The 55,635-nt window shown below is 39.5% G+C and carries 65 protein-coding genes and 1 CRISPR repeat array (2 of these 66 running past the window's edge); of the genes, 32 read left to right on the forward strand and 33 right to left on the reverse strand.

The features are described from left to right. The 4 genes from ACE1B6_RS19420 to ACE1B6_RS19435 all read right to left on the reverse strand — a co-directional run. Positions 1-526, reverse strand: the start of a protein-coding gene (locus tag ACE1B6_RS19420; protein WP_413258905.1) for a nitrate ABC transporter ATP-binding protein. It extends 1,541 nt beyond the left edge of the window; the window shows 526 of its 2,067 coding nt (coding positions 1-526); it begins with the start codon at positions 524-526; the stop codon falls past the left edge of the window. Between the two features lie 178 nt (positions 527-704). Then, positions 705-1,547: a nitrate ABC transporter permease gene (ntrB, locus tag ACE1B6_RS19425; protein WP_413258906.1), complete on the reverse strand. Its 843-nt coding sequence runs from the start codon at positions 1,545-1,547 to the stop codon at positions 705-707. Positions 1,548-1,725: 178 nt separating this feature from the next. Next, a complete protein-coding gene (locus ACE1B6_RS19430; protein ID WP_413258907.1) occupies positions 1,726-3,072 on the reverse strand; it encodes a CmpA/NrtA family ABC transporter substrate-binding protein in 1,347 nt (448 codons plus the stop codon). 134 nt (positions 3,073-3,206) lie between these two features. After that, entirely contained in the window at positions 3,207-4,754 is a 1,548-nt protein-coding gene (locus ACE1B6_RS19435; protein ID WP_413258908.1) for a ferredoxin--nitrite reductase, read from the reverse strand. A 364-nt stretch (positions 4,755-5,118) separates the two neighbouring features. Between ACE1B6_RS19435 and ACE1B6_RS19440 the strand changes: the two genes are divergently transcribed. Then, positions 5,119-5,421 (forward strand): Mo-dependent nitrogenase C-terminal domain-containing protein, encoded by a 303-nt coding sequence (locus ACE1B6_RS19440; RefSeq protein ID WP_413258909.1) that lies wholly within the window; start codon positions 5,119-5,121, stop codon positions 5,419-5,421. Between the two features lie 47 nt (positions 5,422-5,468). Beyond that, a complete protein-coding gene (locus tag ACE1B6_RS19445) occupies positions 5,469-6,695 on the forward strand; it encodes a HEAT repeat domain-containing protein (RefSeq protein WP_413258910.1) in 1,227 nt (408 codons plus the stop codon). A gap of 75 nt (positions 6,696-6,770) precedes the next feature. Further along, a CRISPR array of direct repeats spans positions 6,771-8,538; the repeat unit is 37 nt; unit sequence GTTTCAATCCCTGAAAGGGATTAGTTGAAATTGCAAT. A 377-nt stretch (positions 8,539-8,915) separates the two neighbouring features. Here the strand turns inward: ACE1B6_RS19445 and ACE1B6_RS19450 are convergent. The 3 genes from ACE1B6_RS19450 to ACE1B6_RS19460 form a co-directional block, all read right to left on the reverse strand. Then, a complete protein-coding gene (locus ACE1B6_RS19450; protein ID WP_413258911.1) occupies positions 8,916-9,479 on the reverse strand; it encodes an HdeD family acid-resistance protein in 564 nt (187 codons plus the stop codon). Positions 9,480-9,636: 157 nt separating this feature from the next. Then, positions 9,637-10,542, reverse strand: a complete 906-nt coding sequence (locus tag ACE1B6_RS19455; protein WP_413258912.1) for a hypothetical protein — start codon at positions 10,540-10,542, stop codon at positions 9,637-9,639. 43 nt (positions 10,543-10,585) lie between these two features. Then, complete coding sequence (locus ACE1B6_RS19460; RefSeq protein WP_413258913.1) at positions 10,586-11,080, reverse strand: hypothetical protein; 495 nt, start codon at positions 11,078-11,080, stop codon at positions 10,586-10,588. A gap of 346 nt (positions 11,081-11,426) precedes the next feature. Here ACE1B6_RS19460 and ACE1B6_RS19465 point away from each other — a divergent pair, with 346 nt between their 5' ends. The 5 genes from ACE1B6_RS19465 (at position 11,427) to ACE1B6_RS19485 (ending at position 14,964) form a co-directional block, all read left to right on the forward strand. Then, entirely contained in the window at positions 11,427-12,392 is a 966-nt protein-coding gene (locus tag ACE1B6_RS19465) for a LysR family transcriptional regulator (RefSeq protein ID WP_413258914.1), read from the forward strand. 125 nt (positions 12,393-12,517) lie between these two features. Further along, positions 12,518-13,591 (forward strand): anthranilate phosphoribosyltransferase family protein, encoded by a 1,074-nt coding sequence (locus ACE1B6_RS19470; RefSeq protein ID WP_413258915.1) that lies wholly within the window; start codon positions 12,518-12,520, stop codon positions 13,589-13,591. 26 nt (positions 13,592-13,617) lie between these two features. Further along, positions 13,618-13,920 carry a papain fold toxin domain-containing protein gene (locus ACE1B6_RS19475; RefSeq protein WP_413258916.1) on the forward strand — a complete coding sequence of 101 codons (303 nt, stop codon included), beginning with the start codon at positions 13,618-13,620 and terminating at the stop codon, positions 13,918-13,920. Between the two features lie 88 nt (positions 13,921-14,008). Then, on the forward strand, positions 14,009-14,350 hold the full coding sequence (locus tag ACE1B6_RS19480) for a hypothetical protein (protein ID WP_413258917.1): 342 nt from the start codon (positions 14,009-14,011) through the stop codon (positions 14,348-14,350). Positions 14,351-14,385: 35 nt separating this feature from the next. Further along, positions 14,386-14,964, forward strand: a complete 579-nt coding sequence (locus tag ACE1B6_RS19485; protein WP_413258918.1) for a molybdenum cofactor guanylyltransferase — start codon at positions 14,386-14,388, stop codon at positions 14,962-14,964. Positions 14,965-14,973: 9 nt separating this feature from the next. On the opposite strand, the gene panD is transcribed toward ACE1B6_RS19485, so the two are convergent. The 6 genes from panD to ACE1B6_RS19510 all read right to left on the reverse strand — a co-directional run bounded on the left by panD (position 14,974) and on the right by ACE1B6_RS19510 (position 19,700). Next, on the reverse strand, positions 14,974-15,369 hold the full coding sequence (panD, locus tag ACE1B6_RS19490; RefSeq protein ID WP_413258919.1) for an aspartate 1-decarboxylase: 396 nt from the start codon (positions 15,367-15,369) through the stop codon (positions 14,974-14,976). A gap of 228 nt (positions 15,370-15,597) precedes the next feature. Next, positions 15,598-16,107 carry an inorganic diphosphatase gene (locus ACE1B6_RS19495; protein WP_413258920.1) on the reverse strand — a complete coding sequence of 170 codons (510 nt, stop codon included), beginning with the start codon at positions 16,105-16,107 and terminating at the stop codon, positions 15,598-15,600. Positions 16,108-16,282: 175 nt separating this feature from the next. Further along, a complete protein-coding gene (locus tag ACE1B6_RS30145; protein ID WP_459563063.1) occupies positions 16,283-16,465 on the reverse strand; it encodes a TLTLP motif-containing protein in 183 nt (60 codons plus the stop codon). A gap of 279 nt (positions 16,466-16,744) precedes the next feature. Beyond that, positions 16,745-17,707: an Npun_F2552 family protein gene (locus ACE1B6_RS19500; RefSeq protein ID WP_413258921.1), complete on the reverse strand. Its 963-nt coding sequence runs from the start codon at positions 17,705-17,707 to the stop codon at positions 16,745-16,747. A gap of 148 nt (positions 17,708-17,855) precedes the next feature. After that, complete coding sequence (locus tag ACE1B6_RS19505) at positions 17,856-18,134, reverse strand: hypothetical protein (RefSeq protein ID WP_413258922.1); 279 nt, start codon at positions 18,132-18,134, stop codon at positions 17,856-17,858. Positions 18,135-18,278: 144 nt separating this feature from the next. Beyond that, positions 18,279-19,700, reverse strand: a complete 1,422-nt coding sequence (locus ACE1B6_RS19510; RefSeq protein WP_413258923.1) for an aspartate ammonia-lyase — start codon at positions 19,698-19,700, stop codon at positions 18,279-18,281. A gap of 326 nt (positions 19,701-20,026) precedes the next feature. Here ACE1B6_RS19510 and ACE1B6_RS19515 point away from each other — a divergent pair, with 326 nt between their 5' ends. Further along, entirely contained in the window at positions 20,027-21,052 is a 1,026-nt protein-coding gene (locus tag ACE1B6_RS19515) for a tetratricopeptide repeat protein (RefSeq protein ID WP_413258924.1), read from the forward strand. Beyond that, positions 21,049-21,765, forward strand: coding sequence for a ComF family protein (locus ACE1B6_RS19520; RefSeq protein ID WP_413258925.1), 717 nt, complete (start codon positions 21,049-21,051; stop codon positions 21,763-21,765). Before ACE1B6_RS19515 ends, ACE1B6_RS19520 begins: the two co-directional genes overlap by 4 nt. 210 nt (positions 21,766-21,975) lie before the next feature. Here ACE1B6_RS19520 and ACE1B6_RS19525 read toward each other — a convergent pair whose 3' ends face one another. The 6 genes from ACE1B6_RS19525 to ACE1B6_RS19550 form a co-directional block, all read right to left on the reverse strand. Then, complete coding sequence (locus tag ACE1B6_RS19525) at positions 21,976-23,856, reverse strand: response regulator (protein WP_413258926.1); 1,881 nt, start codon at positions 23,854-23,856, stop codon at positions 21,976-21,978. Between the two features lie 71 nt (positions 23,857-23,927). After that, positions 23,928-24,164 (reverse strand): DUF1816 domain-containing protein, encoded by a 237-nt coding sequence (locus tag ACE1B6_RS19530; RefSeq protein WP_413258927.1) that lies wholly within the window; start codon positions 24,162-24,164, stop codon positions 23,928-23,930. A 114-nt stretch (positions 24,165-24,278) separates the two neighbouring features. After that, positions 24,279-24,629: a hypothetical protein gene (locus ACE1B6_RS19535; RefSeq protein WP_413258928.1), complete on the reverse strand. Its 351-nt coding sequence runs from the start codon at positions 24,627-24,629 to the stop codon at positions 24,279-24,281. A gap of 547 nt (positions 24,630-25,176) precedes the next feature. Then, positions 25,177-25,554 (reverse strand): response regulator, encoded by a 378-nt coding sequence (locus ACE1B6_RS19540; protein WP_413258929.1) that lies wholly within the window; start codon positions 25,552-25,554, stop codon positions 25,177-25,179. Between the two features lie 40 nt (positions 25,555-25,594). After that, complete coding sequence (locus ACE1B6_RS19545) at positions 25,595-28,474, reverse strand: PAS domain-containing protein (RefSeq protein WP_413258930.1); 2,880 nt, start codon at positions 28,472-28,474, stop codon at positions 25,595-25,597. Between the two features lie 2 nt (positions 28,475-28,476). Then, entirely contained in the window at positions 28,477-28,923 is a 447-nt protein-coding gene (locus ACE1B6_RS19550) for a response regulator (RefSeq protein WP_413258931.1), read from the reverse strand. A gap of 316 nt (positions 28,924-29,239) precedes the next feature. Here ACE1B6_RS19550 and ACE1B6_RS19555 point away from each other — a divergent pair, with 316 nt between their 5' ends. Next, positions 29,240-29,689, forward strand: a complete 450-nt coding sequence (locus tag ACE1B6_RS19555) for a PPC domain-containing protein (RefSeq protein ID WP_413258932.1) — start codon at positions 29,240-29,242, stop codon at positions 29,687-29,689. 84 nt (positions 29,690-29,773) lie between these two features. Here ACE1B6_RS19555 and cobS read toward each other — a convergent pair whose 3' ends face one another. Beyond that, entirely contained in the window at positions 29,774-30,577 is an 804-nt protein-coding gene (gene cobS, locus ACE1B6_RS19560; RefSeq protein WP_413258933.1) for an adenosylcobinamide-GDP ribazoletransferase, read from the reverse strand. A gap of 454 nt (positions 30,578-31,031) precedes the next feature. On the opposite strand from cobS, the gene ACE1B6_RS19565 reads away from it, so the two are divergent. The 4 genes from ACE1B6_RS19565 (at position 31,032) to ACE1B6_RS19580 (ending at position 34,341) form a co-directional block, all read left to right on the forward strand. After that, on the forward strand, positions 31,032-31,484 hold the full coding sequence (locus tag ACE1B6_RS19565) for a hypothetical protein (RefSeq protein ID WP_413258934.1): 453 nt from the start codon (positions 31,032-31,034) through the stop codon (positions 31,482-31,484). Next, a complete protein-coding gene (gene tgt / locus ACE1B6_RS19570; protein WP_413258935.1) occupies positions 31,481-32,602 on the forward strand; it encodes a tRNA guanosine(34) transglycosylase Tgt in 1,122 nt (373 codons plus the stop codon). Before ACE1B6_RS19565 ends, tgt begins: the two co-directional genes overlap by 4 nt. Before the next feature lie 60 nt (positions 32,603-32,662). Next, positions 32,663-32,800 (forward strand): photosystem II reaction center protein K, encoded by a 138-nt coding sequence (locus ACE1B6_RS19575; RefSeq protein WP_073592768.1) that lies wholly within the window; start codon positions 32,663-32,665, stop codon positions 32,798-32,800. A gap of 320 nt (positions 32,801-33,120) precedes the next feature. Further along, a complete protein-coding gene (locus ACE1B6_RS19580) occupies positions 33,121-34,341 on the forward strand; it encodes an RNA-guided endonuclease InsQ/TnpB family protein (protein ID WP_413258936.1) in 1,221 nt (406 codons plus the stop codon). Here the strand turns inward: ACE1B6_RS19580 and ACE1B6_RS19585 are convergent. From ACE1B6_RS19585 to ACE1B6_RS19595, 3 genes are read right to left on the reverse strand one after another with little or no spacing between them, the layout of a single operon-like run. Continuing rightward, positions 34,274-34,555: a DUF5615 family PIN-like protein gene (locus ACE1B6_RS19585; RefSeq protein WP_413258937.1), complete on the reverse strand. Its 282-nt coding sequence runs from the start codon at positions 34,553-34,555 to the stop codon at positions 34,274-34,276. The two genes, ACE1B6_RS19580 and ACE1B6_RS19585, sit on opposite strands and share 68 nt — an antisense overlap. After that, positions 34,552-34,893, reverse strand: coding sequence for a DUF433 domain-containing protein (locus ACE1B6_RS19590; protein ID WP_413258938.1), 342 nt, complete (start codon positions 34,891-34,893; stop codon positions 34,552-34,554). The genes ACE1B6_RS19585 and ACE1B6_RS19590 overlap by 4 nt, the downstream gene beginning before the upstream one ends. A 47-nt stretch (positions 34,894-34,940) precedes the next feature. Then, positions 34,941-35,525, reverse strand: coding sequence for a Uma2 family endonuclease (locus tag ACE1B6_RS19595; protein ID WP_413258939.1), 585 nt, complete (start codon positions 35,523-35,525; stop codon positions 34,941-34,943). 285 nt (positions 35,526-35,810) lie between these two features. Between ACE1B6_RS19595 and ACE1B6_RS19600 the strand changes: the two genes are divergently transcribed. The 6 genes from ACE1B6_RS19600 (at position 35,811) to ACE1B6_RS19625 (ending at position 38,358) form a co-directional block, all read left to right on the forward strand. Then, on the forward strand, positions 35,811-36,191 hold the full coding sequence (locus ACE1B6_RS19600) for a papain fold toxin domain-containing protein (RefSeq protein ID WP_413258940.1): 381 nt from the start codon (positions 35,811-35,813) through the stop codon (positions 36,189-36,191). A gap of 58 nt (positions 36,192-36,249) precedes the next feature. Beyond that, complete coding sequence (locus ACE1B6_RS19605) at positions 36,250-36,585, forward strand: hypothetical protein (RefSeq protein ID WP_413258941.1); 336 nt, start codon at positions 36,250-36,252, stop codon at positions 36,583-36,585. Between the two features lie 295 nt (positions 36,586-36,880). Then, entirely contained in the window at positions 36,881-37,108 is a 228-nt protein-coding gene (locus ACE1B6_RS19610; RefSeq protein ID WP_413258942.1) for a hypothetical protein, read from the forward strand. A 97-nt stretch (positions 37,109-37,205) separates the two neighbouring features. Further along, entirely contained in the window at positions 37,206-37,547 is a 342-nt protein-coding gene (locus tag ACE1B6_RS19615; protein ID WP_413259004.1) for a restriction endonuclease fold toxin-2 domain-containing protein, read from the forward strand. A gap of 19 nt (positions 37,548-37,566) precedes the next feature. Further along, entirely contained in the window at positions 37,567-37,968 is a 402-nt protein-coding gene (locus ACE1B6_RS19620; protein WP_413258943.1) for a hypothetical protein, read from the forward strand. A gap of 120 nt (positions 37,969-38,088) precedes the next feature. Then, a complete protein-coding gene (locus ACE1B6_RS19625; RefSeq protein WP_413258944.1) occupies positions 38,089-38,358 on the forward strand; it encodes a type II toxin-antitoxin system Phd/YefM family antitoxin in 270 nt (89 codons plus the stop codon). A gap of 27 nt (positions 38,359-38,385) precedes the next feature. Here the strand turns inward: ACE1B6_RS19625 and ACE1B6_RS19630 are convergent, their stop codons facing one another. Then, positions 38,386-38,880 (reverse strand): helix-turn-helix transcriptional regulator, encoded by a 495-nt coding sequence (locus ACE1B6_RS19630; protein WP_413258945.1) that lies wholly within the window; start codon positions 38,878-38,880, stop codon positions 38,386-38,388. Between the two features lie 127 nt (positions 38,881-39,007). Here ACE1B6_RS19630 and ACE1B6_RS19635 point away from each other — a divergent pair, with 127 nt between their 5' ends. From ACE1B6_RS19635 to ACE1B6_RS19645, 3 genes are all read left to right on the forward strand, one after another. Continuing rightward, positions 39,008-39,220, forward strand: coding sequence for a hypothetical protein (locus ACE1B6_RS19635; RefSeq protein ID WP_413258946.1), 213 nt, complete (start codon positions 39,008-39,010; stop codon positions 39,218-39,220). A gap of 17 nt (positions 39,221-39,237) precedes the next feature. Beyond that, the gene (locus tag ACE1B6_RS19640; RefSeq protein ID WP_413258947.1) at positions 39,238-39,795 is read left to right on the forward strand and encodes a GUN4 domain-containing protein; all 558 of its coding nucleotides are present in this window, start codon (positions 39,238-39,240) and stop codon (positions 39,793-39,795) included. Positions 39,796-39,860: 65 nt separating this feature from the next. Beyond that, on the forward strand, positions 39,861-40,388 hold the full coding sequence (locus tag ACE1B6_RS19645; protein ID WP_413258948.1) for a GUN4 domain-containing protein: 528 nt from the start codon (positions 39,861-39,863) through the stop codon (positions 40,386-40,388). 114 nt (positions 40,389-40,502) lie between these two features. On the opposite strand, the gene ACE1B6_RS19650 is transcribed toward ACE1B6_RS19645, so the two are convergent. The 6 genes from ACE1B6_RS19650 to ACE1B6_RS19675 all read right to left on the reverse strand — a co-directional run bounded on the left by ACE1B6_RS19650 (position 40,503) and on the right by ACE1B6_RS19675 (position 43,139). Beyond that, on the reverse strand, positions 40,503-40,925 hold the full coding sequence (locus tag ACE1B6_RS19650) for a type II toxin-antitoxin system VapC family toxin (RefSeq protein ID WP_413258949.1): 423 nt from the start codon (positions 40,923-40,925) through the stop codon (positions 40,503-40,505). A 32-nt stretch (positions 40,926-40,957) separates the two neighbouring features. Further along, on the reverse strand, positions 40,958-41,713 hold the full coding sequence (locus tag ACE1B6_RS19655; RefSeq protein ID WP_413258950.1) for a hypothetical protein: 756 nt from the start codon (positions 41,711-41,713) through the stop codon (positions 40,958-40,960). Continuing rightward, positions 41,706-42,044 (reverse strand): type II toxin-antitoxin system RelE/ParE family toxin, encoded by a 339-nt coding sequence (locus ACE1B6_RS19660; protein WP_413258951.1) that lies wholly within the window; start codon positions 42,042-42,044, stop codon positions 41,706-41,708. The genes ACE1B6_RS19655 and ACE1B6_RS19660 overlap by 8 nt, the downstream gene beginning before the upstream one ends. 164 nt (positions 42,045-42,208) lie before the next feature. Beyond that, entirely contained in the window at positions 42,209-42,379 is a 171-nt protein-coding gene (locus tag ACE1B6_RS19665) for a hypothetical protein (RefSeq protein ID WP_413258952.1), read from the reverse strand. Further along, positions 42,376-42,723, reverse strand: coding sequence for a hypothetical protein (locus tag ACE1B6_RS19670; RefSeq protein WP_413258953.1), 348 nt, complete (start codon positions 42,721-42,723; stop codon positions 42,376-42,378). The genes ACE1B6_RS19665 and ACE1B6_RS19670 overlap by 4 nt, the downstream gene beginning before the upstream one ends. A gap of 35 nt (positions 42,724-42,758) precedes the next feature. Continuing rightward, the gene (locus tag ACE1B6_RS19675; RefSeq protein WP_413258954.1) at positions 42,759-43,139 is read right to left on the reverse strand and encodes a type II toxin-antitoxin system HicB family antitoxin; all 381 of its coding nucleotides are present in this window, start codon (positions 43,137-43,139) and stop codon (positions 42,759-42,761) included. A 285-nt stretch (positions 43,140-43,424) separates the two neighbouring features. Between ACE1B6_RS19675 and ACE1B6_RS19680 the strand changes: the two genes are divergently transcribed. Continuing rightward, positions 43,425-43,688 carry a FitA-like ribbon-helix-helix domain-containing protein gene (locus tag ACE1B6_RS19680; RefSeq protein ID WP_413258955.1) on the forward strand — a complete coding sequence of 88 codons (264 nt, stop codon included), beginning with the start codon at positions 43,425-43,427 and terminating at the stop codon, positions 43,686-43,688. Continuing rightward, positions 43,675-44,115 (forward strand): type II toxin-antitoxin system VapC family toxin, encoded by a 441-nt coding sequence (locus ACE1B6_RS19685; RefSeq protein WP_413258956.1) that lies wholly within the window; start codon positions 43,675-43,677, stop codon positions 44,113-44,115. Before ACE1B6_RS19680 ends, ACE1B6_RS19685 begins: the two co-directional genes overlap by 14 nt. Before the next feature lie 31 nt (positions 44,116-44,146). Here ACE1B6_RS19685 and ACE1B6_RS19690 read toward each other — a convergent pair whose 3' ends face one another. Beyond that, positions 44,147-46,858: a zinc-dependent metalloprotease gene (locus ACE1B6_RS19690; RefSeq protein WP_413258957.1), complete on the reverse strand. Its 2,712-nt coding sequence runs from the start codon at positions 46,856-46,858 to the stop codon at positions 44,147-44,149. Positions 46,859-47,063: 205 nt separating this feature from the next. On the opposite strand from ACE1B6_RS19690, the gene ACE1B6_RS19695 reads away from it, so the two are divergent. Together ACE1B6_RS19695 and ACE1B6_RS19700 are read left to right on the forward strand one after the other, a co-directional pair. After that, positions 47,064-47,555 (forward strand): DinB family protein, encoded by a 492-nt coding sequence (locus ACE1B6_RS19695; protein ID WP_413258958.1) that lies wholly within the window; start codon positions 47,064-47,066, stop codon positions 47,553-47,555. Positions 47,556-47,692: 137 nt separating this feature from the next. Beyond that, on the forward strand, positions 47,693-48,052 hold the full coding sequence (locus ACE1B6_RS19700) for a hypothetical protein (RefSeq protein ID WP_413258959.1): 360 nt from the start codon (positions 47,693-47,695) through the stop codon (positions 48,050-48,052). Between the two features lie 15 nt (positions 48,053-48,067). On the opposite strand, the gene ACE1B6_RS19705 is transcribed toward ACE1B6_RS19700, so the two are convergent. After that, positions 48,068-48,691, reverse strand: coding sequence for a class I SAM-dependent methyltransferase (locus ACE1B6_RS19705; RefSeq protein ID WP_413258960.1), 624 nt, complete (start codon positions 48,689-48,691; stop codon positions 48,068-48,070). A gap of 114 nt (positions 48,692-48,805) precedes the next feature. Here ACE1B6_RS19705 and hemH point away from each other — a divergent pair, with 114 nt between their 5' ends. From hemH to ACE1B6_RS19720, 3 genes are all read left to right on the forward strand, one after another. After that, a complete protein-coding gene (hemH, locus tag ACE1B6_RS19710) occupies positions 48,806-49,969 on the forward strand; it encodes a ferrochelatase (RefSeq protein WP_413258961.1) in 1,164 nt (387 codons plus the stop codon). Between the two features lie 195 nt (positions 49,970-50,164). Next, a complete protein-coding gene (locus tag ACE1B6_RS19715; RefSeq protein WP_413258962.1) occupies positions 50,165-50,302 on the forward strand; it encodes a hypothetical protein in 138 nt (45 codons plus the stop codon). Positions 50,303-50,465: 163 nt separating this feature from the next. Beyond that, positions 50,466-52,628, forward strand: a complete 2,163-nt coding sequence (locus tag ACE1B6_RS19720) for a SpoIIE family protein phosphatase (RefSeq protein WP_413258963.1) — start codon at positions 50,466-50,468, stop codon at positions 52,626-52,628. Between the two features lie 72 nt (positions 52,629-52,700). Here ACE1B6_RS19720 and ACE1B6_RS19725 read toward each other — a convergent pair whose 3' ends face one another. After that, positions 52,701-53,276, reverse strand: a complete 576-nt coding sequence (locus ACE1B6_RS19725; protein WP_413258964.1) for a DUF4126 domain-containing protein — start codon at positions 53,274-53,276, stop codon at positions 52,701-52,703. 286 nt (positions 53,277-53,562) lie between these two features. Here ACE1B6_RS19725 and ACE1B6_RS19730 point away from each other — a divergent pair, with 286 nt between their 5' ends. After that, on the forward strand, positions 53,563-54,849 hold the full coding sequence (locus ACE1B6_RS19730) for a Glu/Leu/Phe/Val family dehydrogenase (protein WP_413258965.1): 1,287 nt from the start codon (positions 53,563-53,565) through the stop codon (positions 54,847-54,849). Between the two features lie 185 nt (positions 54,850-55,034). Continuing rightward, a protein-coding gene (locus ACE1B6_RS19735) for a glycosyltransferase (RefSeq protein ID WP_459563064.1) crosses the window boundary here: on the forward strand, positions 55,035-55,635 show its 5' portion. It continues 539 nt past the right edge of the window; only the first 601 of its 1,140 coding nucleotides appear in the window; the start codon lies at positions 55,035-55,037; its stop codon lies beyond the right edge, outside the window.

A 55,635-nucleotide genomic window follows, 5' to 3' on the forward strand; every position in this document is an offset into this window, starting at 1 on the left:
CACCTCTAGTTAAAGCATCTAATGCGCCGAAAGGTTCATCTAATAATAGTAACTTAGGGCGAATTGCTAAAGCACGACCGATCGCAACTCGTTGTTTCATCCCTCCAGATAATTCACCGGGACGTTTATCTGCGGCATTTCTTAAACCTACTAAATCAATGTGATGTTGAACAATTTCTTTCCGTTCGATCGCAGATTTATCTTTTAAAACTTTGTTAACGGCAAGGGCAATATTTTGCCGCACAGTTAGCCAAGGTAGTAAGGAATAATTTTGAAATACTACCATGCGATCTGGTCCCGGTTTAGTAACTTCTCGCCCTTCTAAAATGATGCCGCCTTTGCTGGGACGATCTAAACCTGCCATCATATTTAACAGGGTAGATTTACCACAACCAGAATGTCCAATTAAGGAAACAAATTCACCCTGTTTGATTTTTAATTCGATGTTTTTTAAAGCTATGTAGCTACCGCCATTTGCTAGGGGAAAAATGCGATCGACGTGATCTACTTCAAGGAAAACTGACATGGTGATTAGTGATTGGGTACTGGGGACTGGGTACTAGGGACTGGGGACAAGGGGACAAGGGGAATTTTTAGCTTAAAACTCTGTAGGGGCGGGTTTTGTTGTTAAATTTTCTGGTGAGAGTACAAAATTATTTACTAAACCCGCCCCTACAACTTAAAACTTTTCCCCTTTTGCCTTTTTATTTCTGTTCTGCTGGTACTACAATTGTGGCGATGTAGGCAACTAATCTATCTAGTAATAAGCCAACAATGCCCACATAAATTAAGGCTAAAATTAACTGACTAATTTGGGAATTGTTGTAAGCATCCCAGATGAAAAAGCCAATTCCTACGCCACCGACTAACATTTCTGCGGCAACAATTGCTAACCAAGATAAACCAATGCCAATTCTTAAACCTGTGAAAATGTAAGGAACTGTTGCCGGAAACAAAATGTTTAAGAAATAATCTTTACCGGAAAGTTGCAGAACTCTGGCAACGTTTCTGTAATCTTGCGGTAATTGTTGAACACCGACCATTGTGTTAATAATAATCGGCCAAATTGAAGTAATAAAAATTACGAAAATCGCGGAAGGTTCGTTTTGGTTAATGGCAGCTAAAGCGATCGGCAACCAAGCTAGAGGCGGAATAGTCCGCAAAACTTGAAAAATTGGGTCTACTGCTTCGTAAAGGAATTTATTTGCGCCAACAACAATGCCGATAAAAATGCCAGCAATGGCAGATAAAGAAAAGCCGATCGCCACCCGTTTCAAACTTTCAATTATTTGTAATCCTAACCCTTTGTCAATCCCACCATTATCAAAAAAAGGATTGATAATGTAAGGATCGAATGTGTCGTTAAAAACTTGAATTGGGCCGGGTAATCCTTTGGAACCAGGAGGACAAAGGAGTTGCCAAATTACTAGAAAAACAATAATGGCGAAGACTGGGCGAATAACTTTATTTGAGTTTTTGCGCCAAAATTTACTAAAGTTGGTTTGGGGCTTGCGGCTATAAATTCTGCCGTTTGTTCTGGCTGTCATTTTGTTTCCTTGAATTGGCTATTGTGTAGTTGGTAGTCGGTAGAATTGTAGGGGCGGGTTTAGCAGATAAGTCTATGTTCACAGTAAAAGAGTTAAAAACAAAACCCGCCCTTACAGAGTTTTGATTTATAAATCAACTGAAAATTTATTAATTCAAAACTCAAAATTTATTGAGGAATTAAGCTTTCTTAATTGCCAGACTCTTTAAGTATTCTTGAGGATTTTCTGGGTCGAACTTCACCCCATCAAAGAAGGTTTCAATTCCCCTTGAGGTACTAGTAGGAATTTCGGTTTCGGGAACTCCGATCGCTTTTGCTGCTTCTTTCCACAAATCTTCCCGGTTCACTTTATCAATTAGTTCCTTGGTGTTAGTATCAGCGGGAATATATCCCCAGCGAATATCCTCAGTTAAAAACCACAAATCATGACTCTTGTAAGGATAAGAAGCGTTATCTGCCCAGAATTTCATTAACAATGGACTACCTTGAACTGGAGGACGACCATCGCCATAATCAATGTTACCTTTGGAACGTTCAATAATATCTTTAGCAGGGACAGCAGTCCACTTTTTCTGGGAAATAATTTGGCACATTTCCTCTTTATTTTCTGCCTTGTCACACCATTGTTGGGCTTCCAAAACAGCCATTAATAATGCTTTCGCTGCTTTCGGGTTTTTATCTACCCAATCTTGACGCATCGCAAAAGCTTTTTCTGGGTGATTTTCCCACAATTCACCTGTTATTAATGCGGTGTAACCTAAACCTTGGTTAATTAACTGCGCGTTCCAAGGTTCGCCAACACAGAAAGTTTCCATACTGCCACTTCTCATGTTAGCTACCATTTGGGCTGGCGGAACAGGAATTACCGAAATATCTTGATCGGGATTAATACCACCAGCAGCTAACCAATAACGTATCCAAAGATCGTGAGTTCCACCGGGGAAAGTCATCGCTGCTGTTTGCTGATTTTTACCCGCAGCTTTGGCTTTGCTAAAGGCATCTTTTAAGCCTTTGCTATCTAAACCAACTTTAAATTCTTTGTAGTTACTAGCAACAGAAATCGCTTGTCCGTTAGTATTTAACCGCGCCAAAATATACATTGGGACTGGCTGTTTAGTTTTGGTTTGTCCCAAGGTCATAAAGTAAGGCATGGGAGTTAAAATATGCGCCCCATCAATGCCACCACCTGCGGAACCTGTTTCTAAATTATCACGAGTTACAGGCCAAGATGCTTGTTTAAGAACTTCTACATCTTTCATGCCGTATTTGTCGAAAAATCCCTTTTCTTTAGCAATAATTAAAGGTGCCGAATCTGTTAAAGCAATAAATCCTAATTTAGCAGTTGTAACTTCTGGTGCATCAGCAGGATTTACGTTTACTGCTGGTACTGCACTTGGAGCAGGAGTATTAGTATTGCTGGTGTTTGTGGCAGTATTTGTGCCAGAACTACAACCATGTACTAATAAAGTTCCGGCAGCGGTAATTCCAGCAGTGAATAAGAATTTGCGACGGGAATATTTCGACATTTGCTTTAACTCCAGCGGTGATTTGAGTGATAGTGAGAGAAATTTTTCCTGCCAAACTCCCGGCTAGCAAAATTTAACTGAATTTTAATCTTTCTTGCTAGGGTGTTTGGTAATTTAAGATGCAAAATGAGAATTTAATTGGAAAATTCTGAGTTGATTTCTGCATCAAAGTGTTTAATTAATAACTCGCGTAATACGGGTTTTAAGTCTTCACAAGGAACGCTTTTTCTGATGCAAGTTCCTAACTGGGCATCTTTGCCGACTTTGCCACCCATGTAAATATCTACGCCTTCTAAAGTTTGACCATTTTTTCTAACTTTTGTACCCATTAAACCGATGTCGGCTACTTGGGGTTGTCCGCAGGAATTGGGGCAACCTGTCCAATGAATTCGCACTGGTTTTTTTAGAGTTAATTCTGTTTCTAATTCCTGCATTAACTCAACAGCGCGGTTTTTGGTTTCAATGAGTGCGAAGTTACAGAATTCTGCCCCGGTACAGGAAACTAATGCTCTGGTTAATGGGGTGGGGTTAATGGCAAATTTTTTGATGATTGATTCGCTTAAAAATGCTGCTAAACAAGCATCGTTAATGTGAGGAATGATGATGTTTTGTTCAACGGTGAGGCGGATTTCTCCTTTGCCATAAACATCGGCAATTCGGGCGATTTCTAACATATCTTGGGCAAAAAGTCGCCCGACGGGAATGTGTAACCCGACATAGTTGAATCCGGGTTGTTTTTGGCGATAAACTCCAATCCGATCGCATTTTTCCCAGATAATTTCGTCTTTGGCTGCGGCTTCTTTTAGGGTTTTTCCTAGTTGTTTTTCTACTTCGCTGCGGAATTTTTCAATTCCCCATTCGTCAATTAACCACATTAATCGGGCTTTTTGACGGTTGGCGCGAAGTCCGTTGTCGCGGAAAACTTCTAAAATTGCCCGACACAAGGGAACTACTTCTTCTGGTGTCACCCAAGCATTTAAGGGAATGGCTGCGTCGCAACGTTTGGCGGAGAAGAAACCGCCGACTATAACGTTAAAACCAAAGCTTTCTCCCGAAAATGCGGGAATAAAGGCAATATCGTTGATTTCGGCGTGAACGGAGTTGTCTCGACATCCGGCGATCGCAATATTAAACTTCCGAGGTAAATTAGTAAATTCGGGGTTTCCTTCGCCTTTGTTGGTAATCATGTCCTGCACTTGCTGGACTAACTCTCTGGTGTCGAACAGTTCGTCTGCATCGATTCCGGCTACGGGTGAACCTGTAATATTGCGTACATTATCCATCCCAGATTGTACGCTTGTCAAACCGACAGCTTTGAGTAGTCGGAAAATTTCCGGGATGTCTTCTAGGCGAATTCCGCGCAGTTGCAGGTTTTGCCGAGTAGTGATGTCAGCGTTACCATCGCTACCATAGCGTTGCACAATCTCCGCAAGAACACGCATTTGGTCAGCATTAATGATGCCATGAGGCAAGCGCAATCTTAACATAAATTTACCGGGCGTAACTGGGCGGAAAAAAATTCCTAACCATTTCAGCCGATAGTCTCGATCGCCTTCTTCCATTGCTTCCCAGCCGATTTTGGCAAAGTCTTCTAGTTGCGCTTTGACCGCTAGACCGTCTTTTTCGGACTTGATTTTTTCAAATTTGTTCAGACTTGCCGTCGCTGTGGCTGTGGCTACCATTTTCTCTTCCTTTTGTTGATTGCCTTGGTTTTAGTCCCCATGTTGCTTGAGGTTTTCGGCAACAAGTTTGTTAAACAATGTTGTGTTGGATTGACTGTTCGTTGCTAATAAGCTATCCGGGCTGAATATGAATTTTCGTATCAGTTTTTACAAATTTTTTTACAAAATGAAACTTTTACATTGATAGGATGCTTTTATTACATTTTGAATTGGCGATCGCTCTCTCCGTGCAAATTATTGAATAAAAGTGATTCGATAATTGCATCGATCCCTAATTAACGTAACAACCTATACAAAATTTCCCTAACAGGTGGCTTACCTTGAGGTCACAGGGACTTCAGGGACAGAGAGACAAAGGGAATTTATGTTACGTTCTGCTACTTTTGAGAATTCGGGTTTTATTTCTGGAAATTTGTTGCAGCCTGTTTCACATTGGCTAGAATCTTTAGAAGTAAGAGAAGCTAAAATAGCCCACATTTTATGCCGACTAATTCCCGCCTATTGTATATTTGAGCGAGATGTAAAATTAAAGGGAAAAACTTTATTTCATATTCCCGCATTATGTAAGTTGAATCCCTTTTACACTCAATTAATAGAATTGCGTTTTCGGGCTTTATCTTTTTTGGCAGATGAGTGTGGCGAGGATGTTTCTCAATATTGTCATTAACTGAATTTTGGGGCTTGGTTGTTAGGATTTAAAGGGAGTTTGGCAAGTTGGATTTTTTAGCCACCGCAACGATCGCAGCTGAACAAGAAAATTGGTCATTACTAAACCAATGCTTACAACATTTGCGACAGTCAAAAAGTGTAGTCGCTAGTAATCAGCAGCAAATTCTCAATTGGGCTTTCGAGATTTTAACTTGGGGAGATTTTCAAGATCGCTGGGATGTGGCGAAGATTTTTCCTAGTATTGGTAAACCTGCGATCGGACCTTTAATTAATATTTTACAAGATGAAGAAGCCGACGAAGAATTACGCTGGTTTGCGGCAAGAATTTTGGGAGAATTCCATGATTCAGCGGTGATTTTGGTTTTGGTTGATTTATTGAAAACTTCCGAAAGTGAAGAATTAACAGCTATGGCGACGACAGCTTTAGCTAATCAGGGAAAAACCGCAATTGCGGCTTTAACAGATTTGTTAAAGCCAGAAGAATGGCGACTTTTAGCAGTAAGAGGACTTGCCCATATTCGCACTAAGGAAACAATTACTCCTTTATTATCTGTGGTGAATGATTCGCAGGTATTAGTTCGGGCAATAGCAATTGAAGCTTTGGGTAGTTTTCACGATCCGCTAATTTTACCTGTGCTTTTAGTTGCTTTAAAAGATGTAGCGGCGACTGTGCGAAAGGAAGCAGTAATTGCTTTGGGAGTTCGCAGCGACTTAAAGAATCAGGTAAATTTGGTTCAGGTTTTAAAGCCTTTATTGTGGGATTTTAATCTTGATGTTTGTCAACAAACTGCGATCGCTTTAGGACGTTTGGGAACAGATGAGGCAGCGGCGGCTTTGTTTTCTTTATGGGAATCTCCAGTAACTCCTGTACCTTTGCAATTACAAGCAATTCGGGCTTTGAGTTGGGTGGAAACTCCTTTGGCGATCGCCTATTTAAAGCAAGTTTTTTTCCAAGATTTTGTAGCTTCTAGTCAACAGCTGAATTCTCAATTGTTAATTTGGCAGGAAGTAATTACAGTTTTAGGACAAGTACAAGCAGTTAATTTAATTACTTTGGCAACTCAGGTTTTAATTGAGTTGTTAAATTCTGGGCATCCAGCGATAAACTTTGCCGAAATTCGCCAAAAGTTAGCGAATAGTTTAGGTTTATTGGCAGATCCCCAAGGGATAGATTCTTTGCAATCTTTGTTGTCTGATTCAGATGAAGTAGTGCGATTACACGCGATCGCCGCTTTAAAAAAATTTCCTTATGAAATTGGGATTAAGCTATAGCATATCTCTCAATACTGCTCGGTTAAGCAAATTCAACTCTGTAGGGGCGTTTTGGATTGATGCTTTGAATCAGCCGTTTCAATCCCTGAAAGGGATTAGTTGAAATTGCAATGAAACCAAAACCGGAACGATCAGAAAGTTTCCGGTTGTTTCAATCCCTGAAAGGGATTAGTTGAAATTGCAATGTTAAGGGATAGGGAATTGCACTTCCCGTATCCCTAGTTTCAATCCCTGAAAGGGATTAGTTGAAATTGCAATTACAAAACTACTGAAACGGTGATTTTAGAGTGGGATATTGTTTCAATCCCTGAAAGGGATTAGTTGAAATTGCAATGAGTTGGCGCGATCGTATCTGTGCGTAGCAGTTCAGTTTCAATCCCTGAAAGGGATTAGTTGAAATTGCAATTAGGGTAGAGTACGGCATTCTATTCTTCCTAATAGGATTGTTTCAATCCCTGAAAGGGATTAGTTGAAATTGCAATCTTGCCCTTGGTGGCAACGGTAAAGTCAATCCAGTTTCAATCCCTGAAAGGGATTAGTTGAAATTGCAATGATAAGGAAATCCAGGAAAGATATAAAAATTCCGTTCGGGTTTCAATCCCTGAAAGGGATTAGTTGAAATTGCAATCCCCAAACCCCCCCAATTTACGCGGAGCGGCGCGAAGGCAGGTTTCAATCCCTGAAAGGGATTAGTTGAAATTGCAATCGCTTCAATTAGTTTCTATCTGCGTTTCTTCGCTTGGTTTCAATCCCTGAAAGGGATTAGTTGAAATTGCAATCCCACTCCAGCTTGAGTAGCTTTGTCCAGTGGTATAAGTTTCAATCCCTGAAAGGGATTAGTTGAAATTGCAATCCTAGTTTTTATTGGAGGAAACAATGAGTATGGATAGAATGTTTCAATCCCTGAAAGGGATTAGTTGAAATTGCAATTCAACTGTCATCTTAAACATATTAGGTTTTGAAGATGAGGGTTTCAATCCCTGAAAGGGATTAGTTGAAATTGCAATTCCCATACTCGTTAGTCGAAAGAGAATTATGATCGATGTTTCAATCCCTGAAAGGGATTAGTTGAAATTGCAATTCAGAAGAAATATTCGATGCAGAAGTAGCACCCGGTTTCAATCCCTGAAAGGGATTAGTTGAAATTGCAATTCCAGAAGCTTCAAGACCTAACCGTATTTCTGTTAGCTTCGTTTCAATCCCTGAAAGGGATTAGTTGAAATTGCAATGCCAACACTAGTAAAACTGATTGAGAAGTACTATCCCGAAGCTGTTTCAATCCCTGAAAGGGATTAGTTGAAATTGCAATAAAAATTCTTTAAAATGATTTCTACTTATTTCGATCGGTTTCAATCCCTGAAAGGGATTAGTTGAAATTGCAATGGGATTAAATAAAAAGTATAAATACGATCCAAAAGATCTTTGCGTTTCAATCCCTGAAAGGGATTAGTTGAAATTGCAATGTGCCAGATTTAAGCACAAAGAATTAGGTAGCTGTGGAGCAATCTTGTTTCAATCCCTGAAAGGGATTAGTTGAAATTGCAATTAGAAATGGTCACGCCGATATGACCACTGCTTTGCTGTGGGTTTCAATCCCTGAAAGGGATTAGTTGAAATTGCAATTGTCCTGGATAGTGCCTCATGAGCCATAATGGAACTTATGGGTTTCAATCCCTGAAAGGGATTAGTTGAAATTGCAATAAGCAATCAGTATATTTACTGATTTGCTTAAATTGTTTCAATCCCTGAAAGGGATTAGTTGAAATTGCAATTCATTACACTTCTCACAAGGACCATTCTTAAGAAGTTTCAATCCCTGAAAGGGATTAGTTGAAATTGCAATGGCAGACTCCCAGAAACCTTACTGTATTTAATTTTCAAGGTACTTTTGCGCGAATCCATTATTAAAATACCTTTTTAGCCCAACAGTTGTCAAGCCGAAAAAACGCCAAACAGAGCAAACCCAGACAGAGAGAGCATTTCCGACATTGCGCGGAAGCCTTAAGCACCCAAACTAGACTCAAACCCTGACCAAAAGAGAATCACAGCCGAAAAAAACCACCCACCGAAAAAAACACCCACCCATTCGCGCTAAAACCTCACCAACACCTCGCAATTAGGAACAGGGGACTAGGGACTAGGGACTAGGGACTGGGGAAAGACTTAAATCTTTAACTTAGAAAGGGAAAATTTCAGTTTTTTCCCCAGCACCCCAGCTACTTAAATTGTTCTCAAAGCTTTCCGGGCTGAGGAAGAGAATAAAATCATCCATAACCCATCAAACATCAGGTTAATACCTAATAATAACCCAATTACCCAAGGAGAATTTTCCGGCCATTGATGCCAAATTAAAATCCCCAAAATAATTCCGAAAATACCACTCAACAGCACCCAATCCCAGTGCTTCGCCGGACGCAATTCAAAAGCTAGAATTACTTGGAAAATGCTCGACACTAAAATTGTAATCCCGACTACTAAAGTTAAAGCAATTAAACTCGGTAGGGGATTGAACATAATTAACAAACCGCCAAGAGAATAGACAATTCCCGCCAGAAACTTCAGCCAAAAATTGCCCCGGATATTAGTTTGAAAAGAATGAACAATTTGGACAATTCCGGTAACTAATAATATAATTCCCAGGAAAAGGGTTGCCGCTACAGTAGCAAAGAATGGGCGAGCGATCGCAATTGCACCCAGAATAATTAAAGCAATTCCTAGAGCGATCGCAAAACCCAAAGCCGAATTTAAACCCCGATCGAAATCCGTATTTGTATCATTTGCCATATTTTGACACCTTTCTTTCCTACGGTAGATGAAAGAGATTATCTTACAACTGCTGCATTTCAACAAGAGGGCAACTCAGCAAAACAAAGAAAAAAGACTCCACCCCCAAACGTGAGTAGAGTCCTGCTTCCCCAGAGTTAAAATTTGCAAAGCTAAATTAATTTACATTTACCCAAAAATCTGTAGTCACAATTTCACCATTACGATTAAACTGACCCCAAAGTTTATACTTTCCTGGTTGGGGAAATTGAGCCATAAAATGCACCTCACCTGATGGTATATTCGGCATACTATGAGCATGAGCATGAATATAATCAGCTTGCGTTAACGGAGATGATTGTTTCACAATTACTAAATGTCCCCGTTCTCCCAAATAAGGTTGCAAATCATTCACAGGTTGATTAGTAGCAGCATCCTTTAAACTAAATACCAAATTAACCGATTCTCCCGCCTTTATTGTTTCAGAAACTACCAAATCAGCCTGAGTTTTGCCAAAAGTTTTATTGCGATTTAAGTCAACTTTTGCCACAGAACCATTACTTCCCGCAACCTCAGTTTTCAACAAAGAAACTTGTTCCTTCTCTCCCGCGGGTTTGTAATCACTAAACAACGCATATTTCCCCGCCTTGGGAAACTGCGTCATCACTTCAAATCTACCATTTTGTTTATAGTCAGGATGAATATGATTAAAAAACTCTAAATTCTCACTGACAATAATCAAGTGCATTAACTGTTCTTGGAAAGTATCAAACTTACTAATTGCTTTACCAGATTTATCTTGAACATCAATCACTAATTTAACAGGTTTATTTGCCTCGATTGGTTGAGCAACCGTCAATTTAGCTTGAATATTTGCCTTAGTTACTGTTGAACCATGATGATGACCGTTGCCATGATCCCCATGAGAATGAGCTTGAATTACTACATTTCCAGCAGCAGAAGCTTCTAAAGCCGTTTTATTTTCCGCCTTGCTATTACTATTAACAATAAATGCCGCAGCACTACCTACAGCAACCAGTCCAACTAAACCCACCAAACTAGAAATTGCCAGCTTATTCTTCATAGTTTCCCCAACCAATTTACAGTACAAACACTAAGCATATTACTTAACGCTTAAAACTAAAACGACTATTCACTTTTTCACCACCAACTTCCGAAAGAATCACAACTTTGTATTCTCCCACCGCTTTTTCTGGTAATAAAACACCGTAATGTTTATCTTTAGCTTTATAGGAAAAATTTAAGGTTTTTTGTTCTCCACTAGGCAATTGAACTTGTGCTTTTACCTTGGCATCACTCACAGGTTCATGACTATCACCTGTCAGTAAATATAAATCTAAATGTGTGCCATTTTCTTCTTTAATTGGAACAAATTCTATATGATACTTCCCAGTTTCTACCACTTGACCACCCTTAGAAGCTTTTGCATGATCGTGTCCATGATTATCTCCCGTTTTTGCCGTCGTTTCTGTCGCCGAATTTGTGGGATTCGCAGATACATTAGCAGCGGGATTAGTAGCTTCTACAGTATTACTACAAGCTGCCAAAGATAGCATAAATATACTACTTAAAATAACCAAACTTTTTGGGTAAAACTGCATAGAACTAACTCCTGAAATTATCTTAAAATTTGCTATTTATTTTTGCTCAAAGATACAAGAACTTGCTCAGTAAAAATTCTTGTATCTTTGTTTTCACGTAACCCCCTAGTTGAAAAGCCTTTTTTGATAAGGCTAACTTTGATATTAGTCATCCAAAGATGAAATCAAGATGAAATTAGTCGTAGTTTGACCTACAGTAAGGTAAAAATTGCTAAAGGAAAAAATAAAAATTTTCCCGATCGCTCACCATTCCCCTTCAAAGCTGTATCAGAATCTACTAAAAAACTGTAGTAAATGAGTTATGGTCATTTCATGACATAATGTGATTCAGGCTACATCATTAATCATGCGCCTAGAGCAGATCCAAGCATTTTTGGCGATCGCAGAAACGGGTAGTTTTCAGCAAGCAGCAAAAAAATGTAACGTTACCCAATCTACCATCAGTCGGCAGATCCAATCCTTAGAAGCAGACTTAGGTTTATCCTTGTTTCATCGGAGCACCCAAGCCAAACTGACACTAGGCGGGGAACGACTATTACCCCACGCCAAAAAAATTTGCCAAGAATGGCAAACCGCCACCCAAGAATTAGCCGACTTATTAACAGGAAAGCAACCAGAACTTTGTGTCGCAGCTATTCCTTCAATTTGCGCTTACAACTTACCCCCAGTATTACAAAAATTTTGCCAAGACTACCCAGCGGTACAATTGCGAGTAACTTCTTTGGGAAGCGATCGAGCGTTAAAAGTGCTCAAAGATGGTTTAGTAGATGTGGCTATTGTCATGAATAATCGCTTCTTAACTGCCAGCCCAGAATTAATAGTCGATGGGCTTTATACTGAACCAATAGAAGTATTAATGGCAGTAAATCATCCCTTAGCTCAATATCAAGAAATACCTTGGTCAGAAATAGTTCATTACCCGCAAATAGTCTTTAAAATTGGCTATGGAATGCAACGCTTAATTCAAGATCACTTTCAGCGTTTAGGAGTCAACTTAAATGCAGTTTTAGAATTAAATACCTTAGATGCTTTTCGGGGAATGGTACGCCAAGGAAACGCGATCGCCCTATTACCAAAAACCGCCCTTTTTGACGCTCACTACGATCCCACATTAGCAGTTAGACCGACCAGCGAACCAACATTAAATCGTCAAGTAGTTTTAGTCACAACTTGCGATCGATTACAAATTCCCCCCATCGCTCATTTCCGCAGTTTAGTTCATAAATTAATCGGCATCGACGCAGCTAATCCGATCGCAACTGCAACTTCCTCCAACTCTAAAACTGCTTTATCTCATGCGATCGCCATTTAACTTCAACCAACAAGAAAAAAATTCAGCTTCGGAGTAATATATAATGTTAATCCCCGGTTCATAAGTCAAAAAATTAAACAAATGACTAATGACCAATCACCAATGACCAATGACCAGTAAAAATTATGAGTAAAGCCTTTAGAGAACTGCTAAAAAAAATCGGTAGCGGTAATCATACCGGGGAAAATTTAACTCGCCAAGAAGCAGCAACCGCCACAAAAATGATGCTATTAGGCGAAGCAACACCCGCCCAAATCGGCGCATTCATGATCGCCCACCGCATCAAACGCCCCACCGGGGAAGAACTAGCGGGAATGTTAGATGCTTACGATGAATTAGGGCCAAAATTACAACCAAAAATAGGCAATGATTCCCAAGTTATCGTGCTGGGAATACCTTATGATGGGCGATCGCGCACCGCACCAATCAACCCAATCACCGCCTTAATTTTAACATCTGCCGGAGTGCCAGTGATTATGCACGGAGGCGATCGAATGCCCACCAAAGAAGGCATACCTTTAATCGAAATTTGGCAAGGTTTAGGAATAGATTGGACGAAACTTTCCCTAACAGAAACTCAGCAAATATTTGAAAGCACCGGATTAGGATTTATTTACCTCCCAAATCATTTTTCCCTCGCCGATGGAATAGTTCCTTACCGCGATCAAATCGGCAAACGTCCACCTTTTGCCACAATGGAATTAATCTGGTGTCCCTACAACGGAGATGCACATTTAATCTCTGGTTTTGTTCATCCTCCCACCGAAAATATGTTTCGCAGTGCTTTAGAAGCCAGAGGATTTCCCCAATATTTAACCACAATTAAAGGCTTAGAAGGTAGCTGCGATTTACCACGCGATCGTACCGCAATTATCGGCATAATTAAACCAAACACCGAATTAGAACGACTACATCTATCACACAACGACTACGGTTTTAGTAACATTAATCCATCCCTTCCTTCCACAACCAACGAATTAATTAATCAAATAGAATCAGTATTAAATGGTGAACCATCAGAAATGATGCAATCTGCTATTTGGAACGGTGGTTTTTACCTTTGGCATTGCGGAATTTGCCCAACAATGGAATCAGGAATTGCTGTAACTAAAGAGATTTTAACTAATAAAAATGCGGCGCAAAAGTTAGAAGAGGTTCGGGGTGCGATCGCCACCTTAAAACTAGCCTGTAAAACATAAAAAATATTAAATTTTTATTTCAATAAATGTCAACTCTACCCCCATTTTCTGACGATGAAATTTTTCGACAAATATCCTATATTATCGAACAGGTTAAAGTTTTGGAATGTGCAGAGTGCGCCGAAGCTATAAAAGAATGGTTAAAATATAACCGAATTAACGGTACTCTGCTCAAAATTAGCCCTCTTGATAAAGCCGATTTCATTCTCAGCGAACGATGGGATGGTGGACGGAGTGCAATTAGTCAAAATGGCTTACACTATGGGATTGAAGTCAGAGGTAAGGTTTTCGATAATCTCTCATTAACAGGACTATCCAGGGAAGAATAGATTGCAGACTTTTACTGTGCTATTGGTGAGTTTACTATAGAAGAAATAGAAAAATTTTAGCTAACCCGAATTTTACCTACAACTTACCATGACAACACTTTATCAACTGCTAAAAAAAATCAAAGAAAGACCAGGAATGTATATTGGTTATCCCTCTGTTTCCGACCTATTTATGTTTCTGTGTGGTTACAGACGTGCTTGTCAAGATCTGGGCATTCCTCTCAGCGAAGAAGAAAAAGAATTCCACGAATTTCAACCTTGGTTGCAGAAAAGATTTGCTGTTAATACCTCAGCTTCATGGGCTAAAATTATTCTGCTTTACTCTAGCAATGAAACTCATGGATTTGAAATGTTTTTTGATTTATTCTCAGAATTTTTGCAGGAACGCCACCATTTGGCAGAAAAATTTCCCAAAAATTCTACTTTTTAGAAATTAAATTATTCAGCTTCAGGGAGTATTTTACATTGGATATTTCAGCATTAATTTTAGCAGGCGGACGCAGTACCAGAATGGGTGAAGATAAAGCCCTCATACCTTGGGATGGCATACCCTTATTAACCAGAGTTTCCCAAGTTGCAACCCAATGCTGCCAGCAAGTTTATATTCTCACACCTTGGGAGGAAAAATATCAGAAAATTGTCCCAGAAAAATGCCAATTTATCACTGAAACTCACCCCGGACAAGGGCCATTATTAGGATTAGCTGAAGGACTGGAAAAAATCTCTTCAGAATGGGTATTACTCTTAGGTTGTGACTTACCTTTACTACAATCTAAAATCCTGCAAAATTGGATTGAAAATTTAACACAAATTCCCGATGAAATTTTAGCGGTAGTCCCCCACCAACAAGCAAGATGGGAACCTTTATGCGCCTTTTATCGCCGTTCCGCTTTACCAAATTTACAGGAGTTTATTCAACAAGGAGGGAACTCATTTCAAAAATGGTTAGCACAGACAAAAGTCGCATCTCTTCCAGTTAGTCAAACTTGCCAGGAAATGCTGTGGAATTGCAACACACCGATCGATCTAGAAAAAAACCACTAAGTTTTAGTTTCAAACTATCACCGAATCTTTAAACAATTCGTTCACATAACGGCGCACTTCCAAAACGTGGTTATTTTGATCTACAATTACCACAGTCGGATAGTAATTTTGCAACTCTTCTTCACTAAATTGGGCATAAGTCATAATAATTAATCGATCGCCCTTCACACCCAACCTAGCCGCTGCCCCATTTAACTCAATTGCCCCAGAATTAGCTGGCGCACTAATAGCATAAGTAATAAACCTTTCCCCATTCGCAATATTAACTACTTGTACCTGTTCATAAGGCAAAATTCCCGCAGCATCTAATAAAGTTTGATCGATACTAATGCTACCCATGTAATTAAGATTTGCATCTGTAAGAGTGCAATTATGAATTTTGGCCCAAAGAAGCGATCGCTGCATCGATTTAAATATAAGTCATTGGTCATTGGTCATTGGTCATTGGGAAAGAAAGGCAGAAGGCAGAAGGGGAAAAGTTTTGAGTTGTAGGGGCGGGTTTAGTAGATAATTTTGTACTCTCAACAGAAAAATTAACAACAAAACCCGCCCCTACAGAGTTTTGGGTTAAAGAGTCCCCTTGTCCCCTTGTCTCCTTGTCTCCTTGTCCTCAATCCCCAATGACCATTTTAGTTACTTATAGGCTTTAATGCACTCTTCAACCAGAGGCATTACCTTATCAATATCTTGCCAACCCAAGATTTTAACTTCTTTCTTTTCCAGATTTTTGTAGGATTGGAAAAACTCAGCAATCTCATCCAAGCGATGTTGTTGAATATCTTTCAGAGATTTCACATTAGCGTAACGCGGATCTTTGTCCGGTACACAGAGAATTTTCTCATCGCGATCGCCACCATCAATCATTTCTAGCATTCCAATTGGTCGCGCCGCAATCACACAACCCGGAAAAGTCGGCTGATCCATGATTACCATACCATCAAGCGGATCGCCATCATCAGCCAAAGTATTCGGCACAAAACCATAATCGTAAGGATACTGCACTGAAGAATACAACACCCGATCCAAAGCAAAAGCTTGCATATCCTTGTCAAACTCGTACTTATTCTTACTTCCAGCCGGAATTTCAATCAAAACATTAATTAAACCAGATTTCGGTTGGGCAGGAATGAGCGATAAATCCACTGTGTAAAGTCCTCTAAACTAAAGCAATTGCGGGGCGAGGTGAATTTTTCTAAATTCTAGATTTCACTACCCCCGTGTAGCATTTTAGGGGAATACCGACACCAGATATCATCTTCGGTAAATTCCCCAAAAATTTGATTGTTAAATAGGTTTACTTAAGGGGGCATCTTTGATATCATTCCCTCTGGTTAGGTAGTGGATATGTAATTTGCTGCAAAACCTCAACACTATCTGAAGAGTAATGTGCAATTACAAAGAAAGGTAAAGTCAGGGTTACTAAAGCAATGACTGTTCCCACAAGATCTGCCAACCGTTGAGGCGGTCGTTCAGGGGAAGGGGCAGGGTCACTAGAGTTCATAAAGTAGTAATTGAACTGAGTTTGTCGATCAATTCAGCTGAAACAATAAGAAAAAAGTAGAGGAATATTATTCCCCATTTACATTTTACCTAATCTTCACAGTCAGGTTGTCATTTAGAAAACAATCTACACCTAAATCATTCTTAAGATATAGGTTAGATCCTTCTAAGATCCCCGTAACGCAAGACTTCCAGCCCAATTTTTGCCATTCAATCTTTAGAGACGCTGCATACAACGTCTCTACAAACTTTTTTGCTAAGTGTTTCTACTCAGCAAACTTTAGCGGCTTGAGTAAGCAGCCAAAGGTTCCTGAATGAATCGAATGTAAAAATGTTTAAAGGTAGACTTGATGACACGGGGTAAGCCAAAATCGATCGGCACCAGTCGATCGGGCAACTGCCAATCTACCACCTTTAAATCTTCCGGTTGTAGCAGCGGAAAATCGATCGCAGCTAAATTAGAACACAAACCCAAGCGCATTGAAGCAGCAACCGTAGGTACACTTAAAGGATCGACATTCAACATTTCCACGATCGATCGATCCAAAGCAAAAACATCAGACGCAGCAGCTAAAACCCCCAACTCGCGAGGTTCCCCACCACTAGGGCCATTACCTTCATGACCGATAATACCATCTAAAATTGTTAAATTAGGATTAATAGTTCGGGCAGTTTCCACCAACATTTGCCCAAATCTAGCACTATCCTTGCCAGCTTCCGTATGCCACCAAGCCTTCATTTTTCCCGGTACACAACCGAATAAATTCTTCACTCCCATAGTCATAGTTAGCTGCACATGAGACTTTAACTTCGGCAAGTTAATCACCACATCTGCATTCATTGCTTCAGGAGAAAGTAACAAGTGATTAAACTGTTCGCTAACAGTTTGGTAACGCTGACCACTAAAATTAATAATCGGCACATTTAGTTCTTCAATTAATGGCAAATAACCATTAGCTTTCGCCACTCCCAAAGCACTACCAAAAGCCGGACTATCACCTAAAAAAGGATCGCCCCCAGCTTCTCTTACCATTTGAATTACACAATAAACAACTTCGGGACGAGTCACACATTCTTTACCCGGACGCGAACCTGTGAGTAAATTAGGTTTGAGTAAAACCCGATCGCCCTTTTTCACAAAACCCTTCATTCCTCCGAAAGGTTCTAACAGCGTTTCTAACGACTCCCGCAAACTATTTAAATCGTATGAATTAGCCCGAATTAAACTCACACTTGGTTGCATAGTCACTCCAAAAAAAGGCGAGGTAGTGGGGACTGGGGACTGGGGATTAGGGACTGGGGACTGGGAAAGAATCTACCCAGTTATCAGATTTCTCGATCGTCTTCTCCTAGTCCCCAGTACCCAGTACCCAGTACCCAATCCCTGCATTTTAACGCGATCCTCTGGTGAGTGCAGTCACTCTTTCGCTATTCGGGAAAATACCTTCTCCTTCCAGTTCAGACAGAGGTGGTTTAATTTCCACTTTCATAATTTGGGAAGTACTAATCACAACTGTTTGATCGCGGAGATGGAAAATTAACCAAGGTTTAGCTAACAAACCTTCTAATTTTTGTTGAAATTCTTGTGGAGATAAAGGCAATTTAAAAGATTCGGAGTGCCCATCTCGAAACAGAAAATTTACTTGTGTAGAACTATCCTGACTGTGCATTTGTCAACTCTCCTACTAAGTTTAAAGCGAGACATTGTGGTGCAGGAAGGGAACAAGGAACACGATCAACTTAATTAATTTCTGAAAGGCTAGATATACTAGAAATCCCAGTCCCCAGTCCCCAATCCCCAGTACCTAAAACCCTTAATCAGAATTGTTAGCAGGCATAGAACTCATTTTCTCTAAATCTAATACTTGCGCTAACTCCTCTTCACTCATTAAACCTCGTTCTAAGACGATTTGACGTAAAGATTTACCAGTTTCTAAAGATTCTTTGGCGACAGCAGCGGCGTTGAGATAACCAATGTGAGTATTTAAAGCGGTGACTAATGCTAAACTGCCTTCAGCGAATGCGAGACATCGATCGCTATTTGCCAAAATCCCCACTAAACATTGTTGCGTCAAAGCGGAAATCCCATTACCCAAAATTTCGATGCTATGAATTAAATCGTAAGCAATTAACGGCATCATTACATTTAATTCTAATTGTCCAGCTTGGGCAGCAAAAGCGATCGCACTATCATAACCCATCACCTGAAAACAAACCATCGAAATCATTTCCGCCATTACCGGATTATATTTTCCCGGCATAATCGAAGAACCAGGTTGTACAGGTGGTAATTGAATTTCTTTAAAACCTGTTTTTGGCCCCGAATCCATTAACCTTAAATCATGAGAGATTTTCACCACATCTTGCGCCAAATTTCGCAAAGATCCAGAAACATTCACAAAAGGTGCCATACTTTGCATTGCTGCCATTAAGTGTGGCGCAGTCCGCAAGGGAATATCAATCAACTCCGAAAGAACTTCCGCAACTCGAAAACGATATTCGGGATGAGTATTTAATCCCGTACCCGCTGCACTTCCACCTAAACCGAGTAAAGTTAAATCCAAAGAAGCAGTTTCAATGCGAACTAAATGATCTGTAAGAATTTGTGCCCAAGCACGGAAATTTTCCCCCAAACGTACCGGAACCGCATCTTGTAAATGAGTTCTGCCAGATTTTACAATATTTTGGAATTGTTCGGCTTTGGTGTCTAAAGCGGCGATCGCATCCGATAAAGCCGGATACAATGTTCTCTCCAACGCCAAAAGTCCCCCAATTCTAATTGCCGTCGGAATCACATCATTGGTAGACTGACCATAATTTACATGATCGTTAGGACTAATCCGTTGGTAATTCCCTTTTCTTTCGCCCAAAAGTTCCAACGCCCGATTTGCCAAAACTTCATTAATATTCATGTGATGGGAAGTACCCGCCCCAGCTTGATAAACATCCACCACAAACTGATCTCGCAACTTTCCCGCTAAAACTTCATCCGCAGCTTGCACGATCGCTTGACTAATTTCCTGAGATATGCAGCCAAGTTCCCCATTTGCGATCGCCGTCGCCTTCTTAATTAAAATACCAGCATCCACATAAGTTGCTAAAGGCTTAATTCCACTAATCGGAAAATTCTCCGTCGCCCGCAAAGTTTGAATCCCATAATAAGCATCTGCCGGAATCTCCCTTTCCCCCATCGAATCCTTCTCAATGCGATAAGCTGCATTTTCTATTCCTGTCATCTTTCCTGCGCCGTAAATCTGCTCAATCAATTCTAAAGGCAGAAGGCAGAAGGGGAAAAGTTTTGAGTTGTAGGGGCGGGTTTAGCAGACAATCTAGTAATCACAGCAGAAAAATTAACAACAAAACCCGCCCGTACTATTCCCCCCGCCCCATCTCCCCATCTCCCGCTAGCATCCGTAAGATAATCAAGCAAAATCAAGCATAAACCCGGAAAATTCTCGCCAGTATCTTAAGGTTTTTCCTGGTTTGGTTGTTGATTCCTTCGCTAATTTTGGGCATTCTAAAAAAAACAAGTAAATCTGCCCGGAGAGTGATGACAGGTTCTATGAGCCAAATAACTAAACTTGAAGCCCAATTCTTTTTCCAGCATGGATTACGTCTAAGTGAGGCAAGGAACTACGAAGAAGCCCTCAGTAGCTTCGATACTGCCTTAAACATTCAGCCTGACTATCATACCGCCCTTTGCCAACGAGGATTTGCCTTGGGAAACTTAGATCGCCATGAAGAAGCACTGATCAGTTTTAACTATGCCTTAGTCCTAAAACCCGATACCTCTTGGATCTGGCATAATCGGGGGATAGCTCTAGGAAAATTACAGCGTTATGAAGAAGCTTTGAACAGTTTCGACAGAGCTTTAGAATTTAATCCAGATTCCGCTAATAGTTGGCATAATCGTGGGATTACTTTGAGCGATTTGGGCAATTATGAAAAAGCGATTATTAGTTTTGAGCAATGCGTACAATTACAACCTCACGCTTATTGGGGTTGGTATAATTTAGGAATTGCTTTAGGTAAAGTTGGTCGCTATGAAGAAGCTTTGAATAGTTTCGATCGCGCATTGGAATTTAAACCCGATGACTTTAATTCTTGGTATAACCGCGGCGTTACTTTAAGTAATTGTGGCTACCATGAAAAAGCGATCGTCAGCTTTGATAAAGCTTTACAAATTAAACCGGATGCTAACCCAGCTTGGTACAATCGCGGTGTTGCTTATTGGAGAATTGGCAATCATCAAGAAGCAATGGCTTCTTTTGATAAAACCTTCGAGAATCATTTCGATGATTACAGAAATTGGTTTAATCGAGGTTTGGCTTTAGCACAGACAGGTTTATTGTCAGAAGCGATCGCAGCTTACAACAAAGTCCTAGAATTTAAACCTGACGAACACAAAGCTTTATATAACAAAGCTTGCTGTTATGCTCAACAAGGTAAAGTAGAACTAGCAATTGAAAATTTGTTAGCCGCTATTGAGCTAAATCCTGATGAATATAAAATCAAAGCTCAAGAAGATCCAGACTTTGACAAAATTCGCCAAGATGAACGTTTTGGAGCATTACTAAATACCAAATGAATTTCTTCCAAAACTGTTACCAAGGATTGCTAGATTTATTTCTACAATCCCAATGTCCCTTATGTCAGCGTCCTACTTCCACCGATTTTTGTCCCTATTGTCAAAAACAATTACAACGCTGTCAAATCACTCAACCGGAAAAATTTTGGGGAAAAGATTTCCCCCTTTTCCCTTGGGGAACTTACAGTGGTTCCCTGAAAAAAGCTTTGTGGGCTTTAAAATATGAAAAACAACCAAAAATAGCTCAACCTTTGGGCTTTTGGTTAGGGGAAACTTGGTTAAAATCTCGGTTAAAGTCGGGGAAAAATTTGCTTGTTGTCCCCATTCCTTTGCATCCTAATAAATTGCGAAGTCGAGGCTTTAACCAAGCAGAATTATTAGCAGAAAGTTTTTGTCAAGTAACTAATTTACATTTAGCAAAAGATGCCTTAGAACGGAGATCAGAAACCGAAGCTTTACACAGTAAATTGTCAACTGAAAGAAGAGAAACTTTAAGAGGAGCTTTTCAAATTGGTAAATCTTTTCGTCAACGACATCCGAAAGCGGAAGTCTTGCTATTAGATGATATTTATACTACAGGAGCCACAGCACTAGAAGCAGCTGATACTCTGCGTAAATTTGATATTAAAGTTTGTGGAATTGTGGCGATCGCTACTTCCGAAATACGAGTAACTGATGCGAGACTAAATTTTCCCGCGATTCCTAGCAAGTAGGACTTACGCACTCTCAGCCTGAAACCCAGATCCCCCCTAGCCCCCCTTACCAAAGGGGGGAATTTCTCAGAGTAGACAGCCGCACCTTTCGGAAGCTTAAGCAATCCCCTAGCCCCCCTTACCAAAGGGGGGAATTTCTCAAGCCCCCTTGGTAAGGGGGTTGGGGGATCTGAGTGCGTAAGTTCTAGCAAGTAACAATACCTTAGTTGCTCAATTTCGCTCAATTTCTGCAAATCTACGGAGAATTCGCGTGCGTTCCAGCCGATTCAAAATCCGGGCAATTAGTTCCGGTGCGACGATCGGTTTCTGCACATAATCATCTGCACCAACAGCAAAAACTTGATGAATAATTTCAGGATCGTTATGACTGGAGAGAAACAGCACGGGTAACTCACTCCAGTGAGGATCGCTGCGAACTACCTTGCAAAGTTCAATCCCACTAAAACCAGGCATTTCAATATCTAAAATCAGCAAATCCGGTAAACTAACAGCAAGTGTTTGCCAAAACTGCTGCGGATCTGCTAAAGTTCTGATTTGAAAACCCCAAGGTGTCAGCAAAGTAGATAAAGCTGCTAGCAAATGGCGATCGTCATCGACAATGAGAATTTTCGCTTCTGCTTTCTGGGTGCGGTGGAGTTCCTGAGTTACTATTTTGAGAATTTCTGTTGGGTTAATCGGTTTTTCTAAAAAGACATTTCCGCCCAAACGTGCTACTTCTACTCGATCGCTCAATTCATTCCTTGCTGTAAGTACTAAAACTGGAATTTGAGGACTTTGTTGCACCAGTTCAGCTAGTAGAGAAAGTCCATTCTCTGTGCTGTGAGGAAAAGTGAGATCCAGAATAATCACATCAGGTAAATGGGAAGAAATAGACTTTCTTGCAGCTGTCGGATCTATTGCTATTTCTACTTGAAAACCCCAAGCGATCGCCTCCCGTTCAATCTGTTCCGTTAACACCACATCATCATCAACAATTAACAAACAACTCGATGCCACCTTAACATCAGGAGTTTTCCTTGTTGTCAATGGTTGATTTTGCACAACTTGCTTTAGCTGCTTCACCAAATCCGCAAATTGCCTCGCCTGATTGTCACCCAAAGACTCTAAGCAAAGCAACTGTTCGATTTCCCGTGCTACCTCCGATCCTTCCGGTAAGCCAAATGAACCCAAAGAGCCAATCAAGCGATGAGCTTCCGCTTGCATAGACGATCGCAATTCGCTATCCAAAGTTCCGTTAGAAAGTTGAGCGATCGCTTCCTCAAATAGCACTATTTGCGCTGCCAAACTCTCTTTAAATTTACCCCAAATTTGCTGCATTATTGCCTTTACTTTCGCCTCACCTTCCGGTTTATTTACTCGATTAAGATTAGCTGAATGCGTCACTTCGGGAGAAACTTGTTGGCAAACAGAATCTTCTGGTAGTTCTTTCAACCGATAACCTAATCCGTATATTGTTTCGATCAAATTTGCCATCATTCCCACAGCTTTTAGCTTTTGCCGCAAACCCTTAATTTGGGTAGAAACAGCTTCCTCTTGGGGAAATTCACCACTAGGCCAAATTTGGTCTAATATGGCACTTCGGCTAAAAATTCGCCGCGGATTTCGCAAAAAAAGCTCTAATATGCCGTACTCTTTTGGAGTTAAGTGTAAAACTTTGCCACTATAAGTAACCTGACAAGCATCCAATTGTAGCTGAAGTTTTTCCCAGGTTAATACGGTAGGTAAAATCGATTTGCTCCGTCGGAGTAAAGCTTGAATTCGAGCAATTAATTCTGACAGTTCGTAAGGCTTGACGAGATAATCATCGGCTCCCGCTTCTAAACCTTTTACTCGATCGCTAGTACTATTTTTCGCACTTAATAATAAAATCGGTATTTGTAAGCCTTGCGATCGCAATTGGCGACAAAGACTAATCCCATCTAATTTCGGCAGAATAATATCTAGCACCAATAGATCGTAATGAAAAGCTTGAGCTAGTTCCAAACCCGATTGCCCATCTGCCGTAATCTCGACAGTGTAATGATGAGTGCTGAGTTCTTGTGCTAGCACCTTGGCTGCTGTTTCATCATCTTCTACAAGCAGAATTTTCATCGGAACTCATTCCTTTTCATCGGAACTCATTCCTTAACTTTACCTTTAACTGAGCAGTATTGACTTTGGTTTTATCCTCGATCGCAAAAACTAGTTAATTTTTCCGGTTGACACTGCTTAATCCTCAGCCGAATTCCTTTAGCTCCTTCCTGTTTTAAATCTTCCAAATAGCCAAGGTGAGCAGAAGCAGCTTCTTGAATACTAGCAAAAGGCCCAAAATAGTAACTACAAGGTGGTAAAAACGTGATAATTTCTACCCACCAACCAAATTCAATTTTTTCTTGCTTCCTAACCTTTGCTAAAGACATCAAAAATATCCTCCCTTTTCTCCTAAATAAGGACAAAATTCAAAACTGTCTCGCCTTAAATTAATAGACGTTTTTCAGCTTGTAGAACTAGGCTAAAGATTGAGCTATCATAGTTTAACTTAGAAAATAATTGTTGAGTTTCAGACTAGTTGCTATGAATTTATCAACATTATTTTTGCTGTATAAATTGAAAAGCTCACGAATTCCCAGATGGATATAATGCTCTATATATAATAACTGTTTGCTTGAATAAGGAGGAAATAAACTTTGATGGGGAAAAGTCTCGGTTGCTTCTAATACAGCGTATTTGTTGGGAACCCGACTTAAAACATAAGCCACTAAATCTTGGCGTAAGCCATTAACAGAAAAAAGTTTTTGATAGGGAGATATAGGATAGGTCGCCAAAATATTTTCAATTTCTTCAATAACTATAGGTAAGGTAAGATTGAAAAGTTGTTTTTCCATTTTTTATTCCTGATTTTATTAAATTGCCATGTTAAAGGAGTTTACTTCTCAGCCTTTAATCAAGGAGATAAACCAATGATTGCGATCGAGCAATCATTAGTTTACCTTTGTGATTAACAATTTACCTGTTCTGCTTTATGAACAACACAAACGAGGTGTATTCCCATATTTAAGAGATTAAGAAAGAAATTTGAGGAAATTTTGAGGAAAAATATTTTTTATTTCAGCCTTGGCAAAAATATCAATAACAAAACCCACATTTCACATCCTACACTGTAACCGGACTGTAGAATATGGAATGTGGGACAACATCAGCGTAGCGACTTCACTTATGACATAAGTTAAAACAAGAAATTGAGGAAATTTTGAGGTAGCCAAAGAGCAATCTTATTTATTAGACAAAACCCACATCTGTCATCCTTAATTAGGGCCGTCACATCGAGAGAATGCAGAATGTGGGATTAAACTATGCGTAGTATTTTCATCTGACTTGTAATTTAAGACAAAAAAATGAGGAAATTTTGAGGATTAGCAGTAGAAGCAGATATTACCAACCTAGTGTAAAAGCAACTTGATCTGCTAATGTCATGGGATCGAACGGTTTAGCAATTATTCCTGCAACACCGAGTTTGGCAAATTCGTCTAAGTCAGTGGACTGGACTTTTGCGGTAAACAAAATTACTGGAATTTTTTGAGTTACGGAATCTTTTTGCAACTCCCGAAATAACGTCAATCCGTCCATATCAGGCATCATTACATCTAGTAAAATTGCGTCTAGCTGTTGAGTTTGGGCTATAGTAAGTCCTTCTTTTGCCGATACAGCTGTTAAAGTTTCCCAACCGCCTAAGTTCTCTAAACAAGCCTGAATCACGGTAGAGAGGTTGATTTCATCATCAATTACCAGAATACGTTTTTTTAGTAGCATAATAAGTATAAAATTTAACTCAATATTATTTATCGTAGAGTTAATCGAGGTTTTTTGGCAAGGTGAAATAGAAACTGCTACCTTCTCCGAGATAGCTTTCTACCCAGATTTTGCCTCTGTGCTGTTGGACGATACTTTTACAGATTGCCAAGCCTAAACCTGTGCCTCCTTTTTCGCGGGAGTCAGAAGCATCGACTTGTTGAAATCTTCCAAATATAGTTTCTAATTTATCAGCAGGAATACCACGTCCTTGGTCTTTTACTTCAAATAAAACTTGGTTAGTTTGGTCTTTAACGCTGAGGGTAACTGTAGTTTCTGGGGGAGAAAATTTAATGGCATTACTTATGAGATTAACTAGAGTTTGAATAATTCGATCGGAATCTCCCCAAACAAGAACAGAAGTCGGTTCAACAACTAGCCTAATGTTGCTCTGTATTGCTAAAGATTGCACAGTTTCCACAGATTGTTGCATCAGCATTAACCCATCGTACCACTGCTTATTTAGCTTGACTTTTTGTGCTTCTAGTCGCTCTAAATCGAGAATGTCATTAACTAAACGCACTAAGCGTTCGGTATCGTGAACGGCGATATCTAACATTTGTTGAGCAGTTTCCGGCTTGTTTTTCAAGACTCCAGAGGCGAGTAACCCCAAAGAACCGCGAATCGCAGCTAGGGGAGTTCGCAGTTCGTGACTGACGATCGAGATAAACTCTTTTTTCATTACTTCAATAGCTCGATTGTCAGTAATGTCCTCTACCATACCAACATAACCAATCAAGTTATTTGTAGCAGAAACAATGGGGGCTGACCGCACGCGAGCAAAACGAATGGTTCCATCTTTACGGACAAAACGCATTTCGCCAAAAAATTCCTGTTTTTGGGCTCGCACTTTGGCAAACGCTGCCTTAAATTTCTCTCGATCTTCTGGGTGGATGAACTGCAACCAACCTTTTCCCAAAGCTTCATCAAAAGTGCAACCACAAATTGCTTGATAGCGGGGATTAATATAAACATAATCTCCGTGAATATTGGTCTTAAAAACGCCTAGAGGTGAATATTCGCTGAGGGAACGGAATTTAGCTTCGCTTTGTCTGAGTGCTTCTTCTATTTGTTTACGATCGCAAATATCCAACAAAACACCAAGCGATCGCACAGGTTTTCCTTCTGCATCGGAGATCGCTTTAGCACGTCCCATCAACCAATGAACAGAACCATCAGGATGAACAATTCGATATTCAGCGGCAAAATCAGTGCAGTTGGCGATCGACTCTAAAAACTGTTTTTCTACCCAATTAAGATCTTCAGGATGAACGCAACTGCGCCAAAGCTCAAAACTTGGATCGGTGGTATTGGGATTTAAACCCAGTAGCGTGAAGTGATTATCATTCCAGATAACTTTTCCGCTGGGTATGTGAAAATCCCAAAAGCCGATATGGGTTAAATCTAAAGCTAATCTGCGACGTTCTTCACTTTCTTGTAAAGCTAGTAATACTTCCAGCAGGCGATCGTTTAGCTGAGAAAGTTCTAAAGTTCGCTTTGCTACCCGTTGTTCTAGTTCGGCATTTAGTTGTTTTAAAGCCATTTCTGCTTGTTTGCGTTCCGTCAATTCAGTCTGCACCTGTTCAAAAAGTTCAGATTGTTGAATTGCAATGCTTACTTGATTAGCTAACTGTCGCATCAAATCGATTTCTGTTGATTGCCATTGGCGTGGTCTAGCACAGTTATGAGCAATGAGCAATCCCCATAATTCACCTCCTTTAACAATAGGAACTACCAAATTTGCTCGCACTTGGAAATTTGCTAATAGTTGCAGGTGACAGATATCAATTCCGGCATTATAAATATCAGATTTTACGGTAACTAAGCCTTGTTTATAAGGTTCAACGTATTGTTCGCCAAAGCAAGGATCGTAAATTTCGGTTGATAAAATAGCTGTCCACTGAGTGCCCACAGATTCAGCAACCACAGTTCCTCGCCATTTTGGATCGAACTGGAAAATAATTACCCGATCGGTCTGAAGTAATTGTCGGATTTCATTTACAGTAGTTTGAAAAATCTCTTCTAAATTGAGCGATTGTCGAATACGTTGGGTAATTTCCATACTCAAGCGTTGTGCTTCAAATTTCTCTTGCAACAAACCTTGTGCTTGTTTGCGTCGATCGATCGCTGTCGCCGTTCCAGTCATTTGGATCGGCTCTCCCGCTTGGTTATAAAAAGCGTGTCCCCTAGCTTCAATCCAATGAATACTACCATCGGGCCAAACTACACGATATTCTACTTGGTAAAGACTTTTGTTTGCGATCGCCTCTTGTAATGCTTGATTAATTGATTCTTTATCGTCAGGATGCAAGCAAACTAAAAAGCTTTCATATCTACCATCAAACGTCCCTGGAGTTAAGCCAAATAATTCTTCATGATCCCTTGACCACTCAATTTTTCCGGTTTCGATATTCCAATTCCACATCCCCATCTGCGCCGCTAATGGTGCTGTTCGCAGTAAGTTGATTTTTTCCTCGGCTAATTGTTTGTTCAGCTGCTCGATCTGTTGTTTGCTATCTCGCAAATGGCTAGTTAATAGGTTGATTAAAAAGGCAATTAAAAAGAAAATTGTCAGTTGAAATAAAGTTTCCGGTGTTGCAATGCCCAATTGATATTGAGGAGAAGTTAAGAAATAATTGATTGCTAAAGTGGAAAGGACAACGGCAATAAGTCCCAATCGCCAACCACTATAACAGCTAGTTACAATAATAGCGAGATAGAAAACTCCATTAACAGTACTTTTGAGCAAAAATGGTTCTAACCAAAGTTTTAATACTAAGGCGATCGTAGTCGAGGCGATCGCCACAATATCAGGCAAAAATTGCTGAAAAAAAATCATCGCTTTGTCTTTTTCCGCCTTAACAATTTTAGCAATTTTCAATTTTACTCAGAATGCCAGCCGAGAAAAGCTGCTACCTGATGATGTAATGTTAAAGGATTGAAAGGTTTAGCGATCGCACCTCTCGCTCCCAAGGGTAAATAGGATTCTGGCTCAATCAAATCTTCTTTAGCAGTGAGAAAAACCACCGGAATGGTTTGAATTTCAGGGGTTGTCAACAATGTTTGCAAAAAGGTAATCCCATCCATTTCCGGCATCATAGCATCAAGAAGAACCGCATCAGGTTTTTCCCTCTCTGCCAAAAGTAACCCCTCGTAACCAGAAGCCGCCTGGATTACCTCCCACTCTCCCAATGTTTCCAGACAAGTTTGCACTAATCTTCGCAAATTGGGTTCATCTTCTACTATTAGGATTCTTTTGGTAGTTAAAGGTTCCATTTGAGCTTCTGGTAAGCTGCTTAGTTCATGAACAGGCTTGTTGAAATTTACCATACTAACTATCGTTAATCGATCGGAACATTTTAGTAAAAACAGAAACTAGACACTAAGTTTGCAAGACTTTAGTATTTAAATTTAGGAACAAAAGTTGAGGAAATTCTGAGGATTTACTAAAGACAAAGCAAGATATAGTAATATAAAATCGCGAAAATGCTGTGATAAAGCAATCCCTGTCTTGGTTCTCTCCTACTAAACATGGATCGGGAATTCTCATTCTCAATCCCCAATCCCCAATTCCTAATCCTCAGTGCCCAAAACAATTACAATTGACAAGTTTGTGCTTTTTTTTGCGAGGTTACTCCGCTTCATCATGATGCAGAATTCTTTAGCTCGTGTTAGCCGCTTTCTCGTCTTTCCTGCAACTTTGCTGATTCTGGCAAATACTGCCCCGACTGTCAAAGCTCAAGAAGGACTATACAACCCGATTCCTCTCCCAGCCAATGGCGAAGTTGCCGACTCCCTTTCCGAAAGAGATATTCCGACAGGACAAGGCGGATTTGCCAGAGACTACACTATTGACTTGAATGCTGGAGATAATATCGCGATCGATCTCAGTTCCGACAATTTTGATACTATTGTCACCCTGATGAGAAATGGTGTCACTGTAGTCGAAAACGATGATGGTCCAGACGGTACCACTAACTCACTGTTATTTACTCGAATTAAAGATTCGGGAAAATATATTGTCCGAGTGCGTGCTTTCGGCGAAACATCAGGCGGTACTTTCAAACTTAAAGTAACACGCCTAAAACCAATTTAATCTGAGGTTCGTAGTAGCGACTTCAGTCGTATACCCCTAAAATCAAGGGACTGAAGTCCTCACAACAAACCTAATTTATCAGAATCACTTCGGAAAAATTCCCGCTAAAAGACAGAGTAATAAAGCTTCAGTCCATTCTACGACTGCGCCATAAGTATCGCCCGTATGCCCACCTAATTTGTAATTAAACCAGGCACCTGTTAAAACTGCGATCGCACCACCACCAAAAGCCATTCCTACCGACATCAACCAGCGATCGCTATCTAAAATTAACAAAAATCCACTCAAACCTAAAAGTAACAAAAGTCCCGGAATCAAATCGCGAGCCGAAAGATTTGATTCCTTATGAATTGCCCCTTTCCCAGTAGGCTTGAGGTAAGGATAACAGATAATCGCCACTAATTGTCCCCAACGTCCCCAACCAGCAACCGCCATTAAAGCTAACCAACGATGAGATTGGATGTCATGCAGTGCGGCAGTTTTGAGTAAAATAATCGCCACCGCAGCCATCGCCCCAAATGCCCCTGTCAGGCTATCTGACATCACCTCTAAGCGACGTTTGGGGTCGGGGGTAGCTAGCCCATCGGCGGTATCCATAGCCCCATCTAGGTGCAACCCACCAGTCAAAGCAATTCCGGCTAAAATTACCAATACCGACTGAGTTAATACTGGCATTCCCAACAGCTGCAAGCCAGAATCTAACAATCCCAGCATTCCGCCAATCATTAATCCAATCACAGGCGCAAGTCGGGCGATACCCCGAAATGCTAGCGTCCAACTACTCGGTACAGGTAAACAGGTATAAAATGCGATCGCAGCCGCTAACGTCGCCGTTTGCTGCTGCCAAAACCGAAACACCTGTTTACTCCAATGTTTGTTTTTCGTCATTTGTCATTTAGTAAAGGCAGAAGCCAGAAGGGAAGAAAGAGGAAAAGGTAAAGGTGAAACTCTCCCCCCACCTCCCCACCTCCCCACCTCCCCTGCCCCCTTTATACTACGGAGAAAAGTCGATCGGTAATTTCGGTAAATTTGATGATGGGTTGGGGAAAAATTCTAGGATAAGATGATCTCGTCACCTAATTGAGGTTTCTGGGAAATCCGTAAGGAAAAATCCTACTACGGAGCGATCGTAGTAGGCAATTGTTACCTAATTAGTTGGGTTACTTAACTGGATTTTCTTGGCTTTATATAGTTAGTATGCCCAAGGGCAAGACTAAAATTTCAAATGTGACAAACTTAATATTATAAAGGTTCAGTAAGACTGTAGGGCTTTACCCCCGTTGTAAGTTATACAACTTCCTTGCCAAGATAAAGGCGGAATTAGATAAGAGGCTTTTTGGTTATGAGTTACGATCAATCTTCCAAACGACTACCTGCCCCCTGCATTATAGACACCGGAATCGTAGTCAATAAACTGGATATGCGGCGACTATTAATGGATTTGCGTCATGTTCGTTACCTACATCTCCTAGAAAATAATTTACAAAGTCAGGGCGAAGGCTACGTTCTAGAGGTATTTTCCGATCCGCAACGCTCGACTCTGGTAGCTAATCACGCACTTTATCTCAATGTGGATAGTTTTGATTACCTAGAATTAAAAATGTCTGCTGACAGTGAATCTTATTTCGATTTAGTTCAAGACCATCGCCGCTTACGACTGATTCCCCTCACCAATCTGCTGCAAGACCATTCTAGTGCTAATCTAAATGCTGCTGACCTGGAAGCGGTAGTAGATCAAGTGCTTTCAGCGAAGTGGGATCTCCAAATTGACGATGAAGGTGAAGATACATTTTGAATAGCAGTTTTCAGTTTACTTGTCAAGCTTGCTGTACGGATAGTCAAGCCAGAGCCGGAGTTTTTTCGACTCCTCATGGCAAGGTAGAAACCCCCCGCTTTATGCCTGTGGGAACTTTAGCAACGGTAAAAACTGTCACACCACAACAGTTACAAGCGACAGGGGCGCAGATGATTCTAGCGAATACTTATCATTTGCATTTGCAACCAGGAGAACAGATTGTGGCTGGTGCAGGCGGTTTACACAAGTTTATGGCTTGGAATGGGCCAATATTAACTGATTCCGGTGGATTTCAGGTTTTTAGTTTAAGCGAATTACGTAAAATTACAGAAAATGGTGTAACTTTCCGTTCTCCGCGAGATGGCAGAATCATTGAGTTAACGCCGGAAAAGTCGATTCATATTCAAAATGCTTTAGGGGCGGATATCATTATGGCATTTGATGAATGTCCGCCTTATCCAGCAACTAGAGAAGAGGTAGAGTTAGCGACGGAACGGACTTATCGCTGGTTGAAACGTTGTATAAGTGCCCATCAGCGTGAAGATCAGGCGTTGTTTGGAATTGTGCAAGGGGGAGTATTCTTAGATTTGCGGCAGGAGGCTGCGGTATCTTTAAGGGAGTTGGATCTTCCAGGTTATGCGATCGGTGGCGTAAGTGTGGGAGAACCGTCAGAATTAATTGAGAAGATTGTGAGGGCGACTGCGCCAATGTTACCCGCAGAAAAACCCCGCTATTTGATGGGGGTGGGAACTTATCGGGAAATGGTGCAAGCGATCGCAGCTGGTGTAGACTTATTTGATTGCGTGATTCCGACTCGTTGGGCGCGTCATGGTACAGTCGTGGTGGGCGGGGAACGTTGGAATTTGAAAAACGCCCGATTTCGGGAAGATTTCACGCCTTTGGATGAAAGTTGCGATTGTTATACTTGCCAGAACTTCACTCGCGCTTATCTCTGCCATTTGGTGCGAACTCGTGAGATTTTAGGTTACACGCTGCTGTCCATTCACAATATTACCGAGTTGGTGCGGTTTACCCAAAGAATTAGAGAGGCGATTTTCCGTGATAGCTTTACAGAAGATTTTGCCCAATGGCTTGCACCAACACCATCATCTTTATAACCCTCTCATGTTAAGATATATGGCAATTCTTAAAACTGTGTTGGAAAGGAAGGTTAATTGATGGAAGCGGCACTCTTACTAGCAAAATTGCCTGAAGCTTTTTCGATGTTCGATCCATTGGTGGATGTTCTCCCGATTATCCCCGTGTTTTTCTTACTGTTGGCTTTCGTTTGGCAAGCTGCGGTTGGTTTTAGATAAAGAGTTAAATAGTTTGATTTCAAAAGATTGGTGTGGCTACTCGGATTTTTCGGGTAGTCGCGTTTTTTTGGGGGGTGTGTGCGATCGGTTAAATTATAAAGGTAGATATTGAACGCGGTTGGCAAATTCTTCAAGTTCGCACGCTTTAGCAATTATTTCCAAATCTCGCACACAAACACCGATCAAAACAATAGATTTACGAGCGTATATGACCGAAAATAATGGGATACAAGCCCCGTCCTTCTAGGACGGCTTTCTCTTACCGATTTTTCAATTCCATGTTATCATAATAGTTGATATCCATTAATTCAGTATCAGTCGTGTTTGTCTACGAGTTTAAGGTCTACCCTAAACCACAACAAATAACCGCCATTAACGAAGCAATTAGGACATCCCAATTTGTCCGAAATAAAGTACTTCGTTATTGGATGGATAATCGTGGAATTGGTCAGCCAGAAATGTTTAGATACAACACATTATTGAGAAAAGAGTTTAAGTTTGTCGAAGAGTTAAACTCCCACGCTTGTCAAGCTGCGGTAGAAAGAACACTCAAAGCAGTTAACCGTTTTTATGAGAATTGTAAAAACCAAGTTAAAGGCAAGAAAGGATATCCTAAATTCAAGAAAAACACTCGTTCAGTAGAATACAAAGTCTCTGGTTGGAAACTATCTGATAACAGAAAATACATTAATTTTATAGACAAGAAAGGTATTGGAAGTTTCAAGCTAGTAGGTTCTAGAGATTTGAACTTTTACCAGATTGAGCAAATTAAAAGAGTGAGAATTGTGCGTCGTGCGGATGGCTATTACGTACAATTTGCTATTAAAGCCGATCCCAGAGAGCGGGTGAAGCCTTTAATTCCCAGTCAGAAAGCTGTAGGAATAGATTTAGGAATTAAATATTTCTTGGCAGATAGCCAAGGAAACATTGAAGCTAATCCCCAGTTTTATAGAAAGGGAGAGAAAAGCTTAAAACGCTTGAATCGGCGGAAATCTAAGAAGTTCAAGAAAGGGAAACCCCAATCTAGAAACTATCAGAAAGCTAGAAATCGATATGCTCGGAAACATTTAAAAGTAAGTAGGCAGCGAGAAGAGTTTGTCAAGAGAGTGGCACTCCGTTTAATCCAATCTAACGATTTGGTGGCTTATGAAGATTTAAATGTCAAAGGGCTGGTAAGAAATCGACATTTAGCGAAATCAATTAGCGATGCCGGATGGTATTTATTTCGACGTTGGTTGGAATATTTTGGCTATAAGTATGGAAAGGTTACTGTTGCAGTGCCTCCTTACAATACAAGTCAAAATTGTTCTAATTGTGGACAGAAAGTGCAGAAATCTCTATCAACTAGAACCCATGTTTGTCCCCATTGTGGGTTCATCGAAGATCGAGATATCAACGCCGCAATTAATATCCTGAAATTAGCATTAAGTACGGTAGGGCATACCGGATCTAAAGCTTGGGGAGATTTGCCCTCTAGCCTGGTTGGAGCAATTCTGCTAGGTTATGGTGAGTCTGTGAACCAAGAATCCTCGCACTTATAGGGCGAGGAGTGTCAAGGCGACTAGCTTCTGCTAAAAAATCTTGGTCTTGGGTAAATAAGAGGCGCTGAAGTTCAGTTGCTCGATCGAGTACGATCGGATCGGGAAAGCTGGTAAGTCCATCTTCTTGAACTGTCAGAACCTCTACACCCCTCTGTCGTAATCCAGTTGTAATTTGCCGAGCTACGTTTTCATCCATGTAAAGGGCTAGACTCATTTGATTAATCCTTGTGCTCTGAGTCTTTTAGATACAGGAGATTCACCTGCTTCTTTTTGCATCTTTGCAGCATATTCTTCTCGCCTTTCCATATCAGCATCAATTTCTGCTTTATGTTCCCAGTAATAAGCTAAGGCGGAGTGAATTTGGCTCATGCTTAAATGTGGATATTGAAAGTGTAATTCTTCAGGACTCCAACCGTAGGCGTAAACTGAGGTGATTAATTCAACTACTTTCATTGTGCTGCCAACTATAATCGGTACGTTGTTAGCATCAAGGTGTACATATTTGTGGTCGGTGGGTGTGAATTGAGGGTTTGTAGTTGTTAGCTGAGTCATGGTAGTTAATTTGATAGTTGTATTAGTGTTTATTTTAGGCGATCGCACTAACCACCCTGAATCACGCTGCTAAATAACCGTTCAACAGGACAACTAAATCCTGGTAAAAGAGGACTGGTTAAATTATCTTCTCGATATAATGTAACAGCTAATTTTAAAATGCCGTTTTCCCGACGATAAATTTCTATCTTGATTTGTTTGCGATCGAAAATCCAATATTCTCGAACTCCTTGAGAGGAATACAGTTTTAATTTTAATTCCCGATCTCTTCTTTCCTGCAATTCTCCGAAAGAGAGAACTTCAATAATTAATTCTGGCGCACCTGTTAAATGTCCGGCTTCATCTAATATTTCTGCTAACCTTTCTTTACTAGCCCAAACTACATCAGGAATCACATTATCTGCATCTGTGAAAATAATACCAGGGGCGAAAGCTGTTCTACCGCTATTAGTTTGACTTGACCAAATTTCTAACTCAGTAGCAATTTTTACACAGACTTCTTGATGTTTCCAGTCAGGTGCTCTAGTCACAAATAATTCTCCATCAATAATTTCATAGCGTTTGCCATCATTGGGGAATAGTTCCAAGTCGGCTGTTGTCCAATGTACTTTGTCAGTGATTGTGGGAAACATTTGTAAAGTTTAGAGGTTTCTTAATTAAGGTGGGACTGAGATATTTTTATGATAACTGCGATCGCACTTTGATTAAAGGATTGGGGAGAGTGTGCGATATGCTTAGGGCACGCTACGCGATCGTACAATATAAAAAGGGAAAAGGGAATCATATTGTAGGGTGCGTCAGATTTAGATATTTTCCTTTCTATGATAAGGCTTTACCGTCTGACGCACCCTACTCGTTAATAAGTGATTTAAATGCGTAACAGCTTATGAGTTTATATATTTTAAGTACTTATCGCTATGACTGAGGAGCAAATTGAAGAAATTAGGCAGATTGCTAGAACCTATAGGAATTTTCAATGCGTGGAATGCTCTCAAGATATCCAAAGGTACTTGCAAATAGAAGGGCTGAAGGGTAAGTTGTTAAGAATTAGTACTAATACTGATAGATTACCTTTTGCAATTATAACTAATCCGGTAGGAAGCGATCGACAAATTGCTCTCAACGGGTTTCATCAAGGTGTAGTTGTTCAGATTGAAACTAAACTAGGAAGAGTTGAAATAGTTTTTGATAACCTCTATCCTGATGGAATTTCTAAGCAGGAATGGCTCAATAGTTTTGGCGGGCCTTTGGTAGAAGATTTCAATGGAACATTTACGGTGATAGAAACAGAATTTTAACTAGTTTATAATTTAGATAGTTGACAATAGTTAATAAGTTAAAAAAAGGAGATTAGCGATGGATTATCTAGGTGATATTCTGGAAAAAATCAAAAAGAAACCTGCTGCTTATTTAGGTAGACCATCGATCGTTTGTCTTCAGGCTTTTTTATCTGGATATAATGTAGCACAGTACCAGCTTGGCGTACCTTTAACAGCAGAAAACCCTCTGGATGGATTTCAAGAATGGATTCAGCAAAAATTTGGGATAGAATCTTCTCAATCTTGGGCTAATATAATTTTGTTTTTTTCTCAAGATGAGCGAGATGCGTTAGATAGTTTTTTTGAATTATTTGAAGAATTTCAAGACCGCCAGAAAAGTTTAACAGGTGATGAGTATATTCAAGTAAAATAAAAGTTGGCAGTGCAAAGTAATGCGAGATGCTAATATGCGATCGCACATTAATTAAAGGATTGGGGAGGGAGTGCGATATGCCTACGGCACGCTAGGCGATCGAACAATATAAAAGCAGCTACAATTAAAAATTAAGGCGTTCGGGTAAAAAATTGATGGATAACTATTCCATATCGGTTGGAGATTATAATTTCACTCTCAATGTTTTGCTGGAAAAAAACCAGATGGTAGTCTTATTGGAACGGTAATTGGCTTACCTGATTGTCAAGCTGAGGGATGCGATCGACAATCAGTTATGTTACGCTTGCGCGAGATAGTAAAAGCACGTTTAGAAACAGCAGAAATTATTCCCTTGAAAGTTGAACCTCGCCACGCACACAACCCTTGGTTAAGGTTTGCTGGTTCTGCTAAAGACGATCCATACTTTGATGAAGTATTAGTTCACATAGAAGCCTATCGTCGGGAACTTGATGCAGAAATGGAAGAATATTATCGTAAACTTGACGGTAAAGATTTAGACTAAACCCCTAATGGATGACTATACAACCAGTGTTGAAAACTGGATGAAAGATTTTCCTAAAAGAGCAACTCCCAGCTATAATTAACGCTATCAATTTCAAATTAGACATTGCGGTTCCGAAGAAGTACAAGTTAGGGATGGAGAAGAACAAATATGGGCTGATGGGATAAATGCTCAAGCTGGGCAATTACTAGAAGCAAAATTTGTGGAAAATCCCAAAAACAGCCCTTATGTGAGTGATTCAAACGTACCAGCTTTTATACGTACTAAGGCAGTTAATGATGTGGAAAATGAATTTCGGCGGTATGCGGCAGTAATTAATGATGTTAATACGCCAGTAGTGGAATTGCAGGTAATTGTTAATATTGAAGAAGCAGTATCGTTTTTTGAAAGTTTGCTAAGTAAATATAATATACCTGGTTTTGTTGTTGTTAGGTTTTAATGCAAAAGGAGAAATACTAATGGAATACTTAATAACTCCGCCAGAAGAAACAGATTGGAAAATAAATCATGAAGATTTTGTTAACAATATGTTAAAAGAATGGTCAGATATTCACATTCAGGAAATTAGGAATTCAGATGATTATTATCAGCTGGAATGGTTTACAAAAGTGTCAGGAGAGAGCTTAAGATTTGATGGAGCTTTACACCGAGATGGACAGGGAATAAGTTTAGACGGTTATTTGGAAGATTGTGCTAAATTTGCAATTTGGTTTCGTTCTTTAGTTCCTAAAAGTCAGAGGTTAATTTTTTATGACCAAGGATACAATTACTACATTGAATTACAGGAAGGAACAACGGAGTCAGAAATTTTGGCAGCTTTTGAAAGTACTAATTTGGAAAGAGTTGGCGGTGGGAAGTAATGGGAGATGGTAATATGCGATCGCACTTTGATTAAAGGATTGGGGAGAGAGTGCGATATGCTTACGGTACGCTATGCGATCGAACAATATAAAAAGAGATAGGCAAAGGGAGATAATTTGATGATAAAGTTAACTGTTGCTGATTTTGAGGCAAGCTTGAGCCAAATTCTCAGTCAAGTGGAACAAGGAGAAGAGGTAATTATTAACCGTGAAGGAAAGGCGATCGCTAAATTATCTACTATCGATCAAGAATTAATAGATTGTTCAACTGTTCGGGGAAAGACTAAGGGAAAACTGAAATCTAGATCTCAGCTTAGAAATACTCAACCAATAGCTACAACTAGCAGCTTAGAAACTTTGCAAACTCTACGCAGTGAGGCTAGGTATTGATTTACTTAGTTGAATTGAAGCAAAAACCTAATTATTATTATTATCTTCAATATCTAACTTCTCAATTGATATTTCTGAAGGTAACGGTACAGTTATTTTTAAGCAAGCATCTATAGTTATTTGATTATTTTCACAAGTGATATTAGTTATATTAACTACGCTATTTTCAGGTAAACGATCGAGAAATGGCAACTTAGTAGACGATCGAGTTTGGGTTTTATATCCTGCATCTGCAAGCCATTCACTAATATTTCGCCAATTTTCTATTTTTTCATTACATTTATCTAAAAGATTTTTAACGTATCTATATATAGTGCTACAAAGATCAGTCTCCACGCCCTTATGATTTTTTTGCAGTTTTTCAGCTATTTCCGCAGGACTATAACCACAAAGTAACCCCCGTAGATGTAACTTCTCGACGGGGGTCAGCCGCTTTCCTTTTACAGATGCCAGATCGGTATAAAGTGTTTCCAAGTCCCAGTGATTTGCTGCATCAGCAAATTGTTCGTCAGTAAATGCCATAACTAGGAAGTATAAAAAAATTACTTATGTAATCCTAACATAAATACTGACGTTTACTAGTAAAAAACTCAATTATGTTAGCTTATGATAAGTAAAATACGATACATACTCTTGAGAGGCTTTTCAAATGAGTGATATATACAGATACAAATGGGCAGGAAGTTTTAAGAGAGCCCAAGAACCTAATCCAAATGGTTCTTGTGGATTGTATTTTGAATCTTACCCAGTAGCGCTTCTTGATGCGGATAATTCAAAAGCAGGATTTCCTCCTGTTCTTGTTTGCTGGTGTAATTCTGTAGATGCGGCTGAACAGATGGCGAAACAATTAAATTCTTTGTAAATCAAGGAGGAAAATTTATGGTAGACTACACGACACTAAATGATTTACTCGCCTTTAAAAAATGGAAAGATGCGGATATAGAAACCGCTAGACTGATGCTAGAAATTGCTGGAAAAAAATATTATTTAGATTCAATTGCATTAAAGAATTTTCCATGTGATGAATTACGCACTATTGACAAGTTTTGGATTGATTATTCCAAAGGTCATTTTGGTTTTAGTATTCAAAAATCTATTTATCTACTTAAAGGAAATAGACTTGACGATTCATTAGACGCTTTGAAGTATTTTAACGAATTTGCCAATGCCGTAGGATGGCGAGATGCTCGTTTAGCAGAAAAACAACCAAAAGTTACTTTGCAAACACCTATTACAGAAACCATTAAGATGGAAGAAGATCTATGGTTACGTTATAACCAAATTAATTTTAGTTTGGATAGTCCTCCAGGACATCTTCCAGCAGTACATGGAATATTACAGGAGACGGAAAATTTTTGGAGAATTCCTTCTATGGCAAGTTCTTTGAGATGGAATCGAATAAACTTATATACTCGCCTGGAATCTTGTGATTTGTAAAAAATAGTTAACTTTCACTTCTAATCATTTTTACAAGTTTGAACCCTAGTAAGGACTGTATCTGTATGTCTGAAATAGAATTAACATCAACTGTAGGTATAAATTACAGTAAATTACGAGATCATTTGGCAGAACAAGATTGGAAAAATGCCGATGAGCTAACTAAGATTTTCATGCTCCTAGTGGCAGGTACAAAAAAGCAAAGTATAAATCCAAATTTGCAATTGAACTATCTAGACATGGATTGTATAAATAATTTTCCATGTACTGATCTACATACTATTGATAAACTTTGGACGCATTACAGTAACAATCGCTTCGGATTTAGCGTCCAAAAACGTATTTGGGATAGTCTTGGTGGAAGTTTTTATGCTCAACGAGATACATGGCGAAACTTTGGCGATCTTGTAGGCTGGCGAGATGGCAGTGTTCGAGGTGAATGGGGAGGAGGTTGGTTTTTCTATGAGCAACTTGATTTTTCTCTAACAGCACCTCTTGGTCAATTTCCTGTAGCCTGGACACATCGGGAGTCGGATTGGAAACAGCGACACATTGCTCTTATGCAGAGATTAGTAAGCTGTGGTAAATACTAAAAGATAATTGCTCTCAATATAAGCATAGAGGTAATTTTCAATTTTAGCAAGCCCTATTTAGGTTTTGAACTCTTTGTTACCTCTGTGTATCTTCATGCCGCAAAAAAGCATTATTCATTCTATTGTCCAATCTTCAAAAACTAAACCCGGAACTTTTTCAAAATCTCGACTATTGCGGCTGACTAAAATTGCGTTTCTGGAAATGGCGATTGCAGCAATTTTTAAATCTTGTGTACCAACACCAGTTCTTTGACGAAGCAGTTCTGCATAACAACTGTATGCTTCTTGGTCAAAATCAAGCAGATTAACTGTTTTGAAGTAATTAATTGTAGCTCGTAGCTTTGCGTAAGTTGATATTAAGGTATCTCTTGAATTAGCCCTTCTGATTGGATTCAGTCGTCCATACAATTGTTCTTCAAGGGTTATAATTGTTACAGCAAGTTCTTGAGGATTAGCTGCATTGACACGCTCGCTAACCAATGAATGTCCCCGTTGAAAGAGCGAGACACAATCTGTATCAAGTATCCACAAACTCACTTTGTTTTTCCTCGGTATTTAGTTGACGGGGTTCAATCCCAAACTATTCCCTTCATCCTACCTCTGAGGAGGTTTGTATCTGCATCCACAAGCTCACTTTGTTTCTCCTCAGCATCTAGTTGTTGGTAATAAGCCGCGTCTCGTTCTCGGCGATAGGCTTCAATATCTGCCGATACTTCATCAAAGTCAGGATCATCTTTGAACATTCCCGCAAATTTCATCCAAGGATGTTCGGGTTTTGGTAGTTCCACTTCTAAAGAAACTATTTCGGCTTTTTCTAAACGTGCTATTAAAAGTTCACGGGCATTTTTTATCGCTTCTTCGCGGGTAGCACCAGTAGCTTTGCAATCTGGTAAACCCCACACTGTCGCACTATATAAACCAGCTTTTATTTCTTCAATTATTACTGAGTAATTTAGCTGGTTCAGAGCTTCGGATTTGTTAAGCGAAGATTCAATATTCATAGGCTTTTTCTGGGTAACTCTTTCTTTATTATTTGACTTAACTGTGACTGTCAACTGAAAGCCTAAAGTATCCAGTAAAGCATTAAAACAATAAATTTCTTCCCCTTTATTTTCCGACAGCATTCTGTCAAGTTTACCATAGAGAAGTTTAGCTTTTTCTGATAGTTGATTCATTCTCTGATGTGCCTCAACTATATCTTTGAGTGCCAATCGTAAAACTTCTGGATCTGTCTCTTCCAAACAAGCCTCGATATAGGCAGCAGCTTTTAGAGGATCTTTAATCGATTCAATTAATTCTTCCTGATAACTTATGCTTCTAGCCATCGTCTCTACTCCTATAATCTACCCAGTATTCCTGCGCCTTACGAATATCTTGCTCCTGAGTACTTTTGTCCCCGCCACATAGTAGCAGTACTATCGTTGTTCCTATTTGTCCAAAGTATATCCGATATCCCGGCCCATAATCAATTCTTAACTCACAAACTCCTTCTCCAACTGAATGATAATCTCCTAAATTTCCGAGTCTAACTCGGTTGAGTCTTGCCCGTATTTTAGCTTCTGCTTTACTATCTCGTAACGCATCACGCCATTCTGAAAAAGGGCTTTTATTATCTGAAGTCAAGTAAATCCGAATTTCTTTTGGTTGCGCTTCCATATCTAGGCTTCAAAATAGCAGTGCCGAATTTTGCACCTAATCTAGGCTACCCAATTTCACTAACTTTCTCTCTCCTACCTTCCCTAATTTCTCGCATTCGCTTTTGATATTTTAATGTGATCGCTCAGAAATTTAATGGGATTTGTGATCGCTCTTTTTTCCCACTACTTAACCTCACTCACTTGCTGCTTTGTGGCTCTCCTTGATTCCAGACGACGTTGCCACTTATAAGCTATTTCTGTAGATAAATCACTCATTTCTCTTGCTTGCTGCTCAAAATCTTTGGCAAGTTCAAGCAGTTCAAGAAGTTTCTTTTCATCTGGTAATTGGTTCATTGTAATTCCTCCAAGTTATGAATAATTCTTTCTACCCTTATTTTAGTTTCCAGCGCCCGTCCCAATATATTTCCCAAATCTTCCCCAGCTTCTTGAATTTCTAATGCTGTTACATCATCAGGGGATATTAGCTCAATCGTAATCTGAATTTGTCTTCTAGAAGTTTCGACAAAGAGTAGACCCGCATTTAGATAAGCAAAATATTGAATAATTATAGCATTATCTGAAAAAATAGATAAAATTGACCTGACTAAGTTGCTTCCCTCTCTTGCTTTTTGTTCAATACTATTTAGTTCCTGGTTGAGACGATTAATAATTACTTCAATTTCTGGAGGAATAGGCATTTAGAGTAATTTTTAGATAACAACTACTATCATACTCACTTGTTGTTATCCTCCGCATCCATTTTCCGGTAATATTCCTCTAATTCTTCGTCAACTTCGCGTCGATAAGCTTCCATTTCCGAAAGCATATCATTAAAAAGAGGATTATCTTTATACATTCCCGCAAACTTTATCCAAGGATTTTCTGATTTAGGTAAAGCTATTTCTTGGACAACAATTTCAGCATTTTGTAACCTTGCTGTTAAAAGCTGGTTAATATTTGTTAGCGCCGCTTCCTTTGTATTTCCGGTTGTTTGACAATCGGCTAAACCCCAGACAGTAGCTTTATAGTTTCCTTCTTTTTCCTGTTCAATTATTACTGAGTAAGTCAATTCAGATAAATTTTCCCCGGAATCTTTTAATAAATTAGTTTTCATGATTTGAAACCTCTGCCATAATTTTTATGATTTTATTAAGTATAACCTACTGTCCAATCTTCAAAAACTAAATCGGGAATTTTTTCAAAATCTCGACGATCGCAGATGACTAAAATAGCATTTCTGGAAATGGCGATCGCACCATCACCACCCTACCCAATTTCACTAACTTTCTCTCTCCTACCTTAAACACTTGCCAAAGGAAGAAATTATAAACTACCCTCATAAGAGAAGTCGGATTTTAATGAACTCAGCTACAAATTTGAATAGGAGATAGATAACAATATGAACAGTATCACGATTGAAAACTTTGATGACGATTTAAAGAATCTTCTGCGAAAGCAAGCCGAATATCATGGACGTTCCCTGGAAGAAGAAGCAAAAGAAATCCTCCGCGCTGTGTTGACAGAAAACAACGAAAAACCATTAAATCTTGCTTCAGCTATTGAACGGCGCTTTGCCAATTTTGGAGATTTTGAACTCCCGATTATCACCAGAGAACCTCTGCGCGAACCTCCTAATTTTGAGGATTTACATGATTGTACTTGATACCAACGTATTGTCAGAACTAATGAAGCCAAAAGGATCGTCAGTTGTTCGTAAATGGGTGGCGGTACAACCGATGATGAATCTTTTTATAACTACGATTACTCAAGCTGAAATTCTCTATGGAATAGCTTTATTACCCTCTGGAAAACGTCAAAATGAACTTAACGAAGCGGCTCAATTGATGTTTGCTGAAGATTTTGCTGGGCGTATTTTACCTTTTGATGAAACAGCCGCAGTAGCCTTTGCTAAAATTGTCAGCCAAAGAAGACAGAGAGGAAACCCTATCTCACAATCTGATGCTCAGATAGCGAGTATTTGTTACACTCGTCAAGCTACTATAGCTACTCGTAATGTTTCTGATTTTGAAGGGTGCGGTATTACAATTATTAATCCTTGGGAACCAGAGCAAACTGAGGAAATACCATAAATTTATCGGGAAAAGCTCAAGGCGATCGCCTTTATCGAGACAACAAAGAAGCATTTAAGGTTTTGGTAATTCGATCGCTAATTTCCTCCAAATGAGCAGTTGTATAAATATCCAGCTGTTCCCCTGATTTTTTCAACTTGGCAGAAATCGCTTTTTGTAATTGTTTTAATTCGTACCAAGCGAGAGTTCGCCCATCTTCGGGAACGTCGGTTTTTCTTAACACCATTTCTAACAAAATCTCTAAGTGTTCTCTTTGCAAGGAACGGCGAATACTAGAAATTGATTTCAGTTCTTCTTTCCCTAAAACTTCTGTCCAAATGCTGTTTTGCAGAGTGTCAAATAATTCGGGAATTGTTAATGCTTCCCCTAGTAAGGTTTTTAGTTCAATGTCTAATAAACGATGTAGACGATCGCCTTCTAAGAGCGATCGCAAAATTGTACTTTGCAGGCGGTAAATGCGATCGTGAATCGGATAATCAAGGCGAGATATCGGTACAGGATTTCCCCAATGATTCCAACGCGAAGGTGCTAATTGATTTAGTAACTGCGGCGAAAAATTAAACGCATCTTCAGCAAATATATACTCATTTAAACTAGCTAAAGCTTCCCGTTGTTTTGCTAAATCTGTCGGTACAAATGCCCAGTTATTCACATCTAAAGCATAGTTGCGTCTAAAACTTTGCCCACCAATGTAATCTGCAATTAAATTAGCATTGCGAAAATAATAGATTAATATCTTATCAAAAACTGTGCGTAACTGACTGTAACTTTCGCCTTTTACCGGATAATGTTTATCAAGTTTCTGCCACATCAAACGAGCATTATCCATCTGCCATTGAGAATAAACCAAAACATCATTACTCATATCCCAAACATTAGCATTAGGATTAATATCCCAGATATCTTCATCAGTAGCATAAGCTAATTCCGGTTGTTTTGAACTACCAACAATTTGCTCTAAAAATGGTTTCTCAGCTTCAGGAATAATTTCCCCAATTGATTCAAAATTACTCGGTTTATAACCATACATAATCGCCCATTCATCATAAGGGCCAATTGTTGCGGGAAAGTAATCACCTTGCGCTGTTCCCTGTGGTGCTAAATTCACAGGTAAATAATCCATTACTGAACTAACTAAACCTTTAGAATGAGTAATTTCAGGATTATTTAATTCTGCTGGTGCTAACATTGTGCTACCATGAAAGTTGTGTCGCAAACCTAAAGCGTGTCCTACTTCATGAGCAATTAAAGAACGCAAATATTGATGTACATATTCCTGCATTTTCTCATCATCTAAGGCGGAATTTGGCATCATGGAAATTGCTGTTGCGCCGATCGCAGCTTGTAAAGAAGATTCTATTCCATAACAGCGATCGTCTGAAGTTTTAGGATTAGGCACTTTACAGAATCCTTGATGATTTGAAGATAATAATTGATTGATTTGGTTTGAATTTGCTGCAATTAAACTGCGATATTCTGGTTGTAAAGAACGCACCATATTCGCATCTACAATAATATCTGCATCTAATATTTCCCCAGTTAAAGGGTTAACTCTGGTTGGTGCTTTTGCGAAAAAAGCATCGATCGAATTAAACCAGCGAATCGTATTGTAACGCACATCTGCGGGATGCCAATCAGCATTTTCTGGCATTTGGCGCACTTGAATCGCATTAAGAAAACCTGCTTTTTCAAATGCTTTATTCCACATTAAAACACCTTCACGAATAGCATCTCGATATTCCAAAGGTACGGCATTTTCAATCCAAAATACGATCGGTTTTTTCGGCGGTGATAAAGGTGCATCATTAACCGATGGTTCCAAATGCCAACGATTAATATAACGGACAAAAGATTCCGTGGTATTATAATTTGATAAATCTTGATATGCTGTAATAAAATATCCCACTCTCTCATCAGCAAGTCGAGGAATATAACCGTTATTTTCGGGTAATTGGGAAAAACTATAGTGTACTTTTAAAGTCAATGCTCTGCTATCAGGTACAGTAATTAAATTTGCGCCTTGATTAGCAGAAAAATTGTAAATTGAGTTGATTTCGATGTTTTCAGGAAAGCTGTTAACTTCGCCAAAATATGATTTATTTTCAGCTAATTCATAATCAGCAAATAAGGAGCTTTTTAATAAGGGAGTTAATCCAGCAAAATCTTGGATTAACAAGTCATTTAAATTAATCAACAGTGATTTTCTTTGGGAAGAAACACTGACGATGGGAACGGAATAGAGAACTGAGTCGCTAAATGAACGAGTTAATGCTTTGTGTTCTGGTGTTTCGGAAGTGGCGCGAAAGTTGACGTTACGAATTACAAAATGGATGCGATTGTTGACGCGACGGAAGTAGAAGAGAAAGTCTTGTAAAGCAAGTCCGCTGTAAATTCCACTTTCGCCAATTCCTGAGTCTAAGGTTACTGTACCTAAGTAGTTTTTGTTTAACTGTTCTGAGGCAATTTCTAAGTAAATTCGATCGTCCTCTAAACTGCGATAAATTGTAAATAATCCTTCTAATTTATCTGTCTCTCTGATAACTTCGGAAAATCGCTGCAAGTCGTTAAATTTACTCTCTTTAAAAATATTCTCTGCACTACTTAAGTTTTCGATGATTGGTAGTGTGTTGAGTTGTTGCAAGTAAAAATTTACGCCTTGGGTTAATGCCAAGTAGTTACTTCCGAGTAAAATATTATACAGAAAAACAGTGCAGACAGATAACGTTGTCAACCAAGGTATCATTGTCAAACATCCTTCTAAGGCGGTTGATATGTTTGTAAACCGCTTAGCTAATTACAGCTTAATCTTTCTAGTAGTCTAGAACACACAGTATTTTTACATAGAATACAAGGAAAGCATTTTAACAGTCAATGGTTGTTTATTAATTTTCTGAAATTTTAATAAACTTGGGAAATAAATCCTGTGTAGTTTTTTACTAAACAACAATATGTTACAGAAGCACTTTCAAATGCTGGCGCGTTACAATACTTTGGCGAATCGTCGCGTTTATGATACTTGTGCGTTGCTTGCGGATGAGGAACGGAAGCGAGTTAGACCTGCATTTTTCAAAAGTATTCATGGTACGCTGAATCATATTATGGTGGGCGATCGCATTTGGTTAAGTCGCCTTACTGGAAAAGAAACTCCTTTTATCAAGCTGGACACAATTTTATATGAAGACTTTGCCGAATTAAATGCAGTGAGAATATTAGAAGATCGGCGTATTGAAGAGTTTGCTGCTGAGTTAACGGAAGAGTTTATCAAAGGGACGATGAAATATATAAATAGTCAGGGAAAGTTTTATGAAGATCCGGTTGAGTTATTAATTACTCACTTTTTTAATCATCAAACTCATCATCGCGGACAAATTCACGATATGCTAACTCAAACAGAAATTGCGCCGCCAGTTTTGGATATGCACAGAATTATTAACCCTTAAAAAGTACAAAAACTTAGTTTACCGAATTTTTGTGTAAGTCTCAAAATTTCCCATTGTTTAATTATCTCCTTCCTGCTTTCCAATTCATGTTTTTTCTTAGAATAGAACCAGGATGATTTAATAGTTAGGAGCCAATAATGATAATAAAGAAATTTCGCTTACTTTGCTTAATTCTGATTGTAGCATTGGTAATTATACCCATTCAAGTAAAAGCTCAAGTACCAGCAGGACTAGAGTCTCGTATTGCTAGATTAGAAGCGGCGAATTTCCAGTTACAATCGCAAATTAGTCGCCTAGAATCACAAATAAATCAACTCCAAGGGAGAAGTCCATCCAGACCTAATTTAAGCACTCCCGTTCGTCCCCCTACTTCCCCAACAGTTCCTTATCGGGGTAGCACATCTGCTTTATCTTCCGATCCCATGTTTCAAAGATTAGCTACTTTAGTAATCGAATTAAAGGAAAGAATTCAAGCATTAGAAGCAAAAATCAGTTGATATTTTAGTATTGATTCATTTCCTAACTTGAATTACCTGCAAACTTCCCCCAGCATACAAATGATGCTGCAACTCCTGAAAACCAAACTCTTGCAACAAACCCAGCAAATCAGTATTAATTAATTGCCAAGCAGTTTCCGTTTCAAACAACCACATAAATACAGATATCCCAGGCCAAAATAGCGGATTTGTCGGAGCATGAAAATCAACTAAAGTAAAAACTCCTCCCGGTTTTAAAACTCGATAAACTTGTGAGAAAATTAGCCTTAGCTGTTCGGGTTTCATTTCGTGCATGGCAACACTAGTATGTACTAAATCAAAAGTATTATCTGCCAAAGGCATATCTTCCGCAAAAGCTTGCACATAGTCAGCTTCCGGTACATTATTCTTTGCCCGTTGCAAAGATAAAGGAGAAGCATCCAACCCAGTGACATTCTGAGAATATTGCAATAAAACTTGAGTAGCTTGACCACTACCACAACAGAGATCCAAAATTTTACTCTGTGAGTTAATACTTAGTCCTTGTAAAGCTAGTTGACGAAATCGCCCTTCGCCACCCACACTTAAAGCGGCGATTCGGGAAATCGCATCGTAAAGCCATTGATACTGGTAACTCCAGCTACGTAAAATAGTCGCCAAACCCTTACTCCTACAAAATTGTGTATTTATAGTTGCTAATTGAAACAATTAAAGCGTTATATTGTTAAAATCGGTAACAAATATGAAAACATTAGAAAGAAAACTGTAATCATTATGGGGCGTACTGGGGTATTACTACTTAATTTAGGCGGGCCAGAGCAAATCGAGGATGTCCGACCGTTTCTTTTTAACCTATTTTCTGACCCGGAAATTATTCGCTTGCCTTTTCCCTGGATGCAGAAACCACTGGCATGGCTAATTTCTAGTTTACGCTCCAAAAGATCGCAAGAAAACTACTTGGCGATCGGAGGTGGTTCTCCTTTACGTCAAGTTACAGAAGCTCAAGCTACAGCTTTAGAAACAAACTTAAAGGAAAAAGGGGAACCTGTAGGTATTTATATTGGGATGCGTTATTGGCATCCTTTTACCGAAGAAGCGGTGGCGAAGATTAAGCGCGATCGCATCGACGAATTAGTAATCCTACCGCTTTATCCCCAATTTTCCATCAGCACCAGTGGTTCCAGCTTCCGTCTGTTAGAAAAACTTTGGCAAGAAGACCCTTCATTAAACCGAATTAATTACACTGTAATTCGTTCCTGGTATGAGCAACCCGGTTATTTACAAGCAATGGCACAGTTGATCGCTCAGGAACTTGACAAATTTGCTCATCCTGACGAAGTTACAATTTTCTTTAGTGCTCACGGTGTTCCCGTTAGTTACGTCGAAGAAGCAGGCGATCCTTATCAGAAAGAAATTGAGGAATGCACAGATTTAATCATGCAAACCTTAAATCGCCCAAATCCTCACGTTTTAGCATATCAAAGTCGGGTTGGCCCCGTGGAATGGCTCAAACCTTACACGGAAGATGCCATTCAAGAACTAGCTAACGAAGGCGTACAAAATTTATTAGTAGTACCCATCAGCTTTGTTTCCGAACATATCGAAACTCTGCAAGAAATCGACATTGAATATCGAGAAATAGCCGAAGAAGCAGGGATTCATAACTTCCGTCGAGTTCCCGCTTTAAATACTCACCCAGTATTTATTGAAGCTTTAGCAGATTTGGTACTTAATGCACTCAACTCTCCCAAAGTACAGCTTCCCCAAGTCACCCAAATGAAGAAGCAAGTGAAGATGTACCCCCAAGAACGTTGGGAATGGGGAATGACTACTTCTGCGGAAGTTTGGAATGGACGATTAGCAATGCTTGGTTTGATTGCTTTATTAATAGAGTTAATCAGCGGTCATGGCCCATTGCATTTAGTCGGATTGCTGTAAAACAAAAACTTAACCGTAGAAAGCCAAAAGTCAAAAGTAAATATATTTACTTTTGACTTTTGGCTTTCTAGAGGATTTAGCTCTCCAATTTGTTGCGTATAAGTTGCCCCTCGTAATTTAAATCTTTATAAATTCTTTTTGTATCTTTATCAAATCTTTGATTTTAGGTAAAGTAAAACCAAAAATGGTCAACCAATGCAGGAAAAGGTTACAGTGCTAGAGTGGGTGGAAGGTTTGTACGAGGAACAGGTGTATCAAGGAGATCTTGCGATCGCTTTTCCTCTGTTTGGCGCTCTCGATCTCCCCAGCTTACAAATTTTGCAGCAAAGATAAGATTAAATACTTTTTAGTTTTAGCTATAAAGACGATCGCTCACACTAAAATCGAGCTTAGTAGCGGCTAGCGCACTTTTTATACTTGACTGTGCGAAGGTGAACTTTATTTTTTTAGTCGCTACTTCGATCGCAAACAGCTTTATGGAAAAGTTTAATTAACAATGACCTACTCTAAATCCATCTTTAATCATAAATTTCGGCTCCGTACTACCCTAGTAGTACCCTTTGTGTTGCAAATTGTCGGTACAGTTAGCTTAGTCGGCTATCTCTCTTTTCGCAATGGTCAACAGGTGGTGAATGACCTTGCAGGTCAGCTACAGCATGAAATTAGTTCTAGAATTCAGGAACGAGTTCAGGACTACATGGAACCCCCGCACTTAGTCAATCAGATTAACGAAGATGCAACGCGGTTGGGATTATTGGATTTCAATGACCTGGAGAGTGGAAGGAAGTATTTTTGGAAACAGGTTCTTCGCTTTAAATCCATTGGTCATGTTGGATTTGCTAACGAGAAAGGTCAATATTTGCGGGTGGGATGGGTGAATCGTTCCGTTGGTTCGGAGCAACCGCAACTTGCAGCCCAACTTAAACTAGGAATTGGAGATTTAATTTATTACAAACTTGACAAAGACGGGAATCCTATTGAAGTAGCCAAGACTGTTGCCAATTATGATGTGCGTCAGCGTCCCCTTTATACCTCTGTGCTGAAGAACAATCGTGCTGCTTGGAGTGAAGTTTATATTAATTTTGGCTATGGTTCTTTGCAAATTAATGCCAGTTCTCCCTACTATGACCAGCAAGGAAACTTTATTGGCGTGTTTACTTCTCAGATTGGACTCGATCAAATTCGCAACTTTTTGCAAACTCTCAAGATCGGTAAGTCTGGTCAGGTTTTCCTGATTGAGCCATCTGGTGAATTAATTGCTACTTCCCTGGAGAATCAACCCTTGACAGTCGGTACAGGTGAAGCACAGAAGCGACTAAAAGCTCAGGAAAGTAGTAATTTAATTATGCGTCAGAGTATGGAGTATCTGAAAACACGCTTCTCGGATTTGCAGCAAATCCAAAAAACTACCCGGTTGAGTTTTAATTTAGAAGGTGAAAAGCAGTTTTTGGAAGTGTCTCCGCTGATCGATGAATACGGTCTTCACTGGTTAATTGTGGTGGTTGTACCTGAATCTGATTTCATGGAACAAATCAATGCTAATACTCGCAATACATTTTTGCTTTGTTTGGCGGCTTTGGGTTTAGCGATCGCTCTTGGTATCCTCACCGCCCGCTGGATTACTCGCCCTATAGAACGCATTACCCAAGCAGCTGAAGCTATGACAGACGGTAAACTAAGTCAGCACCTTCCACCTAGTCGGATTTTGGAAGTCGATCGCCTCAGTAACTCTTTCAATATTATGGCAAAACAGCTGAAAGAATCCTTTCATTCTTTGGAAGAGAAGGTACAAGAACGCACCGCTGAACTAGCAACTGCAAGTGCAGAAATTGCCGCACTTAACGATCGCCTCAAAGCCGAAAATCTGCGAATGGGTGCGGAACTCGACATTCTCAAACAAATGCAGCAAATGATTCTACCTACGTTGGAAGAATTGCAAATTGAAGGATTAGATATTGCCGGATTTATGGAACCTGCGGATGAGGTGGGCGGGGATTATTATGATGTGTTGCAAATTGATGGTGTGTTGACAGTCGGCATGGGAGATGTTACTGGACATGGGTTAGAAAGTGGCATTTTGATGTTAATGACTCAAACGGCTGTGCGAACTTTGAAAGAAATTCGAGAACAGGATACGGTGAGATTTTTAGCTACTTTGAACCGCACTATTTATAAAAATGTGCAACGGATGAATTCTGATAAAAATTTGACTTTAGTTGTGTTGAATTATGCTGAGGGAAAAGTTAGTATTAGCGGTCAACATGAGGAAACTATTGTAGTGAGAAATGGGGGAAAAATTGAACGGATTGATACGATCGATCTAGGGTTTCCCATCGGGTTGACTGATGAAATTTCCGATTTTATCAGCGATACAATTGTTGAGTTACATCCTGGTGATGGAATTGTTCTCTATACTGATGGAGTTACGGAAGCAATGGATATTCACAAACAGCAATATGGATTAGAGCGATTGTGTGAAATAATTGGACAAAATTGGTGGCGATCGGCTGAAGAAATTAAGCAGGTAATTATTGAAGATGTGCGAAAATATATTGGCAATCAAAAAGTTTTTGATGACCTGAGTTTACTAGTTTTAAAGCGGAAAAGTGAGGTTTCGGAGCAGGTGGAAGAAGCAGAAAAAGCAATGTTAGAAGTGTGATTTGGGCGATCGATAGAGGTGGAGATAGTTATTAATGTAAATCAAGCCGCTATTCTCCAGTCTCCCCATACCCTAATCCGGGTGATACTTAGGAGAATGCTTTTGTTTTCTATACCAGCGATACCATTCTCCAGAACTGCGAATTGCTAGCCAAAGTAACAGCATCGCAATTAATCCCCCCTGACTCGGTGCGTCAAAGGCTAATAAAACTAAAACCACGCATAAAGCATCTTGAATAAAGACTACCCACAGGGGTAAACCGCGAAGGCGAAAAAACCAACCTATTTGTACAAGTTGCAACACCAAAGCTAGTAATCCACCGATCGCACCAATCAATAAAATCAGCCATTTATCCAGGTTAGCGGTTTCAGCCACAAAAGCGCCTACCATTCCACCTACCAAAGGGCTAAATAGCAAGTGAATAATTTGCAAAATGCGTTGTCCAATTAGTTTTTTAGAAGCAAATAATTCAAATAATGACCAGCTGGTGAGTATTCCCACTACTACCTGTGGATGAATCAGCGAAAGTAGCGGTACGCGAGACCAAAGATTGTCCCCTTGCAAAAGTCCAATTAATAATAATGGTAGGGCGATTCTCCCTACCCCTACCGCAGCAGCAGCTGAAAGCGCAGCAAGGAGTGCAATCATATTGACTGTTCTCTTAAACAAAAAGGGGAAACATAAGTTTTTGACTTAATGTTTCTTATTGTAAACCTTTTCTGTTGATAGGTTCTTATGTAGGCTCAAAGATAAATATGTTACTAATTGTCTGTAAAAAGCCGCAGAAGAGTAAAATTTGTTTCCCAAGCTAAAACGAAATGCTACTAGCTTTTTGACCTAAAAAATGCTGAGTTAGGTTTTTGGCTTTTAAATCTTGCGACAAAAGTATAAATTTTCGTGCTTCAATATAGCTATTACAATTTAACAGTGCATCATGGATAAAGCTTTATTTACCGATGCTAGTCAAAGATTAGAAAAGGCTTTGAGTTATGTTTCTATTTCTGAGGATGCGATCGAACATTTAAAATATCCCAAAGCTAGTTTACAAGTATCAATTCCTGTCAGAATGGATGATGGATCTTTAAAGATTTTTTCTGGTTACCGAGTGCGTTACGATGATAGTAGAGGGCCAACCAAGGGAGGGGTGCGTTATCATCCCAATGTATCATTAGATGAGGTAACATCTTTAGCATTTTGGATGACTTTTAAATGTGCGGTGTTAAATTTACCTTTTGGTGGTGCTAAGGGTGGAATAACTTTGAATCCGAAGCAGTTATCGAAATGGGAATTAGAAAGGTTGAGTCGGGGTTATGTGGATGCGATCGCCAATTTTATCGGCCCTAATGTAGACGTTTTAGCACCAGATGTTTACACTAACGAAATAATTATGGGTTGGATGATGGATCAATATAGCACCATTCAACGTCAAATTACCCCCGGAGTTGTTACCGGAAAACCTGTTACTATTGGCGGAAGTTTAGGGCGAAATACGGCGACGGCAACCGGAGCTTTTTATGTAATTGAAAATATTATGTCGAAGTTCGATCGCTTACCCAGAGAAACAACGGTAGCGATTCAAGGATTTGGTAATGCAGGTGCAGAGTTAGCAGAATTATTGGCGAAATTTGATTATAAAGTAGTAGCAGTTAGCGACTCTCAAGGCGGAATTTATGCCAAACAAGGCTTAGATATTCCCAGTATTCGCCGTTGTAAACAGTTCACTAAAGGAATGCAAGCTGTCTATTGTCAAGATACAGTTTGCAGCATTATTGAACATAAAACCTTGACAAATACTGAGCTTTTGACTTTAGATGTAGATGTCTTAATTCCCGCTGCTTTAGAAAATCAAATTACTGCTGAAAACGCTGACAAAGTAAAAGCTAAGTTTATCTTTGAAGTGGCAAATGGTCCGATTACTACGGCAGCCGATCGAATTTTAGAAAAAATGGGAGTTTATGTATTTCCTGATATTTTAGTGAATGCGGGTGGAGTCACAGTCAGTTATTTTGAATGGGTACAAAATCGCAATGGTTTGTATTGGACGCTGCAAGAAGTAAATCAAAGATTGAAAGAGAAAATGATGACCGAGACGGAGAATATTTGGCAAATTTCTCAAGAGTTTGGTGTTTCCCTACGAACTGCTGCTTATATTCATGGATTAAATAGATTGGAAGAAGCAATTAATACTAAAGGAACGAGAAATTATTATGTGAATGGGTAAACAGATTTATTACCCAAGTTGAATGTTTATTAGACCTCTCCAATTTTTCCAGGTAACGCACCTTTAATTTTTAGAGATGTCTATTGCAGATGATTGGGGCTGATAAAGTTTATAAGGTAACTGACGATCGCCTTTTCAGCTAATATTTATAATATAAACTCTACCATAGTTAGCGAAAGTTATCAGTGATGCTGTTTTTCCAAATTGTTTTGCTAATCTTAATTAGTGGATCGATCGCCTTTTACATCACCTGTGCTCTCTGCACCCTGCAATTTTTCACTCCGAAAAAACCAGTGATAAAACCTTCGGAAGAGGGAGTTTCGCTGCTAATACCAGTTTGTGGTATTGATGAGGGAGCTTGGGAAAATTGGTCATCATTTTGCCAGCAAAATTATCCGAATTATGAAGTAATTTTTGGAGTGTTAGATCCCGAAGATGAAGCGATTCCTTTGTTAAAAGACTTAGGGGCGAAATATCCCGATCGCGTCCGTCTCTTAATTGGACTAAAACCAAGAGGTATCAATTACAAAGATAGCAATTTAAGTTATCTTTTGGAAGCTGCTCAAAATGAAATAATCATCTTTGCTGATAGTGACATTCGGGTAATTCCTGATTATATTAGCATTGTCACTGCTCCCTTAGAAGATCCCAAAGTTGGCATGGTAACTTGTGGATATGTCGGCAAAAATCCTGGGACAATAGTAGCAGCTTTAGCCTCCTTTGGGCGGTGTTTTGATTTTATTCCCTCGGCGTTGATTTCTGCGGCTATTGATGGCGGATTTCGGT

The sequence above is a fragment of the Floridaenema fluviatile BLCC-F154 genome, assembly GCF_041929135.1.
Classification (GTDB): domain Bacteria; phylum Cyanobacteriota; class Cyanobacteriia; order Cyanobacteriales; family Aerosakkonemataceae; genus Floridanema; species Floridanema fluviatile.

Excerpts from the sequence above, each read along its gene's own strand:
- ntrB (WP_413258906.1), bottom strand. The coding sequence starts at position 1,547 with ATGACAGCCAGAACAAACGGCAGAATTTATAGCCGCAAGCCCCAAACC.
- ACE1B6_RS19430 (WP_413258907.1), bottom strand. The coding sequence starts at position 3,072 with ATGTCGAAATATTCCCGTCGCAAATTCTTATTCACTGCTGGAATTACC.
- ACE1B6_RS19435 (WP_413258908.1), bottom strand. The coding sequence starts at position 4,754 with ATGGTAGCCACAGCCACAGCGACGGCAAGTCTGAACAAATTTGAAAAA.
- ACE1B6_RS19440 (WP_413258909.1), top strand. The coding sequence starts at position 5,119 with ATGTTACGTTCTGCTACTTTTGAGAATTCGGGTTTTATTTCTGGAAAT.
- ACE1B6_RS19450 (WP_413258911.1), bottom strand. The coding sequence starts at position 9,479 with ATGGCAAATGATACAAATACGGATTTCGATCGGGGTTTAAATTCGGCT.
- ACE1B6_RS19455 (WP_413258912.1), bottom strand. The coding sequence starts at position 10,542 with ATGAAGAATAAGCTGGCAATTTCTAGTTTGGTGGGTTTAGTTGGACTG.
- ACE1B6_RS19460 (WP_413258913.1), bottom strand. The coding sequence starts at position 11,080 with ATGCAGTTTTACCCAAAAAGTTTGGTTATTTTAAGTAGTATATTTATG.
- ACE1B6_RS19465 (WP_413258914.1), top strand. The coding sequence starts at position 11,427 with ATGCGCCTAGAGCAGATCCAAGCATTTTTGGCGATCGCAGAAACGGGT.
- ACE1B6_RS19470 (WP_413258915.1), top strand. The coding sequence starts at position 12,518 with ATGAGTAAAGCCTTTAGAGAACTGCTAAAAAAAATCGGTAGCGGTAAT.
- ACE1B6_RS19475 (WP_413258916.1), top strand. The coding sequence starts at position 13,618 with ATGTCAACTCTACCCCCATTTTCTGACGATGAAATTTTTCGACAAATA.
- ACE1B6_RS19480 (WP_413258917.1), top strand. The coding sequence starts at position 14,009 with ATGACAACACTTTATCAACTGCTAAAAAAAATCAAAGAAAGACCAGGA.
- panD (WP_413258919.1), bottom strand. The coding sequence starts at position 15,369 with ATGCAGCGATCGCTTCTTTGGGCCAAAATTCATAATTGCACTCTTACA.
- ACE1B6_RS30145 (WP_459563063.1), bottom strand. The coding sequence starts at position 16,465 with ATGAACTCTAGTGACCCTGCCCCTTCCCCTGAACGACCGCCTCAACGG.
- ACE1B6_RS19500 (WP_413258921.1), bottom strand. The coding sequence starts at position 17,707 with ATGCAACCAAGTGTGAGTTTAATTCGGGCTAATTCATACGATTTAAAT.
- ACE1B6_RS19505 (WP_413258922.1), bottom strand. The coding sequence starts at position 18,134 with ATGCACAGTCAGGATAGTTCTACACAAGTAAATTTTCTGTTTCGAGAT.
- ACE1B6_RS19510 (WP_413258923.1), bottom strand. The coding sequence starts at position 19,700 with ATGACAGGAATAGAAAATGCAGCTTATCGCATTGAGAAGGATTCGATG.
- ACE1B6_RS19515 (WP_413258924.1), top strand. The coding sequence starts at position 20,027 with ATGAGCCAAATAACTAAACTTGAAGCCCAATTCTTTTTCCAGCATGGA.
- ACE1B6_RS19520 (WP_413258925.1), top strand. The coding sequence starts at position 21,049 with ATGAATTTCTTCCAAAACTGTTACCAAGGATTGCTAGATTTATTTCTA.
- ACE1B6_RS19525 (WP_413258926.1), bottom strand. The coding sequence starts at position 23,856 with ATGAAAATTCTGCTTGTAGAAGATGATGAAACAGCAGCCAAGGTGCTA.
- ACE1B6_RS19530 (WP_413258927.1), bottom strand. The coding sequence starts at position 24,164 with ATGTCTTTAGCAAAGGTTAGGAAGCAAGAAAAAATTGAATTTGGTTGG.
- ACE1B6_RS19535 (WP_413258928.1), bottom strand. The coding sequence starts at position 24,629 with ATGGAAAAACAACTTTTCAATCTTACCTTACCTATAGTTATTGAAGAA.
- ACE1B6_RS19540 (WP_413258929.1), bottom strand. The coding sequence starts at position 25,554 with ATGCTACTAAAAAAACGTATTCTGGTAATTGATGATGAAATCAACCTC.
- ACE1B6_RS19550 (WP_413258931.1), bottom strand. The coding sequence starts at position 28,923 with ATGGTAAATTTCAACAAGCCTGTTCATGAACTAAGCAGCTTACCAGAA.
- ACE1B6_RS19555 (WP_413258932.1), top strand. The coding sequence starts at position 29,240 with ATGATGCAGAATTCTTTAGCTCGTGTTAGCCGCTTTCTCGTCTTTCCT.
- cobS (WP_413258933.1), bottom strand. The coding sequence starts at position 30,577 with ATGACGAAAAACAAACATTGGAGTAAACAGGTGTTTCGGTTTTGGCAG.
- ACE1B6_RS19565 (WP_413258934.1), top strand. The coding sequence starts at position 31,032 with ATGAGTTACGATCAATCTTCCAAACGACTACCTGCCCCCTGCATTATA.
- ACE1B6_RS19575 (WP_073592768.1), top strand. The coding sequence starts at position 32,663 with ATGGAAGCGGCACTCTTACTAGCAAAATTGCCTGAAGCTTTTTCGATG.
- ACE1B6_RS19585 (WP_413258937.1), bottom strand. The coding sequence starts at position 34,555 with ATGAGTCTAGCCCTTTACATGGATGAAAACGTAGCTCGGCAAATTACA.
- ACE1B6_RS19590 (WP_413258938.1), bottom strand. The coding sequence starts at position 34,893 with ATGACTCAGCTAACAACTACAAACCCTCAATTCACACCCACCGACCAC.
- ACE1B6_RS19595 (WP_413258939.1), bottom strand. The coding sequence starts at position 35,525 with ATGTTTCCCACAATCACTGACAAAGTACATTGGACAACAGCCGACTTG.
- ACE1B6_RS19600 (WP_413258940.1), top strand. The coding sequence starts at position 35,811 with ATGACTGAGGAGCAAATTGAAGAAATTAGGCAGATTGCTAGAACCTAT.
- ACE1B6_RS19605 (WP_413258941.1), top strand. The coding sequence starts at position 36,250 with ATGGATTATCTAGGTGATATTCTGGAAAAAATCAAAAAGAAACCTGCT.
- ACE1B6_RS19610 (WP_413258942.1), top strand. The coding sequence starts at position 36,881 with ATGTTACGCTTGCGCGAGATAGTAAAAGCACGTTTAGAAACAGCAGAA.
- ACE1B6_RS19620 (WP_413258943.1), top strand. The coding sequence starts at position 37,567 with ATGGAATACTTAATAACTCCGCCAGAAGAAACAGATTGGAAAATAAAT.
- ACE1B6_RS19625 (WP_413258944.1), top strand. The coding sequence starts at position 38,089 with ATGATAAAGTTAACTGTTGCTGATTTTGAGGCAAGCTTGAGCCAAATT.
- ACE1B6_RS19630 (WP_413258945.1), bottom strand. The coding sequence starts at position 38,880 with ATGGCATTTACTGACGAACAATTTGCTGATGCAGCAAATCACTGGGAC.
- ACE1B6_RS19635 (WP_413258946.1), top strand. The coding sequence starts at position 39,008 with ATGAGTGATATATACAGATACAAATGGGCAGGAAGTTTTAAGAGAGCC.
- ACE1B6_RS19640 (WP_413258947.1), top strand. The coding sequence starts at position 39,238 with ATGGTAGACTACACGACACTAAATGATTTACTCGCCTTTAAAAAATGG.
- ACE1B6_RS19645 (WP_413258948.1), top strand. The coding sequence starts at position 39,861 with ATGTCTGAAATAGAATTAACATCAACTGTAGGTATAAATTACAGTAAA.
- ACE1B6_RS19655 (WP_413258950.1), bottom strand. The coding sequence starts at position 41,713 with ATGGCTAGAAGCATAAGTTATCAGGAAGAATTAATTGAATCGATTAAA.
- ACE1B6_RS19660 (WP_413258951.1), bottom strand. The coding sequence starts at position 42,044 with ATGGAAGCGCAACCAAAAGAAATTCGGATTTACTTGACTTCAGATAAT.
- ACE1B6_RS19665 (WP_413258952.1), bottom strand. The coding sequence starts at position 42,379 with ATGAACCAATTACCAGATGAAAAGAAACTTCTTGAACTGCTTGAACTT.
- ACE1B6_RS19670 (WP_413258953.1), bottom strand. The coding sequence starts at position 42,723 with ATGCCTATTCCTCCAGAAATTGAAGTAATTATTAATCGTCTCAACCAG.
- ACE1B6_RS19675 (WP_413258954.1), bottom strand. The coding sequence starts at position 43,139 with ATGAAAACTAATTTATTAAAAGATTCCGGGGAAAATTTATCTGAATTG.
- ACE1B6_RS19680 (WP_413258955.1), top strand. The coding sequence starts at position 43,425 with ATGAACAGTATCACGATTGAAAACTTTGATGACGATTTAAAGAATCTT.
- ACE1B6_RS19685 (WP_413258956.1), top strand. The coding sequence starts at position 43,675 with ATGATTGTACTTGATACCAACGTATTGTCAGAACTAATGAAGCCAAAA.
- ACE1B6_RS19690 (WP_413258957.1), bottom strand. The coding sequence starts at position 46,858 with ATGATACCTTGGTTGACAACGTTATCTGTCTGCACTGTTTTTCTGTAT.
- ACE1B6_RS19695 (WP_413258958.1), top strand. The coding sequence starts at position 47,064 with ATGTTACAGAAGCACTTTCAAATGCTGGCGCGTTACAATACTTTGGCG.
- ACE1B6_RS19700 (WP_413258959.1), top strand. The coding sequence starts at position 47,693 with ATGATAATAAAGAAATTTCGCTTACTTTGCTTAATTCTGATTGTAGCA.
- hemH (WP_413258961.1), top strand. The coding sequence starts at position 48,806 with ATGGGGCGTACTGGGGTATTACTACTTAATTTAGGCGGGCCAGAGCAA.
- ACE1B6_RS19715 (WP_413258962.1), top strand. The coding sequence starts at position 50,165 with ATGCAGGAAAAGGTTACAGTGCTAGAGTGGGTGGAAGGTTTGTACGAG.
- ACE1B6_RS19720 (WP_413258963.1), top strand. The coding sequence starts at position 50,466 with ATGACCTACTCTAAATCCATCTTTAATCATAAATTTCGGCTCCGTACT.
- ACE1B6_RS19725 (WP_413258964.1), bottom strand. The coding sequence starts at position 53,276 with ATGATTGCACTCCTTGCTGCGCTTTCAGCTGCTGCTGCGGTAGGGGTA.
- ACE1B6_RS19730 (WP_413258965.1), top strand. The coding sequence starts at position 53,563 with ATGGATAAAGCTTTATTTACCGATGCTAGTCAAAGATTAGAAAAGGCT.